This window comes from Bradyrhizobium niftali (genome assembly GCF_004571025.1).
GTDB classification, from domain to species: domain Bacteria; phylum Pseudomonadota; class Alphaproteobacteria; order Rhizobiales; family Xanthobacteraceae; genus Bradyrhizobium; species Bradyrhizobium niftali.
Genome location: NZ_SPQT01000009.1, coordinates 56350 through 111521, shown reverse-complemented (window position 1 = coordinate 111521; position 55172 = coordinate 56350). Strand labels below are relative to the sequence as shown.

General features: G+C 64.9%; 59 protein-coding genes (2 of these 59 only partly in view). 20 read left to right on the top strand and 39 right to left on the bottom strand.

What is annotated here, in order from left to right:
- Positions 1 to 673: the 5' portion of an AAA family ATPase gene (locus E4K65_RS17910; RefSeq protein ID WP_135175291.1), read on the bottom strand. It extends 95 nt beyond the left edge of the window; only the first 673 of its 768 coding nucleotides appear in the window; it begins with the start codon at positions 671 to 673; its stop codon lies off the left edge, out of view.
- A gap of 258 nt (positions 674 to 931) precedes the next feature.
- On the opposite strand from E4K65_RS17910, the gene E4K65_RS17905 reads away from it, so the two are divergent.
- Entirely contained in the window at positions 932 to 2995 is a 2064-nt protein-coding gene (locus tag E4K65_RS17905) for a DUF1217 domain-containing protein (RefSeq protein WP_135175290.1), read from the top strand.
- Between the two features lie 16 nt (positions 2996 to 3011).
- Here the strand turns inward: E4K65_RS17905 and E4K65_RS17900 are convergent, their stop codons facing one another.
- The 3 genes from E4K65_RS17900 to E4K65_RS17890 form a co-directional block, all read right to left on the bottom strand.
- Positions 3012 to 3872, bottom strand: coding sequence for a PCC domain-containing protein (locus E4K65_RS17900; protein WP_135175289.1), 861 nt, complete (start codon positions 3870 to 3872; stop codon positions 3012 to 3014).
- Between the two features lie 9 nt (positions 3873 to 3881).
- Complete coding sequence (locus E4K65_RS17895; RefSeq protein ID WP_167770906.1) at positions 3882 to 5489, bottom strand: acyl-CoA synthetase; 1608 nt, start codon at positions 5487 to 5489, stop codon at positions 3882 to 3884.
- Between the two features lie 105 nt (positions 5490 to 5594).
- Positions 5595 to 6092: a hypothetical protein gene (locus tag E4K65_RS17890; protein WP_167770905.1), complete on the bottom strand. Its 498-nt coding sequence runs from the start codon at positions 6090 to 6092 to the stop codon at positions 5595 to 5597.
- A 94-nt stretch (positions 6093 to 6186) separates the two neighbouring features.
- On the opposite strand from E4K65_RS17890, the gene E4K65_RS47310 reads away from it, so the two are divergent.
- The 3 genes from E4K65_RS47310 to E4K65_RS17875 all read left to right on the top strand — a co-directional run bounded on the left by E4K65_RS47310 (position 6187) and on the right by E4K65_RS17875 (position 7449).
- On the top strand, positions 6187 to 6555 hold the full coding sequence (locus E4K65_RS47310) for a hypothetical protein (RefSeq protein ID WP_167770904.1): 369 nt from the start codon (positions 6187 to 6189) through the stop codon (positions 6553 to 6555).
- Positions 6556 to 6646: 91 nt separating this feature from the next.
- Complete coding sequence (locus E4K65_RS17880) at positions 6647 to 7162, top strand: DUF3828 domain-containing protein (protein WP_135175286.1); 516 nt, start codon at positions 6647 to 6649, stop codon at positions 7160 to 7162.
- An 11-nt stretch (positions 7163 to 7173) separates the two neighbouring features.
- Complete coding sequence (locus tag E4K65_RS17875) at positions 7174 to 7449, top strand: GNAT family N-acetyltransferase (protein ID WP_135175285.1); 276 nt, start codon at positions 7174 to 7176, stop codon at positions 7447 to 7449.
- Between the two features lie 49 nt (positions 7450 to 7498).
- Here the strand turns inward: E4K65_RS17875 and E4K65_RS17870 are convergent, their stop codons facing one another.
- Positions 7499 to 7894, bottom strand: coding sequence for an SPW repeat protein (locus E4K65_RS17870; protein ID WP_135175284.1), 396 nt, complete (start codon positions 7892 to 7894; stop codon positions 7499 to 7501).
- A 251-nt stretch (positions 7895 to 8145) separates the two neighbouring features.
- Between E4K65_RS17870 and E4K65_RS17865 the strand changes: the two genes are divergently transcribed.
- A complete protein-coding gene (locus E4K65_RS17865) occupies positions 8146 to 8421 on the top strand; it encodes a GNAT family N-acetyltransferase (RefSeq protein ID WP_135175283.1) in 276 nt (91 codons plus the stop codon).
- Between the two features lie 52 nt (positions 8422 to 8473).
- Here the strand turns inward: E4K65_RS17865 and E4K65_RS17860 are convergent, their stop codons facing one another.
- Positions 8474 to 8872, bottom strand: coding sequence for a DUF3597 domain-containing protein (locus E4K65_RS17860; RefSeq protein WP_027546617.1), 399 nt, complete (start codon positions 8870 to 8872; stop codon positions 8474 to 8476).
- 335 nt (positions 8873 to 9207) lie between these two features.
- Here E4K65_RS17860 and E4K65_RS17855 point away from each other — a divergent pair, with 335 nt between their 5' ends.
- Positions 9208 to 10116 carry a DUF2189 domain-containing protein gene (locus tag E4K65_RS17855; protein ID WP_167770903.1) on the top strand — a complete coding sequence of 303 codons (909 nt, stop codon included), beginning with the start codon at positions 9208 to 9210 and terminating at the stop codon, positions 10114 to 10116.
- A gap of 130 nt (positions 10117 to 10246) precedes the next feature.
- Complete coding sequence (locus E4K65_RS17850; protein ID WP_135175280.1) at positions 10247 to 11071, top strand: lytic murein transglycosylase; 825 nt, start codon at positions 10247 to 10249, stop codon at positions 11069 to 11071.
- 59 nt (positions 11072 to 11130) lie between these two features.
- On the opposite strand, the gene E4K65_RS17845 is transcribed toward E4K65_RS17850, so the two are convergent.
- Positions 11131 to 11457 carry a hypothetical protein gene (locus E4K65_RS17845; protein ID WP_167770926.1) on the bottom strand — a complete coding sequence of 109 codons (327 nt, stop codon included), beginning with the start codon at positions 11455 to 11457 and terminating at the stop codon, positions 11131 to 11133.
- A 663-nt stretch (positions 11458 to 12120) separates the two neighbouring features.
- Here E4K65_RS17845 and E4K65_RS17840 point away from each other — a divergent pair.
- The 6 genes from E4K65_RS17840 (at position 12121) to E4K65_RS17815 (ending at position 17288) form a co-directional block, all read left to right on the top strand.
- Positions 12121 to 12273: a DUF1127 domain-containing protein gene (locus tag E4K65_RS17840; RefSeq protein WP_007590701.1), complete on the top strand. Its 153-nt coding sequence runs from the start codon at positions 12121 to 12123 to the stop codon at positions 12271 to 12273.
- 126 nt (positions 12274 to 12399) lie between these two features.
- The gene (gene trmFO / locus E4K65_RS17835) at positions 12400 to 13827 is read left to right on the top strand and encodes a methylenetetrahydrofolate--tRNA-(uracil(54)-C(5))-methyltransferase (FADH(2)-oxidizing) TrmFO (protein WP_135175278.1); all 1428 of its coding nucleotides are present in this window, start codon (positions 12400 to 12402) and stop codon (positions 13825 to 13827) included.
- Positions 13828 to 13834: 7 nt separating this feature from the next.
- The gene (locus E4K65_RS17830; RefSeq protein WP_167770902.1) at positions 13835 to 14929 is read left to right on the top strand and encodes a serine/threonine protein kinase; all 1095 of its coding nucleotides are present in this window, start codon (positions 13835 to 13837) and stop codon (positions 14927 to 14929) included.
- Positions 14930 to 15020: 91 nt separating this feature from the next.
- Positions 15021 to 15578, top strand: coding sequence for a CAP domain-containing protein (locus E4K65_RS17825; RefSeq protein WP_167770901.1), 558 nt, complete (start codon positions 15021 to 15023; stop codon positions 15576 to 15578).
- A 92-nt stretch (positions 15579 to 15670) separates the two neighbouring features.
- Positions 15671 to 16084 (top strand): GFA family protein, encoded by a 414-nt coding sequence (locus E4K65_RS17820; protein ID WP_135175275.1) that lies wholly within the window; start codon positions 15671 to 15673, stop codon positions 16082 to 16084.
- 25 nt (positions 16085 to 16109) lie between these two features.
- A complete protein-coding gene (locus E4K65_RS17815; RefSeq protein ID WP_135175274.1) occupies positions 16110 to 17288 on the top strand; it encodes an aminotransferase class V-fold PLP-dependent enzyme in 1179 nt (392 codons plus the stop codon).
- A 16-nt stretch (positions 17289 to 17304) separates the two neighbouring features.
- On the opposite strand, the gene E4K65_RS17810 is transcribed toward E4K65_RS17815, so the two are convergent.
- Genes E4K65_RS17810 through yajC form a run of 6 tightly spaced genes read right to left on the bottom strand, consistent with a single transcriptional unit; the run spans position 17305 to position 22949 of the window.
- Positions 17305 to 18549 carry a threonine ammonia-lyase gene (locus tag E4K65_RS17810; protein ID WP_135175273.1) on the bottom strand — a complete coding sequence of 415 codons (1245 nt, stop codon included), beginning with the start codon at positions 18547 to 18549 and terminating at the stop codon, positions 17305 to 17307.
- 45 nt (positions 18550 to 18594) lie between these two features.
- A complete protein-coding gene (locus E4K65_RS17805) occupies positions 18595 to 19458 on the bottom strand; it encodes a phytoene/squalene synthase family protein (RefSeq protein WP_135175272.1) in 864 nt (287 codons plus the stop codon).
- Complete coding sequence (locus E4K65_RS17800; RefSeq protein WP_027546606.1) at positions 19455 to 19838, bottom strand: Mth938-like domain-containing protein; 384 nt, start codon at positions 19836 to 19838, stop codon at positions 19455 to 19457. Before E4K65_RS17800 ends, E4K65_RS17805 begins: the two co-directional genes overlap by 4 nt.
- A 60-nt stretch (positions 19839 to 19898) precedes the next feature.
- Entirely contained in the window at positions 19899 to 20918 is a 1020-nt protein-coding gene (gene secF / locus E4K65_RS17795; RefSeq protein WP_027546605.1) for a protein translocase subunit SecF, read from the bottom strand.
- Positions 20919 to 20928: 10 nt separating this feature from the next.
- Positions 20929 to 22533, bottom strand: coding sequence for a protein translocase subunit SecD (gene secD, locus E4K65_RS17790; RefSeq protein ID WP_135175271.1), 1605 nt, complete (start codon positions 22531 to 22533; stop codon positions 20929 to 20931).
- A gap of 47 nt (positions 22534 to 22580) precedes the next feature.
- A complete protein-coding gene (gene yajC / locus E4K65_RS17785; RefSeq protein ID WP_135175270.1) occupies positions 22581 to 22949 on the bottom strand; it encodes a preprotein translocase subunit YajC in 369 nt (122 codons plus the stop codon).
- 181 nt (positions 22950 to 23130) lie between these two features.
- Between yajC and E4K65_RS17780 the strand changes: the two genes are divergently transcribed.
- Complete coding sequence (locus E4K65_RS17780) at positions 23131 to 24123, top strand: ATP-binding protein (RefSeq protein ID WP_135175269.1); 993 nt, start codon at positions 23131 to 23133, stop codon at positions 24121 to 24123.
- Between the two features lie 194 nt (positions 24124 to 24317).
- On the opposite strand, the gene E4K65_RS17775 is transcribed toward E4K65_RS17780, so the two are convergent.
- Positions 24318 to 25478 carry a serine hydrolase domain-containing protein gene (locus tag E4K65_RS17775; protein WP_135175268.1) on the bottom strand — a complete coding sequence of 387 codons (1161 nt, stop codon included), beginning with the start codon at positions 25476 to 25478 and terminating at the stop codon, positions 24318 to 24320.
- A gap of 102 nt (positions 25479 to 25580) precedes the next feature.
- On the opposite strand from E4K65_RS17775, the gene E4K65_RS17770 reads away from it, so the two are divergent.
- The gene (locus E4K65_RS17770; protein ID WP_135175267.1) at positions 25581 to 26555 is read left to right on the top strand and encodes an AraC family transcriptional regulator; all 975 of its coding nucleotides are present in this window, start codon (positions 25581 to 25583) and stop codon (positions 26553 to 26555) included.
- On the opposite strand, the gene E4K65_RS17765 is transcribed toward E4K65_RS17770, so the two are convergent.
- From E4K65_RS17765 to E4K65_RS47305, 3 genes are all read right to left on the bottom strand, one after another.
- Positions 26515 to 27912, bottom strand: coding sequence for a LysM peptidoglycan-binding domain-containing M23 family metallopeptidase (locus E4K65_RS17765; protein ID WP_135175266.1), 1398 nt, complete (start codon positions 27910 to 27912; stop codon positions 26515 to 26517). The two genes, E4K65_RS17770 and E4K65_RS17765, sit on opposite strands and share 41 nt — an antisense overlap.
- A gap of 109 nt (positions 27913 to 28021) precedes the next feature.
- A complete protein-coding gene (locus E4K65_RS17760; protein ID WP_027546600.1) occupies positions 28022 to 28672 on the bottom strand; it encodes a protein-L-isoaspartate(D-aspartate) O-methyltransferase in 651 nt (216 codons plus the stop codon).
- Positions 28669 to 28824, bottom strand: a complete 156-nt coding sequence (locus tag E4K65_RS47305) for a hypothetical protein (protein WP_167770900.1) — start codon at positions 28822 to 28824, stop codon at positions 28669 to 28671. The genes E4K65_RS17760 and E4K65_RS47305 overlap by 4 nt, the downstream gene beginning before the upstream one ends.
- Before the next feature lie 87 nt (positions 28825 to 28911).
- Between E4K65_RS47305 and E4K65_RS17755 the strand changes: the two genes are divergently transcribed.
- Complete coding sequence (locus tag E4K65_RS17755; RefSeq protein WP_027546599.1) at positions 28912 to 29283, top strand: response regulator; 372 nt, start codon at positions 28912 to 28914, stop codon at positions 29281 to 29283.
- Between the two features lie 3 nt (positions 29284 to 29286).
- Here the strand turns inward: E4K65_RS17755 and surE are convergent, their stop codons facing one another.
- The 12 genes from surE to E4K65_RS17690 form a co-directional block, all read right to left on the bottom strand.
- Entirely contained in the window at positions 29287 to 30054 is a 768-nt protein-coding gene (gene surE, locus E4K65_RS17750) for a 5'/3'-nucleotidase SurE (RefSeq protein ID WP_027546598.1), read from the bottom strand.
- Between the two features lie 187 nt (positions 30055 to 30241).
- Positions 30242 to 30604: a hypothetical protein gene (locus E4K65_RS17745; protein ID WP_135175265.1), complete on the bottom strand. Its 363-nt coding sequence runs from the start codon at positions 30602 to 30604 to the stop codon at positions 30242 to 30244.
- Between the two features lie 94 nt (positions 30605 to 30698).
- Entirely contained in the window at positions 30699 to 32030 is a 1332-nt protein-coding gene (serS, locus tag E4K65_RS17740) for a serine--tRNA ligase (RefSeq protein WP_135175264.1), read from the bottom strand.
- A 207-nt stretch (positions 32031 to 32237) separates the two neighbouring features.
- The gene (gene tatC, locus E4K65_RS17735) at positions 32238 to 33050 is read right to left on the bottom strand and encodes a twin-arginine translocase subunit TatC (RefSeq protein ID WP_027546595.1); all 813 of its coding nucleotides are present in this window, start codon (positions 33048 to 33050) and stop codon (positions 32238 to 32240) included.
- On the bottom strand, positions 33047 to 33628 hold the full coding sequence (gene tatB / locus E4K65_RS17730; protein ID WP_135175263.1) for a Sec-independent protein translocase protein TatB: 582 nt from the start codon (positions 33626 to 33628) through the stop codon (positions 33047 to 33049). The genes tatC and tatB overlap by 4 nt, the downstream gene beginning before the upstream one ends.
- 89 nt (positions 33629 to 33717) lie before the next feature.
- The gene (locus E4K65_RS17725) at positions 33718 to 33951 is read right to left on the bottom strand and encodes a twin-arginine translocase TatA/TatE family subunit (RefSeq protein ID WP_011087519.1); all 234 of its coding nucleotides are present in this window, start codon (positions 33949 to 33951) and stop codon (positions 33718 to 33720) included.
- Positions 33952 to 34117: 166 nt separating this feature from the next.
- Positions 34118 to 34870: an SMC-Scp complex subunit ScpB gene (scpB, locus tag E4K65_RS17720; RefSeq protein ID WP_027546593.1), complete on the bottom strand. Its 753-nt coding sequence runs from the start codon at positions 34868 to 34870 to the stop codon at positions 34118 to 34120.
- 21 nt (positions 34871 to 34891) lie between these two features.
- Complete coding sequence (locus E4K65_RS17715; protein ID WP_135175262.1) at positions 34892 to 35731, bottom strand: segregation and condensation protein A; 840 nt, start codon at positions 35729 to 35731, stop codon at positions 34892 to 34894.
- Positions 35728 to 36756 carry a beta-N-acetylhexosaminidase gene (gene nagZ, locus E4K65_RS17710; RefSeq protein WP_135175261.1) on the bottom strand — a complete coding sequence of 343 codons (1029 nt, stop codon included), beginning with the start codon at positions 36754 to 36756 and terminating at the stop codon, positions 35728 to 35730. The genes E4K65_RS17715 and nagZ overlap by 4 nt, the downstream gene beginning before the upstream one ends.
- A gap of 46 nt (positions 36757 to 36802) precedes the next feature.
- On the bottom strand, positions 36803 to 38374 hold the full coding sequence (locus E4K65_RS17705; protein ID WP_135175394.1) for an SPOR domain-containing protein: 1572 nt from the start codon (positions 38372 to 38374) through the stop codon (positions 36803 to 36805).
- A 140-nt stretch (positions 38375 to 38514) separates the two neighbouring features.
- On the bottom strand, positions 38515 to 40305 hold the full coding sequence (gene argS, locus E4K65_RS17695) for an arginine--tRNA ligase (RefSeq protein ID WP_167770899.1): 1791 nt from the start codon (positions 40303 to 40305) through the stop codon (positions 38515 to 38517).
- Positions 40306 to 40314: 9 nt separating this feature from the next.
- Positions 40315 to 41523, bottom strand: a complete 1209-nt coding sequence (locus tag E4K65_RS17690) for a deoxyguanosinetriphosphate triphosphohydrolase (protein WP_135175259.1) — start codon at positions 41521 to 41523, stop codon at positions 40315 to 40317.
- Positions 41524 to 41634: 111 nt separating this feature from the next.
- Between E4K65_RS17690 and erpA the strand changes: the two genes are divergently transcribed.
- The gene (erpA, locus tag E4K65_RS17685) at positions 41635 to 41964 is read left to right on the top strand and encodes an iron-sulfur cluster insertion protein ErpA (protein WP_135175258.1); all 330 of its coding nucleotides are present in this window, start codon (positions 41635 to 41637) and stop codon (positions 41962 to 41964) included.
- 4 nt (positions 41965 to 41968) lie between these two features.
- On the opposite strand, the gene E4K65_RS17680 is transcribed toward erpA, so the two are convergent.
- Entirely contained in the window at positions 41969 to 44296 is a 2328-nt protein-coding gene (locus E4K65_RS17680) for a hybrid sensor histidine kinase/response regulator (protein WP_135175257.1), read from the bottom strand.
- 133 nt (positions 44297 to 44429) lie between these two features.
- On the opposite strand from E4K65_RS17680, the gene xth reads away from it, so the two are divergent.
- Positions 44430 to 45227 carry an exodeoxyribonuclease III gene (gene xth, locus E4K65_RS17675; RefSeq protein ID WP_167770897.1) on the top strand — a complete coding sequence of 266 codons (798 nt, stop codon included), beginning with the start codon at positions 44430 to 44432 and terminating at the stop codon, positions 45225 to 45227.
- Between the two features lie 16 nt (positions 45228 to 45243).
- Here xth and E4K65_RS17670 read toward each other — a convergent pair whose 3' ends face one another.
- The 3 genes from E4K65_RS17670 to E4K65_RS49500 form a co-directional block, all read right to left on the bottom strand.
- Positions 45244 to 46065 carry a tetratricopeptide repeat protein gene (locus E4K65_RS17670; protein ID WP_027546585.1) on the bottom strand — a complete coding sequence of 274 codons (822 nt, stop codon included), beginning with the start codon at positions 46063 to 46065 and terminating at the stop codon, positions 45244 to 45246.
- Positions 46052 to 47776, bottom strand: coding sequence for a dihydroxy-acid dehydratase (ilvD, locus tag E4K65_RS17665; RefSeq protein WP_135175255.1), 1725 nt, complete (start codon positions 47774 to 47776; stop codon positions 46052 to 46054). Before ilvD ends, E4K65_RS17670 begins: the two co-directional genes overlap by 14 nt.
- Positions 47777 to 49385: 1609 nt before the next feature.
- A complete protein-coding gene (locus tag E4K65_RS49500) occupies positions 49386 to 49520 on the bottom strand; it encodes a hypothetical protein (protein WP_283813839.1) in 135 nt (44 codons plus the stop codon).
- Between the two features lie 287 nt (positions 49521 to 49807).
- On the opposite strand from E4K65_RS49500, the gene E4K65_RS17640 reads away from it, so the two are divergent.
- The gene (locus E4K65_RS17640; RefSeq protein WP_167770896.1) at positions 49808 to 50332 is read left to right on the top strand and encodes a hypothetical protein; all 525 of its coding nucleotides are present in this window, start codon (positions 49808 to 49810) and stop codon (positions 50330 to 50332) included.
- Between the two features lie 379 nt (positions 50333 to 50711).
- Here the strand turns inward: E4K65_RS17640 and E4K65_RS17635 are convergent, their stop codons facing one another.
- From E4K65_RS17635 to E4K65_RS17620, 6 genes are all read right to left on the bottom strand, one after another.
- Entirely contained in the window at positions 50712 to 51293 is a 582-nt protein-coding gene (locus tag E4K65_RS17635) for a hypothetical protein (RefSeq protein ID WP_135175251.1), read from the bottom strand.
- A 149-nt stretch (positions 51294 to 51442) separates the two neighbouring features.
- Positions 51443 to 51664, bottom strand: coding sequence for a hypothetical protein (locus tag E4K65_RS17630; RefSeq protein ID WP_135175250.1), 222 nt, complete (start codon positions 51662 to 51664; stop codon positions 51443 to 51445).
- A gap of 87 nt (positions 51665 to 51751) precedes the next feature.
- Positions 51752 to 52009 (bottom strand): hypothetical protein, encoded by a 258-nt coding sequence (locus E4K65_RS47300; protein ID WP_167770895.1) that lies wholly within the window; start codon positions 52007 to 52009, stop codon positions 51752 to 51754.
- Between the two features lie 114 nt (positions 52010 to 52123).
- Positions 52124 to 52336: a hypothetical protein gene (locus E4K65_RS47295; RefSeq protein WP_027548279.1), complete on the bottom strand. Its 213-nt coding sequence runs from the start codon at positions 52334 to 52336 to the stop codon at positions 52124 to 52126.
- A 153-nt stretch (positions 52337 to 52489) separates the two neighbouring features.
- A complete protein-coding gene (locus E4K65_RS47290) occupies positions 52490 to 52666 on the bottom strand; it encodes a hypothetical protein (RefSeq protein ID WP_167770894.1) in 177 nt (58 codons plus the stop codon).
- 104 nt (positions 52667 to 52770) lie between these two features.
- Positions 52771 to 54507 carry an adenylate/guanylate cyclase domain-containing protein gene (locus E4K65_RS17620; RefSeq protein ID WP_167770893.1) on the bottom strand — a complete coding sequence of 579 codons (1737 nt, stop codon included), beginning with the start codon at positions 54505 to 54507 and terminating at the stop codon, positions 52771 to 52773.
- Positions 54508 to 54828: 321 nt separating this feature from the next.
- Between E4K65_RS17620 and E4K65_RS17615 the strand changes: the two genes are divergently transcribed.
- Positions 54829 to 55172: the start of a lytic transglycosylase domain-containing protein gene (locus tag E4K65_RS17615; RefSeq protein ID WP_167770892.1), read on the top strand. It continues 1843 nt past the right edge of the window; only the first 344 of its 2187 coding nucleotides appear in the window; its start codon is at positions 54829 to 54831; its stop codon lies off the right edge, out of view.

Genomic DNA, 55172 nt, shown 5'->3' with positions numbered 1-55172 from the left:
CCAGCCCGTATTTCCCGAGCCGCAGCAGCCGCGCGTTGGGATAGGCCATCAGCATCGGCGAATGGGTTGCCATGATGACCTGGCAGATGCCGGAGTCGTCCATGCGTCGCAACAGCCTCAGGAATTCGATCTGACGCGCCGGCGACAGCGCCGATTCCGGCTCGTCGAAGATGAAGATGCCCTGGCGCTGGCAGCGCTCTTCGAAGAAACGCAGAAAACCTTCGCCATGGGAATGCGACAGGAAATCGGGACCGACCTGGCCGGCATCGCTTGCGGCCTTGTCGAGATATCGCGCCACCGAGAAGAAACTCTCGGCGCGGAAAAACCAGCCATTGGTGATCTTCGGCAGCCAGCTTGCGCGCAAAGCCCTGGAAAGCTGGCCGCCCATCCTCTCCCGCGCGTCGGAATGGTCGACCGGCATGTAGCCCTTGCCGCCACCGGCATCGTCGTAGCCGGCAAGCGCCGCGATCCCCTCGAGGATCGTCGACTTCCCGGTGCCATTCTCACCGACGATGACAGTGATGGCGGCGTCGAAGTTGAGTTCGAAATCATCCGGAAAGATTGGCAGGCAAAACGGATAGGCCTCGCGATCGTGAACTTGCGATGGATCGAGCCAGACCCGCTTCAGATACGGTGCCGGCAGGTTGATCGTGCGACCGCTTCTTCGGCTCATGCCCGGCTTCCAACCTATTTCAACCCAGCCTTTGATCGGAACATATCAGGAACACAATCCTCACGAAAGCTGCATTTGAGAAACATGCAGAAACAAATAGACACAAACTCGATCTGCGTCACGTGGAGATGATTCTTAAGCAGGAACGCCCAAAAGACGCAGCTCTGAGACGATGTGCTGGCATGAGGCCGGCCCCCACCTCGCGACCCGGCAATGATTGACGGACGTCCGGGACCGTAACGCCGCGAGGAATGCGCGATGGTCACAACGTATTTCAGTTACAACTACATTGCGCACAATCTCAAGCAGTCGCTGACGCGGGTCGAACAGCAACCGGACGTGGCGCGGGAGGCCGCCTATTACAAGGCCAACATCGGCAAGGTGAAGACCGTCGACGATCTGATGAAGGATTATCGCCTTTATCACTATGCGACGAAGGCCTATGGCCTCGAAGACATGGCCTACGCCAAGGCCTTCATGAAAAAGGTGCTGGAGAGCAACCTCTCCGACCCCACCAGCTTCGTCAACAAGCTGGTCGACAAACGGTACCGGGAGTTTGCGGCGGCCTTTTCCTTCACCGGCGGTGCGAAGCCCGTTGCGCAATCGGAGAACCAGACCGATGAGATGATCGGTCTGTACACGGCAACCAAGAACAGCCAGGTCGATGCCCTGGCCAGCGACTCGACATACTACAGCACCGAAATCGGAAACATCAGCAGTGCGGACCAACTCCTGAACAACGACCGTCTTCGCAACTATGTCTATTCGGCGTTCGGGCTCGATGAAAGCAAGTGGCCGCGTGACACGATCAGCCAGGTCCTGCGCAGCGATCCATCCGATCCGAACAGCTACGTCAACACCACCTTCGCGTCTCAGTTGAGCGGCCTCAACGCCCAGCTTGCGCAAGCACAATCGGATGTCAGCGCCGCCAATCAGAAAATCGCCGACTACACGGCCCAACTGTCGCAACCGGGCGCCGACGTGCCGCAGTTGAACGTCCAGATCCTGGTCGAAAAGTATCATCTGGACTCGTATTCGAAGAACGTCTCCAGCCTCAACGACCAGATCGGGACGATTGGCCGGTTCGTCGACCTGGCCGGCGCGTTCGAGTTTTCGTCCGACGGGTCGCTTCCGTCAGGTGTGTCCGCACAAACTGCTGCAAACATTACGATCACGAAACAGAAGTTCGACGCCAGCAAGGCCGCCGTCTACGACGCGGCAACCCCGTTGAACGAAGCATTGGCTATCACACACTTCAGAGCGGCCGTCCTCAAGGTCAACTCAGTCCAGGCGTTCGTGTCGACACCGGACGTGTACAATTTTGCGCTGGGCGCAGTCGGCCTCGACCCGGCGACAGCCTCGCAAGCCACGATCAAGGCTGTTCTCGAAAGCGACCTCAACGATCCCAAGAGCTTCGTCTATACCCTCAAGGACGATCGGTACGTCAAGCTCGCACGCGACTTCAACTTCGACGCAAAAGGCAATCTGACGACTCCCTTGGTGGCCCAGGACTCGTCCGACGTCCTCGATATTGCGAAGAGCTACGTCATTGCAGCGCTGAGGGACGCAAGCCCCCAGCAGCAGAAGGCAGTTCGGGAGCAAGCCCAGAAGGACGCGACGTCTTATCAGGAAGCCGTCGCAGACATCGGAAGCGTTTCCGACCTGCTCGCAAACCGGAAGGTGATCGATTTCATTCTCGTCGCCAAGGGTCTGGATCCCAAGAAGGTCAGCACCGAATTCCTCAAGAAGATCTTCAGCTCCGACCTGAGCAATCCCAAGAGCTTCGCGAACACGCAGAGCGATCCTCGCTTTGCCGAAATCGCGGGGACGTTCAACTTCAACAGCAAGGGCGACGTCGCGCGCCTTCCGATGTTGGGTCCTCAGAAGGGCGATCATTTTCGGGAAACGCAGGCGAACTATCTCCAGCAAAGCCTGGAGCAACAGCAGGGAGATACGAATCCCGGCGTGCGCCTGGCGCTCTATTTCCAGCGCAAGGCGGGCGAAATCACGTCGGCATACGACATCCTGGCCGACCGGGCTCTTTCGGAGGTGTTCAGGACCACCTTCGATCTGCCTGACTCGATGGCTGCGATGCCGATCGATCAGCAGGCCAAGTTCGTGGACAGATTCATGAAGATCAAGGATCTGTCCGATCCCGCGAAGGTTGAGAAGCTGCTGAACCGGTTCTCCGCCATGTACGACATCAGAAACAGTGAGAGTACCGGTCAGGCTCAGTCTCCCTTGCTCAGCCTCTTTCAAGGATCGGGCTCAGGGATAAGTGACTCCACCTTCCTCGCCATCGCCAAGTTACAGTCTCGCTGATGACCGCTCGCCGATGCTAGCCTAACGCCTCGAGCACCAGCTCCATGGTCATCAACACAGGGTTGTCGCCACGGATCAGACGGCCCTCTGCAATGCCGCCGGTGTAGTCGATCAGGGCGATTTCGAGCGCTGCTTCCAACGCGCCGGAATCACCTGGCGCTATGCTTCCCGCCGTTATCGCGAGCTCCGTCGCAAACGGCTCGGTCACGCCGCCATGGGTGAAGCGCGCGCCGATGGTCGAGCCGACACCGCCATGGATTTTCGCGCGCGAAATGCCTTGCTCGCGGCAGAATGCTTCGAGACAGAAAGCAAAATCCTGATTGGGCCGCAGCCGCAGCGCGAACGCGCGGCTCGAGGTGCGCGCAGCGCCGCTTGCAGTCACCACCGGCCCGAACAGCTTGAAGTTCGTCTCCGGATCAGGCTCGGCGGTGAACATCGCGCCATCAATGCCGAAGGCTTCGAGCTCGAACGGCTCGGCGACGACAGTCTCGTCCGGCAGCATATGGCCGCCGCTTGGCCTGCCGTCCGCCTCGGTCCACAGCCCGTGGCAATGAAAGAACGGCGCGCCGTCGCGCATGCCGAGCGTCATGCTGCCGAGCTTCGTGCGGGTCACGCCCTTGGGCCGGAACGTCTCGCTGTAGAACGCGGCGTTCTCGCCGGTCTTCGACAGCGCCGGCATCACATAGGCGAACGGTCCGAGCGTGCCACGGCCAAAATTCAGCACGCCGCTCGCAAAACCTTCCGCCGCAAAGCCGCGGCGCGCGGCCTCCAGCAGCGGCACGCCTGCCTCAAGCGTGAACGTGAAGGCGCGTCCCCTCGCCTCCACCCATTGGATGCGTTCTGCGCTCGCTGCGCCCGGCTGCCTGATGCTGCGCATGACCTTCGCTCAGCCTGTTTTCGTCTTGTCGAGGTCGAGCAATCCGCGCGCCTCGAGTTCGTCCCGGACCATGCGCTTCGGCACCTTGCCATAGCCGGACTTCGGCAGCGCCTCCCAGAAGAAGAACCGCTTCGGCATCTTGTAGCGCGGTACCTTCGGACCGAGGAACGCCGCCATCTCCGCTTCGCTCACCGGCTTCGCTCCCTCACGCGCAACACACACGGCCACGCCGACCTCGCCCCAGGTCGCATCGGGCACGCCGAGCACGGCGACCTCGCCGACCGCAGGATGCGTCAGGATCTTCTCCTCGATCTCGCGCGGATAGATGTTGGAGCCGCCGGAGATGTACATGTCGGAGGCACGGCCGGTGATGTAGACGAACCCCTCCTCGTCCATGTGGCCGAGATCGCCGGTGCGGAACCAGCCGTTGCGGAACGCCTTCGCATTGGCCTCGGGGTTGTCGTAATAGCCGGCGAGCACCGCAGGACCGATCACGCAGATCTCGCCACTCTGGTTCGCCCCGAGCTCGCGGCCCTCGTCGTCCTGGATCGAGACCTGCATACCGGTGCGCTCGAAGCCGCAAGTGCCGATCTTCCCATGCGGGCCGTCCTCGGGGTCGTGCAGCGCCGCCGGCAGCACGGTGATGTTGCCGGTGACCTCGCCCAATCCAAAATACTGCACGATGACCTTGCCGAGCTTCTTCAGCGCGGCCTTCTGGTCCTCGCGATACATCGGCGCGCCGGCATAGATCACGTGACGCAGCGAGGAGTGATCGTATTTGTCGGCGGCGGGATGCTCGACCATCATCTTCAGGATCGTCGGCACGGTGAAGAGATTGCTGACCCGATGCTCCTCGATCAGGCGGAACGCCTCGTCGATGTCGAACTTCTCGGTCGGCAGCAGCACGGTGCGTACGCCGCGCGCGGTCTGCACCAATTGATGCACGCCGGCGCCATGCGAGAGCGGCGCTACCACCAGCGAGGCATCCTCCTCGGTGACGCCCGGTGTCAGGTCTGCGAGATGGTTGGTGACGACAAAGCCCATCTGGCCGTGGGTCAGCACCGCGGCCTTGGAGCGGCCCGTGGTGCCGGAGGTGAAGAAGAACCAGCAGGGATCATCGTGCTCGACAGCGACGTTCTCGACCACGCGCCCCGCCTGCGACGCGATGGCATCTGCAACCGACGTCTCGCCGAACGCGCCCTTGCCGTCAATGCTCCAGGTGAACGCGAGCGCGCCGCCCTTCACGGCCGCCGCGTGCTCGGGAAAATCGACATGGCACAGAAACGCCTTCGCGCCGGAGGCCTGCGCGAGATAGGAGACCTCGTCCGGCATCAGGCGGAAATTGGTCGGCACCCAGACCGCACCGAGCCGGAACGCCGCGAACATCGAGAAGAACATCTCGTCGCCATTCTTGGAATGGACCAGGATGCGGTCGCCCTTGGCGATGCCGCGCGCGGCGAGCGCCGCCGCCAGCGCCGAGACCTGCGCGTCGATCTCGCGCCAGGTCCAGGACTTGTCACCCCAGACGAAGCCGGGACGCGATCCATGCCGCCGCGCATTCTGGGTCAGCATGTGAGCGAGATTCATGATGCGGCGGGACATGCGCAGGGGCTGCATGGGGCTTCCTCTTCGACGGCGGACGGCGCGCAAGCCGCCCGCTCCTTGCAGCCCATTTATCGCCAACGCCCGCACCGCCGCAAGGCCGCCGGCCGCGCACCTGCTCTACGGCTGCTTGAACGCGAACGGCGCCGCCGTGATCGCCTTCTCCTTGACGCAGGCCTGCGCGCCAAAACCGCCGCAATAGCTGCCATGCAGATCGAACCGGACGGTGCGCGCGGCGCCGCGCTTGGTCGGCGGCGCCACGATCTTGTAGCTGCGGACATAGCCGTCGAACACGGGGCGCACGCTGCCGTCCGGCAGCGTCACCAGGATGTTCATGACGCAGCCGCCGGTCCCGCAATAGGTGGTCTCGCGGTCGCCGCATTTGGTGTCGCGGAAATCGACGATGTAGTCGTCGCGGCCGTCGCCTGTCAGGTCGATCCTGCGCACCGTGTCCGGCGCAAAGGTTACCGCACCACCGTTCTGGCTGTCGCATTCCTCATTGGCGTAGTGCAGCGCCTTCTGCACACCGGCTGGATAGTCGGCCGGGTTGAACGGTCTTGCGTCGTCGGCGCGCGCAGCGGTGACGAGCAGAGCGAGCAGGAGGATGAAACAGCGCATGCGCATTTGTCGCCGACGCAGCCGCAACCGTTCAGGGAATTTTAAACATGATCGGCGCAACCTCAGCCAGTTCTCGCGTACAGAGTGCCGCATCATGGTCAAAGCGCCCGCCTTCCTCCTGCTATCGCTGGCGCTTGCCGGATGTGCCGTGGCGCCGCAGGCGCATCTCGCTTCCGATCCCGCCTTCAAGCCTGCGCGCTATGCCTGGGATGGTGCGGGCGAGGATCCCAACCAGCCGCGGTCCGTCCCGGGACCATCGCGCGCAACGCGATCCGCCACAGCATCCGAACACAACAGATCGCAAGCAGGCCTTCAGCCCTATTCGAAGGAATGGTGGCAGGCGCAGGACGGCATCGAGGCCGAGCAGGACGCCAGGGTCAACCGCTCCCTCGTCATCTGCCAGGGCTGCCTCCGCCAGCAGCCGCAGCCCGAGGATGCGCGGCTGGCCAAAGCGACCGATTGAACCGAACGGCCGCTCCATCAGTCTACAGCGATACGCGCTGACGCCGGCCGCTCAGGCCTATCGTCGCGCGCCATCACCTCAGGGACATTTCATGCTCACCCGCCGGACCTTCGTCGTCGCCTCTCTGCTTGCCGGTACCTCCCCGGCATTTGCCGTCGTGCCCGCTCCCAGCGATCCCGTCGCCGTCCTGACCGCGATCTACACGCGCGCGGCCAAGGGCAAGGGCGATGGCGGCGGTGCCTTCGTCATCGAGAACAAGGCTGCCAAGGCGAAATATCTCTCGAAGGCGCTGGTTGCGCTGTGGGCCAAGGCGGATGCGCATACGCCCAAGGGCGACGTCGGACCGGTCGATTTCGATCCCGTCACCAATTCGCAGGAACCGGACGTGAAGTCGTTCAAGGTTGACGCCGAGAAGATGGAGGCCGACAAGGCGACACTTGCGGTGACCATCGCCGGCCACCGCAATGACCGCAAACCCGCCGACCTGATCGTGCGTTACGACTTCGTGCGCGAGGCCGGTAGGTGGCGGATCGACGACATCAAGGGTTCCTCCGACGGCGAAGCCTGGTCGATCCGCAAGATGCTGACGGACTCGCTGAAGAGCTGACCGGAGACGACATGAGCGACGTCATCAACAACAAGGCCGATCACCGCTATGAACTGGAGGTGGAGGGCCATCTTGCGACCGAACATTACAAGCTCGACGGCAACGTCATCACGTTCGAGCACACGGATGTTCCGAAAGAGCTCGGCGGCAAGGGCGTCGGCTCGAAGCTGGTGCAAGGTGCGCTCGACCAGGTCCGAGCAGCCGGCTTGAAGCTGATCCCGCAATGCCCGTTCGTCAAAGCGTGGATCGAGAAGCACCCGGACTATCAGGACCTCGTGAAAGGATGAGCGAGCGCCGGCCCGCCGATCGCGCGGCGGGCCTGCCGAAATCCGCAGCCTATTGCCCGTGCTTCAGCATATCCTGGTCACTCAGATCCCAGTCCTGCCACAGCTGCAGCACGCCGAGGAGCACCGCTGCCGCTCCGAGACCGGTATGGTAGACCCGGAGAAAACCTTCGCCGGAATAGCCGAGCACTAAGGGCGAGACGATGAGCCACAGCCCGACCAGGATCGTCGCCACCTCCTGCCAGCGCTGCAAGGCGACATATTCGAGCTGACTGAGGCCGAATACGACGAGGCCGACTGCGACCGTGTTCAGGACCATCGTCTCGTGTCCGGTGGTGATGCGATCCTGGATGGGGAACCACGGCGACGCAGCAATCAACGCGCCGAGCAGCATCCCGCACCAGTCTTCCCATGTTCGATGAGTATTCAAGAAACCAAAGTCCGACATCGTAACCTCCTACAAGAGAGGCATACGTCTGCGGCTGGCTATCACGACACTCCGAATGTCTGGCGACCGTGCCGGCCGCATTCGGGCGTATGTCCTTCTCAAGGACGTGGGAACCGCCGCGGAACTTGCAAGAGCAGGGTCAGGAAATATTAGGGTCCGGCAACTCCCTTGAACCTCCCTTGGCCGCGCTTGCCAAGTGCCGGGTCGGGCTCCTAGATCGGCAAGCAATACGCACTTCGGAAGGAGCTTGCATGGCGGCATCGGTACGCGACAACAAGGACAGGAGCCGCTTCGAGCTCGATATCGGCAGCGAGGTCGCCTTCGCCAGCTACCGGCTGACCCCGTCGGCGGTGATCATCACCCATACCGAGACGCCACGCGCGCTGCGCGGCCGCGGCATCGCTTCCGAACTGGTCAAGGGCGCCCTGGACCTGATCCGCCGCGACGGCAGGAAGGTGATCGCCGGCTGCGGCTTCGTCGTCGACTATCTCGACAAGCATCCGGAGGATGCGGACCTCGTTGCCTGAACGCAAAAGGGCCCGCGATCCCGCGGGCCCTTGGTTGCGTCCGAACGATCGATCAGTGCTTGATCTCCGGCGGCAGCTTGCCGCCATTGGCGGCGAGCTTGGACATCACCTGCTTGTGCAGCCAGACGTTCATGCTCGCGGAGTCGTTCATGTCACCGGTGTAGCCGAGCTCCTTGGCGAGATCTTTGCGCGCGGCAAGGCTCGAATCGATGTCGAGCGCCTTCATGAGGTCGACGATCGAAGTGCGCCACTCGAGCTTCTCCTTCTGGGCTGCCACTAGCTTGTCGACGATGGCTGCGACGTCCACCGTTGCCATCGGCGCTGCGGCCGGTGCCGATCCGGCCGGCGCGGCGCTTGCGGGCGCGCTGCCCGACGGTGCGCTGCCTGCGGGTGCGGCGGAAGCCGGATGGCTACCGAAGATCGCGCCCATAATTTTCCCGAAAATGCTCATGTCTGCTCCCCGAAAAGGATCCCGTTGGAAGGCCTTGAGTGGCACTTATAGACGAAGTCTCTGCGTTGCGCCCGCGGAGTTCTGCGAACCGACAACCAGCATCAGCTTATCTGCGGCGAAATGACGACCGAATGACACCGTCGAAGTTGCGGTGCGGTATCGAATCTCACCCAGGCGTGAGGGACAGGACTCGGAATTGGGAGTACGCTTCCCGTTCAGTTCGCGATGCCGTCCGGAATTCGCGTCTGGTCGGGATCGCGATCATCCAAGAATAGCGGCCGCTTGCGCCGTTTGCCGGCGCCGGATTCGGCTGCATGGCAAGGGAGCTAGCGACCATGGCCACACTCTACCAGGGCAATGTCCCTACAATGGCCCCGCCCGCTAATGCGGCGGGACCAACCATCCGGACCATCCAACTGTCCGACCTGCATGACGCGCTGAGGCGCGGCTGGGAGGATTTCAAGGCAGTTCCGAGCCACGCCATCGTCCTGTGCGTGATCTACCCGGTGCTGGGCCTCGTGCTCGCCCGCGTGGTGATGGGCTATTCAGTCCTGCCGCTGCTGTTTCCACTCGCCGCTGGCTTCGCCTTGATCGGGCCCTTCGCGGCCTTGGGTCTCTATGAGCTCTCGAGCCGGCGCGAACGCTATGAAGAGGCCAGCGCCTGGGATGCCATGGAGGTGCTGCGCTCGCCTTCGTTCGGTGCCATGCTCGGTCTCGGCACATTGCTGCTCGCCCTGTTCGTGAGCTGGGTTGCAACCGCACAGGCGATCTATGTCGCAGCCTTCGGCTATGAGGGCGTGACCGGGATCTCGGATTTCATCACGCGCGTGCTAACCACCCGGCAGGGCTGGTGGCTGATCGTGGTCGGCTGCGGCACCGGATTCCTATTCGCGCTCGCCGCGCTCTGCATCAGCGCCGTGTCCTTCCCCCTGATGCTCGACCGCCATGCCGGTGCGTTCGAGGCGATGGTCACCTCGCTGCGCGTTGTCGCCAGGAACCCGGTGCCGATGGCGGCCTGGGGCCTGATCGTGGCGGTGCTGCTAGCGCTCGGCACGATCCCGGCGTTCGTCGGCCTCGCCGTGGTGATCCCCCTGCTCGGGCATTCCACCTGGCATCTGTACCGCAAGGTGATCGCATCCGATCCCGGTGCGCGGCCTGTGCCGCCTCCGCCGCATCGTCCGCGCAAGCCCGCCGCCGACTTCCCCGCCAACCTCTTCCCGTGGCGGAATCGGACGGACGCTTAACGATCGCGTGACATCCGGTCCTGCCCGGCTCCGGGCAGGACCGGGCTCGTCATGCGCCTTGCTTTGGCCGCGGTTCCGACCGAGATTGCGCCCCGCCGGTCAGATCACTTCACGGAATCCATTTCATCTGATGACCCCGACGATTTCTCGTCTTGCTCTCGCAGCCTTAGCCCTCTCCGCGTCAATCCTATCCGCCGAACCCGCGCTCGCCGCCGTTGCCTGCGGTTCGGGCAATTTCGACGCATGGCTTGCGGACTTCAAAACCGACGCCGCGGCGAAAGGCATCTCGCAGCAGGCCATTGCCGCCGGTCTCGCCGGCGTGACGCTCGATCAGAGCGTGCTCAACCGCGACCGCTCGCAGAAGGTCTTCACCCAGACCTTCGAGGAGTTTTCCGGCCGCATGGTGCCACCGCGCATGACGCGCGGCTCCAACATGATGAAGCAATACGGCTCGGTGCTGTCCCGCATCGAACAGACCTATGGCGTCCCAGGCGAGGTGCTGGTCGCGATCTGGGGTCTCGAGACCGATTTCGGCGTCAACACCGGCAAGTTCGCAACCATCCGTTCATTGGCGACGCTGGCCTATGACTGTCGGCGCGCCGAGCAGTTTCGCGGCGAACTGTTGGACGCGCTGCGCATCGTCCAGCGCGGCGATCTCGCACCCGCCGACATGAAGGGCGCCTGGGCGGGCGAGCTCGGCCAGACCCAGTTCATGCCCTCGTCCTGGATGAAATACGCCGTCGATTTCGACGGCAATGGCAAGCGCGATCTCCTGCACAACGCGCCCGACGTGCTCGCCTCCACCGCCAATTATCTCGCCGGCTATGGCTGGCAGCGCGGCAAGGATTGGCAGCCGGGCAGCCCGAATTTCGCGGTGCTGCAGCAGTGGAACAAGAGCGAGGTCTATTCCAAGACCGTCGCCTATTTCGCCACCCAGCTCGCGCGCGCCCCTTAAGATCCCGCGCACAAAAGCGTAGGGCCGATCGCCCGGCGACCGGCCCTCTCTTGAAGCGTTTACTTACCCATGGTGGCGTGCATCGCCTTGTTCAGATGCGCGCCGCACGCACCCATTTTGCCGTTGAGCAGCGAGTCCTGCGCAGCCGCGATCTCCTTCTGCGCCACGAACTTGCCGTCGCCGTCGGGCATGTTCTCGATCGCGGTCTCCGTCTTCTCCAGGTTGGCCGAGCTGCAGCCGCCCATGGCGTGCTTGGCGGCCTGGGCCGGTGCGACGGCGAACGCGACGGCGGCAATGGCGATAACCCCGAGTAACTTCGTCATGATGTTACTTTCCTTCTCTTGTTCTTGGGACAGCTCCAGCGAGATTGCCGGAATCTGCGCCACGACTTTGCTGCCGACGCGGCAACTTGCCGCAATAAATTCCCCGCGAGAATTGCGTGATGTTGCGCGCCGCGCAGAGCCGCATGCGAAAATTCTGATTTTCATTACAACCTTGTAATCAAGTACTTACACCCTGGGCGTGTGTGCACCGCACCAACGACGACCGCGCCCGACTCCCGGCGATCGGCCCGCGATATCTGGCTTCGCGCAAGCAGCTTCAGTGGCCCTTCCTAAGCGAGCCGAGCGAATCGCCTCTCCCTCCTCACGCCGACGAGCTCCCTCAGGCCGGCGGAACCCGTTCCATATTATGAATTTATATTCATTTCCAAATTTCCTGATTCATGCGATTCGCGCATGCGAGACTTGGGCTTACAAGCTGCCGCGTCGTCTTGCAGGTCGCGAGAATGCACCTTATTTCCATCACCATCGGAACCGCAGATTCTTTCATAAATCCGTGATTTCACGGGCTTTTATTGTGATCTGCAACATCTAACGCCCAGCTGTTGGGCGGGACTGCCAAGAGGTTAATCGCCCCTTACCGATGCTATGCGTTCTTCGCTTAGCTGCATCGCAACATCGGAACTTTCGCACTGCACCACTCTCACCTATATTCATTTCAACGATGAGGCCCGGGCAAGGGCTGAATCGAACTACAGGAGACTACCAATGCTGCTCTCGCTCATCCGCATGATCCAGGCTTTCCGGGACTATCAGCGCAATGTTGCCGAGCTGTCCCAGCTCAGCGATCGCGAACTGGCCGACATCGGCCTCGATCGCTCGGACATCCCGCGCGTTGCCGCCGGTCAGTATCAGGGCTGATATCGTTCAGCCCTTCACCGGACGAACCGATAGCGCCCGCCTCGTGCGGGCGTTGTCGTTCCTGAAGGCAGAAAACTCGATCTCGGCGATTCCACTGACCGCCGAAAAGCGCTACCTGTCCGCCCCATGACAGGACCCCATTCCAACATTGTGCACGTGATCGGCGCGGGCCTTGCCGGCTCGGAAGCCGCCTGGCAGCTGGCCAAATCCGGCGTGCCCGTGGTGCTGCACGAGATGCGGCCCGACCGCATGACCGAGGCGCACCGCACCGACGGGCTCGCCGAACTCGTCTGCTCCAATTCGTTCCGCTCGGACGACGCCGCCAACAACGCCGTCGGCCTGCTGCATGCGGAGATGCGCCGCCTCGGCTCGCTGATCATGCGCGCGGCCGATGCCAACCAGGTGCCCGCCGGCGGCGCGCTGGCGGTCGATCGTGACGGTTTTTCGGCGGCCGTCACCAAGGCGCTGAACGAGCATCCCCTGATCGAGATCGCCCGCGGCGAGATCGCAGGCCTGCCGCCGGCCGACTGGAGCAACGTCATCGTTGCGACCGGCCCCCTCACCTCCGCGCCCCTTGCCGACGCCATCCGCGAATTGACCGACGAGAACGCACTCGCCTTCTTCGACGCGATCGCGCCGATCGTGCATCGCGAATCCATCGACATGTCGGTCGCGTGGTTCCAGTCGCGCTACGACAAGGTCGGCCCTGGCGGCAACGGCGCCGACTACATCAACTGCCCGATGACCAAGGAGCAGTATGACGGCTTCGTCGCCGCGCTGATCGCCGGCGAGAAGACCGAGTTCAAGGAGTGGGAGACCAACACGCCCTATTTCGACGGCTGCCTGCCGATCGAGGTGATGGCGGAGCGCGGCCCCGAGACGCTGCGCCATGGTCCGATGAAGCCGGTCGGCCTCACCAATCCACACGATCCCACGACGAAAGCCTACGCGATCGTGCAGCTGCGCCAGGACAACAAGCTCGGCACGCTCTACAACATCGTCGGCTTCCAGACGAAGCTGAAATACGGCGAGCAGCAGCGCATCTTCCGCACCATTCCCGGGCTGGAGAAGGCCGAATTCGCCCGCCTCGGCGGCCTGCATCGCAATACCTTCCTCAACTCGCCCAAACTGCTCGACGGCCAGCTGCGGCTGCGTGCGCAGCCGCGGCTGCGCTTTGCCGGCCAGATGACGGGCTGCGAGGGCTATGTGGAGTCCGCCAGCGTCGGCCTGATCGCCGGTCTCTACGCGGCGGCCGATGCCCGTGGCGAGACACTGGCGAGCCCGCCTGCTACGACCGCGCTGGGATCGCTGCTCGGCCACATCACCGGCGGCCATATCGAGACCATCGAGCCCGGCACGCGCTCGTTCCAGCCGATGAACATCAATTTCGGCCTGTTCCCGCCGCTTGCGAGCGCTCCGACGAAGAAGCCCGACGGCACGCGCCTGCGCGGCAACGAGAAGACGGTGGCCAAGAAGCAGGCGATGAGTGCACTGGCGCTCGCCGATCTCGATCGCTGGATCGCCGATCACCTGCGCATCGCCGCAGCCGCGTGAGTTGTCGATGAGCCTCCCCAAAGACGACGCCGCGACGCTCTCGGCGCGATGGACCGAGGGCGTCCTGCTCAAGCGCGACGTGTTCTCGACCGTCGAGCGCGGCCGCTTTCGTGCCGGCAACGGCGAGGTCGATGCGGTGCTGCGCCGGCTGGATGAGGTGCCGTGGTGGTCGTTTCTGCTGGCCCGCCACCTGTTCGCGCGCGAGAAGCATGCGCTCGCCCTCGCCAAGGGCCTGAATGTCGGTCCCGAGCTGCTGTGGGCCGGACGCCGGGCTCTGGTGCGCGGCTTCGTCGACGGCGTCGCGCTGCACCTGGCCAAACCGCATGGCGACCTCGCCTATTTCCGCTCGGCCAAGGCGGCGCTGCGCCGGCTCCGCCGCGCCGGCATCTGCCACAACGACCTTGCCAAGGAGCAGAACTGGCTGGTCGGCCGCGACGGCCACGCCTATGTGACCGACTTCCAGCTCGCCGCCTGCTTTGCACGCCGCGGCCGGCTCTATCGCATCCTCGCCTATGAGGACCTGCGGCACCTGCTCAAGCACAAGCGTTCCTACGCGCCCGAGGCGCTGACGCCGCGCGAGCGCAAGATCCTGGCGAAGAAATCATTTGCCGCGAGCCTGTGGCTCGCCACCGGCAAGAAGGTCTACCGGGCGATCACGCGCGGTCTGTTCAACTTCACCGACCGCGAGGGCGGCGGCCGCAGGCTCGTCAACGACGCGCCTGTGCTGGCGGAGCTGATCCGCAAGAATCCCGCCGTGCGCGACACCGCCATCGTCGCCTTTGCCGACCGCCGCTCCGGCGTCGGGCTCTATGCCTTCGTCGAGGCCGATCTGGCCACGCTTGAAGGCGAGCTTCGGAGCGAGCTTTCGGCCGCCAAGGGTCCAAAGCCGCCGGAACACATCCAGGTGGTGCATGCATTGCCGCGCGACACCAGCGGCAAGCCGCGCACCGAGATCCTGCAACTGGTCGCCATGAACCAGCTCGACCTGATCGAGCCGATGATGAAGAACGACCAGGACCGCGCTTTCCTCAAGGACATCCTGGAGCAGCGCAAGAACCTGCGCGACCGCTTCAATTTCGAGGCGGACCTGCCGGCGGGCTGACGGACGACGCGCGCCTTGAAGCGTCCACATTGGCGATAGAGAAGCGATCGGATCATTCGGGCGGCAGGTCATGGGCATTCGGGGGATGATGATGCATCGTGTGGTTGGCGGCGTGATCGCTGGCCTTCTCCTGTTCGCAGCCGCGCCCGCGATGGCCGAATCCCCGGCCGAGCTGATCTCCAGCTTTCGCCTCAAGAACGGTGAAGTCCGCGTCGTCCGCGATTCAACCCTCGACCGCATCGCCATGGACCAGGCGCGCGCGATGGCGGCGAAGGACGACCTCAGCCACGACGCTCTCGGACCGTTCAACCGCCGCGTCGCACCGGCCGGCGCGGGGCGCGCAGCCGAGAACATCGCCTATGGCTACGACAATTTCGAGAAGACGCTCGGCCAGTGGATCGACTCGTCCGGGCATCGCAAGAACCTCTTGCTGCACAACGCCTCCCGCGTCGGCATTGCAAGCGCCAAAACTTCCAGCGGCAAGCGCACCTATTGGGCCATGGTGATCGCGGGCGACTACGAGCCGAAGGGCAAGAGCAAAGGCAAGAAGGACAAGGAACCGCTGGTTGCCGTGAAGCGCGAGGCCGCGCCCGCGAAGAAGCCAAAATCCAGCGAGTGCCACATCAAGCTGCTCAGCCTCTGCATCTGAGACGAGACGCTGCGCGGCAAGCACCGTTGCGCGCGCTTCTGCGGCCAGCCAATATGGCCCCGCCGCTGTCTTGGACCAATTCGAGGCGATCAATGGCCAAAAAATACACCGCTCAATGCGCCTGTGGCGCCATCAAGTTCGAATTCGACACCGATCCGTCCTTCATCGCCAATTGTCATTGCAACGACTGCAAGCGCGCCTCAGGCGGCGAGATGGCAACTTTCTTTGCCGTGCCGGAGGATGACTTCACGCTTCTCAACGGCAAGCCGAAGGCCTTTCACTACGTCGCGAACTCCGGCAAAGGCCTCGACCGAAACTTCTGCCCCGAATGCGGCTCGCGGGTGTTCAGCTCGAACCTCGACAGTTTCCCCAAAACGGTCTTCGTTCAGTTGGGAAGCCTCGACCGGCCCGACCTGGTCGCGCCGAAGCTCGAGATGTTCACCAAGCGTCGCATGTCCTGGAATACGCCGCTCCACCTGCCGCAGTTCGAAGAGATGCCGCATTGACGCGGCCAAAGCACGAGAGCCCCATTTGATCGACATCGACCGAATACGCGCCGACACACCGGCTGCTGAGCGGCTGGCGTATCTCCACAACGCGGGCGCGGCTCTCATGCCGGCCGCCGTCGTCGCGGCAATGAAGGGGCATATCGACCTCGAGAGCGAGATCGGAGGCTATGCCGCCGCCGACCGCGAGGCGCGCCGGCTTGATTCAGTCTACGGCTCGGTAGGCCGCCTGCTGAATGCCGCGCCCGATGAGATCGCGCTTCTGGAGAACGCGACAATTGCCTGGCAGATGGCGTTCTATGCGCTTTCATTCCGCAAAGGCGATCGCATCCTGACCGCCGAGGCGGAGTACGCAGCCAACTATGTCGCGTTTCTTCAGGTCGCCAGGCGCACAGGCGCGGTCATCGAGGTCGTGCCGAGCGATCCCCGCGGGGAGCTCGACATCCACGCGCTCGAACGCATGATCGACGAGCGCGTGAAGCTGATCGCCATCACCTGGGTTCCGACCAATGGCGGGCTGGTCAACCCCGCCGCGGCCGTCGGCAAGATCGCGCGGGCGCACGGCATTCCCTATCTGCTCGACGCCTGCCAGGCGGTCGGCCAGATGGCGGTCGACGTCGAAGCCATCGGCTGCGACATGCTGTCGGCGACGGGGCGCAAATTCCTGCGCGGCCCGCGCGGCACCGGCTTTCTCTATGTCCGCCGCGAGCTGCTGCAACGGCTCGAGCCGCCGATGATCGATCACTTCGCGGCGCCCTGGGTCTCGCGTGACCAATATCGCCTCCGCGACGATGCGCGCCGTTTCGAGACCTGGGAGAACAACTACGCAGCGCGGCTCGGGCTCGGCGCTGCCGTCGACTACGCGCTCGATATCGGCATGGGGGCTATCGAGCAGCGCTGCCGCCTGCTGGCGGACCGCCTTCGGGGCGGACTCGCCTCCGTTCGCGGCATCACAATTCGCGACCTCGGACGCACACCAGGCGCCATCGTCAGCTTCACGATGGACGGATATGAGGCGGACGCGATTGTCGGCAGTGCCGCTGCCGCCGGCATCACCATCGGTGCTTCACATCCGTCGAGCACCCGCATTGACGCAGAGATCCGGGCGCTGCCGCCGCTCGTGCGCGCCTCCCCGCACTACTACAACACCGAAGCCGAGATCGACCGGCTGATCGGCCACCTCGCGGGCCTGACGCCGCGATAACGGGACGGCCGCGCGCTCAGGTGCAGCGCGCGCTCAATCCGGATGCACTGAGCCTCGCCATGACCTCGTCGAGATGGGCGCTGTCGCGGGTCTCGATCACGAGCTGCAGCAGCGTCGCCTTGGCCGGCAGGTCGGAGAAGGTCCGCTGATGCGAGACCTCGATGATGTTGGCGCCAGCCTCGGCCAGCAGCGCAGCCACTGCGGCCAATTGGCCGGGCCGGTCGGGGATATCGAGCGACAGCTGGGTCAGCCGCCCCTCGCGCGCCAGTTCGCGGGTCAGGACGGAGGCGATCAGCCGCGTGTCGATATTGCCGCCGCTCAGCACCAGGCCGACCTTCTGGCCGGCAAAGCGGGACGGATCGGACATCAGCGCGGCGAGGCCGGCGGCGCCGGCGCCCTCGACGACCGTCTTCTCGATCGAGATCAGGGTCGCGAGCGCGCGCTCGAGCTCGGCCTCGTTGACGAGCGCGATGTCGTCGACGAGGCGCCGGACGATTTCAGTCGTGATCTTGCCCGGCGATTTCACCGCGATGCCCTCGGCGAGCGTATCGCCGCGCGCGGGCAGATTGCCGTCATGGATGGCATTGTACATCGAGGGATAGAGCCAGGCCTCGACGCCCAGAATCCGCAGCGATGGCTTGATCGATTTCGCGGCAATGCCGATGCCGCTGATCAGGCCGCCGCCGCCGATCGGGACGACCAGCGTGTCGAGCTCCGGCACCGCCTTCAACATCTCCAGCCCGACGGTGCCCTGCCCCGCGATGACAAGCGGATCGTCGTAAGGGTGGACGAAGATCATGCCGTGAGCTTCGCCGTGGCTACGCGCGAACGCGGCCGCCTCCTCCAGCGTTGCGCCCGTCACCACCACCTCCGCGCCGTGGTGCTTCGTGTTCTCGACCTTCACCATGGGCGTGCCGACCGGCATCACGATGGTGGCGGGAATGCCGAGCCGCCTGGCGTGATAGGCGACGCCCTGCGCGTGGTTGCCCGCCGACATGGCGATGACGCCGCGTGCACGCTCCTCCGGGGTCAGTGCCGTGAGGCGGTTGAGCGCGCCGCGCTCCTTGAACGAGGAGGTGAACTGGAGGTTCTCGAATTTGAGCCAGATGTCGCAGCCGCAGATATTGCTCAGCGTGCGGCTGTAGCTACAGGGCGTCTCGACGACGGCACCCCGGATGGTCTCGGCGGCCGCGTGAATGTCGCTAGGCGCGACCGGAAGGCCGCTGAGATCGGAGGAATTGGTTTGGGACAAGTCAGCCATGGGACAGCATAGAGCATTTGCCCGGCGCGGGCGACAAGCCAACCGCTATTTGGTAAATTCCCGGGAACGTGAAGCCCGCCACAGCGTCCACAGCGTGCGCAGCCGCGACGAAGGCTGCGGCGTGAACGGATTGCGTCCCGGACGCGACAGGCGCTTCAGATCGGCCTGCGCCTGGCTCAGCGGCAGGAACGCCGGCCGCATTGACGACGGCAGCTGCGCGAGCAGCGACGAGGCCGTCGTCACATGCTGCCGGGCTTCACCCGCAAGCTGTTCGAGCACCGCATGGAGACTGGGCGTCTCCTTGCTGGCGAACACATCCTCGATGTTGCAATTGTGGCTCGCCAGCACCTGCTGCGGCAGGAACAGCTGCCGGTGCGCGGCATCGCGCGGCAGATTGGCGATGACCTGCACGATGCCCTGCGCCAGCCCGGCATGACGGGCAAGATGCTCGACCGCATCCGACGGCGGCCCCATGATCCGCGCAGCGAGGGCGAACAACGCCGAACAGGTCGCAGCCAGATAGCCTTCCAGCGCCGCCATGGTCGGCATCGGATCGTTGTAGAGATCGAACTGGTGCTCGTCGGCGAGCAGCGACAGCGGCTCGACCGGCAGGTCGAAATCGCGGATCGCGCGCAGCAGCTCGGCCGCCACCGGATTGCCCTCGGCGCTGCCATGGACATGGCCGGAGAGCATGTCGGTCCACCATTGCAGGCGGATTTCGCCGGGCAAGGGCTGGCTCACCTGGTCGCGGACCCGGACGATCTCGACATTGAAGGCATAGAGCGCGAGCAGCGCACGGCGCTCGGCGGCGGGTGCGAACAGGGTCGCGACATAGCGCGGAAAGTCGTGGCTGCGCACGAGATCGGCGCAGAAGGCGACGGAATCGGGCGGAGGTGCAGCGCTGCTCATGGCACGGCGATCAGCGCGGCCGCAACGCGGCGTCGTTCGCCGATCATGATGTTGTAGGTACGCACGGCCGGGCCGGTCTGCATGGTGTCCAGCACCACCCTCACCGCCTTCAGGGCCTGCCGCAGCGCCGGCGGCGGCAGCCAGACCCCGGTTCCGGTGCCGATCAGGAGCGTGTCGATGCTGTTGGCGGCCGCGAAGACCCGATCCAGCGAATAGCGATCGATCTTCGCGGGGTCCGTCACATCCCAGGCCCAGATCGCATCGGGCAGACAGAGCAGCGATCCCCGGTGCGACATGCCGGCAAAGGCGAAGCCGCCCTTGCCATAGGCCTCGATCGGCGCCGAGCGCGGAAAATGCGGTGCGTTGGGATCGCCGGTCATGAGCTTGGTCCGAATGGGCTTACTGCCCTCGCAAACGCGTGCGAGGGCGTGCGGTTCGGATCATGCCTTGTTTTTCTTCGCCGGCGTAGCCGTATCGGGCGCATCTTCGCGATGCTCGCCGACGCCGAGATAGATCAGGATCGGCGCCGCGATGAAGATCGAGGTGTAGGTGCCGACCAGCACCACGCCGAACATCATCACCGCGGTGAAGCTGTGGATGGCGTGACCGCCAAACAGGAGGAGCGCCAGCAACGCCAGCGTCACCGTGACGTGGGTGATGATCGAGCGCGACAGCGTCGAGTTGATGGACTCGTTGAGCAGCTGCGGCATCGGCATCTTCTTGTAACGCCGCAGCATTTCTCGGATACGGTCGTAGATGACGACGGTGTCGTTGAGCGAATAGCCGAGAATGGTGAGCAGCGCGGCGATGCTGGTCAGGTCGAAATCGACCTGGCTGATCGACATGAAGCCGATCGTGAGCACGATGTCGTGCACGTTGGCGATCATGGCGCCGAGCGCGAACTGCCATTCGAAGCGGAACCAGAGATAGATCAGGATCGCGACGATCGCGAGCATCAGGCCGAGCATGCCGTAGGCCAAGAGCTCACCGGCGACGCGCGGACCGAGCACCTCGACGCGGCGGTACTCGATGGAATCGCCGAGCGCGGTACGGACCTTCTGCACGGCCGCCTGCTGGGCGGTATCGCCGCCCGGCTGCTCCGCGACGCGGATCAGGACGTTCTCGGGCCCGCCGAATTGCTGGAGCTGGACCTCGCCCAGACGCAAGCCATCCAGCGTCGTGCGCATCGCCGCGATGTCGGCGGCGCCGGACTTGGCCCGCACCTCCAGCAACGTGCCGCCCTTGAAGTCGATACCGAGGTTCAGGCCGTGGGTGAAGAACAGCGTGATGGCGACGATCGACAGCGCCGCCGAGATCGGGAAGCTGATACGGCGGAATCGCGTGAAGTCGAAATGCGTGTTGTCCGGGACGATGCGCAACGACGGCAGCAAGCCGAGGGCCGCGACCACGGTGAGAATGGCGATGAGGACGCCGAGCCCGATGAGAACGGTGTGATTCACAATCAGGCTCCTAGATCGGCACGCTCTGCGGCCGCTTCCACCGCACCCACCCGGCGACGATCAGCCGGGTCAGGGTGAAGGCGGTGAACACCGTGGTGATGATGCCGATACCGAGCGTCACGGCGAAGCCGCGCACCGGGCCGGTGCCGATGTAGAACAACACCGCGGCGGCAATGAAGGTGGTGATGTTGGAATCGAGGATGGTCGCGAGCGCCCGCTTGAAGCCGGCATCGATCGCCGAGATCGCGTTGCGGCCGCCGCGCAGCTCCTCGCGGATGCGCTCGTAGATCAGCACGTTGGAGTCCACAGCGATGCCGACGGTGAGCACGATACCGGCGATGCCGGGCAGCGTCAGCGTGGCGTTGAGCAGCGACAACAGGCCGAAGATCATGGCGACGTTGATGGCCACCGCGATGTTGGCGAACACCCCGAACAGGCGATAGGTCACCAGCATGAAGATGATGACCAGGATCGAGCCGACGTAAGCCGCAAGCTCGCCCTTCTCGATCGAGTCCTGGCCGAGGCCCGGACCGACGGTGCGCTCCTCGACAACCGTCAGCGGCGCCGGCAGCGCGCCGGCGCGCAGGAGGATCGCGAGATCGTTGGCCGATTGCACGGTGAAATTGCCGGAAATCTGGCCCTGGCCGCCGGTGATCGGCTCGCGGATGACGGGCGCCGAGATCACCTTGTTGTCGAGCACGATGGCGAAGGGCAGCCCCACGTTCTCTTGCGTCGCCTGCGAGAACTTGCGTGCGCCAGATGTGTTGAACTTGAAGCTGACGACCGGCTCACCGGTGCGCTGGTCGAAGCTCGCCTGGGCGTCGGTCAGATCGCCGCCGGCGACCAGCACCTGCTTCTTGACCACGTAAGGCGTGGGCGGTGGCGAGGCGCTCATCAGGAGATCGGATTCCGGCGGCAACCTGCCCTGCTGCGCCTGATCCGGCGGCACGGAGGTGTCGACCATGCGGAATTCCATCTTCGCGGTCTTGCCCAGCAGTTCCTTCAGGCGGGTCGGGTCCTGAAGACCGGGGACCTGCACCAGGATGCGGTCGTTGCCCTGGCGCTGGATGACGGGCTCGACGGTGCCGAGCTCGTTGACGCGGCGCTCGACGATCTGGATCGATTGCTCGATCGTCTTGCGCATGCGGTCGAGCATCGCGGCCTGCGGGATGCTCAGGCGGATAACGCCGCCACCGGCGTCGGTCACTTCAAGGTCGCGCTGACCGCTGGAGCCCATCAGACCGCCGAGCGGCTGGGACAATTCGCGCAGCTTGGCGAGCGCCGGCTGGACGTCGGTTTCCTTGGTGATGCGAACCTCGGCCGCGTCGTTGCGCACGGTGACGCCGCCGGTGAACCCGATCTTGGCGTCGCGCAGCGTCCGGCGAACGTCATCGCGGACCTGGTCCAGCCTCTCCTTCTTCACATAGTTGGAATCGACCTCGAGCAGCAGATAGGAGCCGCCCTGGAGGTCGAGGCCGAGCACGAGCCGGCGCTGCGCCCAGGCGGGCCAGGTCTTGACCTGCGCCTCGGGGAAGAAGTTCGGGACCGCGCAGAGGCACACGATCAGCGCCGTCAGGATAATCCCGAGCGCTCTCCACCGCGTGAAATACAACATCGACTGGACCTGTCAGATCAGGAGACTTGAGATGCTCGCGGAAGCGATCACTTCGACGCGGCGTCGTCCTTGGCGGCTTCCTTCGCGCTATCCTTGGCCGGCTCACCCTTGGCGCGCACGCCGGAGATCATCTGGCGCATCTGCCGTACGCGGACGCCATCGGAAATCTCGAACTCGATCTGGTCGTCGTCGACGACCTTGGTGACCTTGCCGACGAGGCCGCCCGAGGTCACGACGGTGTCGCCGCGACGGATGTTCTTCACGAGGTCGGCGTGGTCACGGACCTTCTTCTGCTGCGGACGCAGAATCAGGAAGTACATGATCACGAAGATCAGGGCGAACGGCAGCAGCGACATCAACATGCTGTTGGTGTCGCCGGCGCCCGCGGCCTGGGCATACGCAGGGGTAATCAGCATTCGGACGATCCTCGTGACAACGGGGGAAGGCCGGTCAGGCCCTCAAAGGCGACCGGCTCGGTCAAATTCGCGCGGACTATAGCGGCCACCGCCCCAATTGCAACGCTGCCAGACCGCCCTTTTGGCCACCTTGCGGCGCGCCGTCAGGCCCGATAAGGCTGCATTCTCAGGAACTTCGGACATGCCCAAAAAACCAAGCAAAAGCCCGGCCGGCAAAGGCCCCCGTACCCCTGCCAGGAAGCCTGCCCGCGTCGCGGCAAAACGCCCCACGGCAGCCGCCAAGGCAATCAGCAAGGCAGCCCCAGACCTCACCCAGGAGCGGATCGTCCGCGCCCTCGAGACCATTGCGGCGCACCTTTCCGCCCAGGGCAATCCGGCCGCCGAACCCGAATCGTTCGAGCGGGCGGACGCCTATGTCTGGCACCCCGACGAACGCCTCTCGGCGGTACCGCGGGTCAGCCGCGTCGAGCTGTTCCTCCTCAAGGGCGTCGACCGGATGCGCGACATCCTGATGGAAAACACCGAGCGCTTCGCAGGCGGCCTGCCCGCCAACAACGCCCTGCTCTGGGGCGCGCGCGGCATGGGCAAGTCGTCGCTGGTGAAGGCCGCGCATGCCAGCATCAATGCGGACCGCAAGCCGGCCGACAAATTGAAGCTGATCGAGATCCACCGCGAGGACATCGAGACTTTGCCCGCGCTGATGGAACAGCTGCGCGCCTCGTCCTTCCGCTTCATCGTGTTCTGCGACGACCTCTCCTTCGACGGCAATGACGCCTCGTACAAATCGCTCAAGGCCGTGCTCGAAGGCGGCATCGAGGGCCGGCCCGAGAACGTCATCCTCTACGCCACCTCCAACCGCCGCCACCTGCTGGCGCGCGAGATGATCGAGAACGAGCGCTCGACCGCGATCAATCCCGGCGAAGCGGTCGAGGAGAAGGTGTCGCTGTCGGATCGCTTCGGCCTCTGGCTCGGCTTCCACCGCTGCAGCCAGGACGAATATCTCGCCATGGTGCGCGGCTATTGCGGCCATTTCGGCATCAAGATGGACGATGAGGCGCTGGAGCGCGAGGCGCTGGAATGGTCGACGACGCGCGGCTCGCGCTCGGGCCGCGTCGCCTGGCAGTTCGTGCAGGAGCTTGCGGGACGGCTGGGTGTGAAGCTGGCGGGGAAGTAAGGCGCGAAAACTCGCGCCCCAAACCCAACTGTCATTCCCCGCGCAGGCGGGGAATCCAGTACGCCGCGGCTTCTCAGTATCGCGTCACTGCCTCTGGGATACTCGTCATTGCGAGCGTAGCGAAGCAATCCAGAATCTTTCCGCGGAGGGACTCTGGATTGCTTCGCTGCGCTCGCAATGACAGCGGGACGGCCTCACCCCTCGCTCAAACACCTCCGCATCTCCCCGACCGCACGATGCGTCAGGCCAACGACCCTGGGGTCGATCGGCAGATGCTGCGACGACAGCTTCGCGATCACGATCTGGTTCGCGCGATCGACGAACAGATTCTGTCCATGGATTCCCATCGCAAACAGCATCCCCGGCTGGTCGTGGACGACGTACCAGCCGCTGCGATAGCTCATGGTACGGCCGCCAAAACCTGCCGCGAATTCGCCCTGCGCCCAGGCCGCGCGGTCGCCATCTTCAGCGATGTCGTCGAGCCATGCGCGCGGAATGATCTGGCGGCCGTCGAGATGCCCGCCGGCGAGCATTAGTTGTCCCACACGCGCGAAGTCGCGCAGCGTCGCGCAGATCCCGCCGGTGCAGCGTGGCAGTCCATCGCGATCGACGGCAAGGAAGGCGCGATCCTCGGCGCCCATCGGCTGCCACAGACGCTCGCTTATGAGCGAGGCAAAGGACTGCCCGGTGGCGCGCTCGATCGCCCATCCCAGCAGATCGGTGTTGGCGGAGACGTAGCGGAACGGCCCGCTGTGCGGTCGCGGCGCGACGTCGAGACCGCGAAAGAAATCCGATAAGCCGATCGGCGTCTCGGTTGCCGCAAGCGGCTCCCAGTTGGTCGCGATCGCATAGGCCCTCGCCTGCCGCTCGTCGAGCACGACGCCTGCGCGCATGTCGAGGAGATGCCGCAGCGTCGCATGCGCGTAGGCGGTCGCGGCGATCTCGGGCACGTATGCCGACACCGGCGCGTCGATGTCGAGCGTGCCTTCGCCGGCGAGAATCCCCGCGATCAGCCCGACGATCGACTTGCTCGCGGACATGATGATGTGCGGCGTGTGCGGTGTCAGGCCGTGGCGATAGCTCTCGTGAACGATGCATCCACGATGCAGGACGACGAGCCCGTCCGTATCCGTCGCCTTGAGGACATCGTCGAACCCAAGCGGGCCGCCGCTGCCATCGGCGAGGCCAAAGCGCTCGAACGCGAACGGCTTTTGCGGAAGAGGCATCGGCTGCGACGACGCGGCGATATCGGCGACCGGCAGCAGGCGCGGCACGTTGCGAAAGGCCCAGCGGCTGTGGGGCGAGCTTCGCCAGTTCGAGAGGTCGGCGGCTTCAGGCTCGGATGTGTCTGACATCCCCTGCGGGTCTCCCAGTTGATCTTGCTGACGAGCAGACTATCTCTCCCAATCCGGACGATCTATCATCGATCGACCTGATTTGATGCGAGATCGTCCGGAATGGACCCCTTGAGCCAGACCATCGCCCTGCTCCGGCCCCGCGGGCTGCTTTGGAAGCAGCTGGAGGCGCGCGGCCCCTGGGCGGCGCGCTTTCCGAGCCATACGGGTGCAGCGTTTTGCCTGATCGAAAGCGGCCGCTGCACTTTTGGCTATCCCGGCCGGGACCAGCGCGAGCTCAGCGATGGCGATTTCGTCTTTCTTGCCGCCCCGCCTGTCTGGAGCTTGCAGACCGGTGCTGATGTCGCGCCGGTGGACTTTACGAGGCCGAACACGCCGACCGACTTCCACGCTCACCAGGTCGGCACGAACGATGCTGGCCCACTGCTCCGGTTGCTCGGCGGTCACTTCCGCTTCGACGACACCAACATCGCGCTCGGCCGCCGCGTGCTGCCCGACATCGTTGCCATCAACGCCGCGGATCCCGCTGCCGCGCGATTGCAAGGCGTGCTCGATGCCATTGCCTATGAAGCCCGGTCGCAGCGGCCGGGACGTGCACTCGCACTCGACCGGTTGCTCGAACTGCTGCTGGTCGAGGTGATCCGGAACGATGGGTCCTGGACCTCAGAGATGCGGCCCGGTCTACTCGCCGGCCTCGCCGATCCCCGGCTCGCGCTGGCGCTGAACGCGGTTCATGCCGAGGTGAAGCGGAGCTGGACCGTTGCGCAACTGGCTGACATCGCCGGCATGTCGCGCTCGGTGTTTGCCGATCGCTTTGCCCGCATCGTTGGGCTTGCGCCCATCGACTATCTCACGGAATGGCGGATGGCGATCGCAAAGGACATGCTGCGCGCAGGCGAAGCGCGCTTGGCGGAAGTGGCGTTCGAATGCGGCTATCAGTCCACAAGCGCGTTCAGCACGGCATTCGCGCGATCGGTGGGTTGCCCACCGTCGCGCTTTGCCGACCTTCAACGATCCGGCGTTGCGGCTTCCCCGCTCACGCCCCGTTCAGGAATTGAAGCGGGTCAACCGGATTAGATCCTTTACGGATCTCGAAGTGGAGCTGCGGCGACGCCACCTCCCCGGATTGACCCGACTTGGCAATGACCTGACCGCGCTTGATGGTATCGCCGCGCTTCACCAACAGCTCACTCGCATGGGCATATGCGGTGACGTAGCCGTTGGAGTGCCGAACCAGGACCAGATTGCCGTACCCTTTCAGCTCGTTGCCGGAATAAGCGACGACGCCGTCTTCAGCCGCCTTGACCGGCGTACCCTCGGGCACCGCGAGATTGATGCCGTCATTGGACTTGCCGTTGGTCTTGGCGCCGTAGCTCGTGACCACCTTGCCGCGCACCGGCCAACGGAAGGTCGGCAGCGCGCCGGTGGCCTCCGCAGCCTTCGCCGGCGTCTCGGCGGGCTTCTCTTCGACATTGGCCGTGGCCTGGGCCAGGCGCGCGCTCTGCACCGGCGCGGCGGCGGCCATCTTCATCGCGGGCGCCGGAGCGGCCGCGACGGGCTGCAACGTACCTGCAACCGGAGCAGCCGCGACCGGCGCAGCAGCAACTGGCGCTGCGACAGCGGCGGTCTTTGCACCCGGCACGGTCAGCCTGGTTCCGAGCTTGAGCTTGGCGGACGGATCGAGGCCGTTGGCGCGGGCCAGCTCAGCCGCCGAGATATGGTTCTTGCGGGCGATGCTGGCGAGCGTGTCGCCGTGGTTGACGAAGTGCGTGCTCGGCGGCGCGGCAACGGCCGCAACCGGCTTGGCTGCCGGCGCCATCGCGGGAGCCGCTGCGACGGGAGCCAGCGCCGGCGCAGGTGCAGCCGCGGTCGCGCCCGGATGCGGGATGATCAGCTGCTGGCCGGGCGAGAGCGTGCGCGGACCCTTGTAGCCGTTGGCGGCGAGGATCGCCTGCGGCGTGACGTGATAGCGCTTGGCGAGCACGTCGAGCGTGTCGCTGGTGCCGACGATGATCTTGGTCCCACCGGCCGGCTGGGCGGCCGCGACCGAGCGCGACGGCACGGTGGCCGTGGTCTCCAGACGCGGCTGCGCCGGGGGCGCGTAGGAGCCGACGCCACGCCCGCCACCGGACACCCCGCCACCCGCCGCAACGGGATAGGATTGCGGCGCGGACACCGCGGGCGGCGGCAAGGGCTGCGACTGATAATAACCGGGCTGCGTCTGCGGCCGAGAATATTGCGGCAGCTCACGCTGCGGTGGCTGCGCCTGCTGCACCGAACCGGTCGATTCAGTCGAGAAGGGATTGGAGAAGTTCGACTGGGACAGCCGCGACGACATGTCGGCGCTGCACCCTGCGAAGCTAACGGAGATCAGCGCCAGCACCGCGACCTGCGGTACGCGGCGCGAGTAAAGCAACTCGGCGACGACAGACATGGTTACTCACTCGTACGCAACAGAACTGGTCTTTTAAGTAAACACGCGCCGAGTAAATAACGGCTTAACCCTCCCAATAAGATGTTGGCAGCACAGCCAATCCGGAAATCTACAGCTCCCGCGCCACGCCGGGCAGCGCCGGCACGAAACGGACCTCCACGAGTTCCTTGCGGTCGATCCCGTTCGGGCTGCGGGTCAGACGGATCAGCGTCTGCACCCCCTGATGCGGCCCGACGGGCGCGATCAGGATGCCGCCGACCTCGAGCCGCTCGACCAGGTTCTCCGGAATCTGCTCCATCGCGGCGGTGACGATGATGCGGTCGAACGGGCCGATGTTGGCAGGCAGGTTGAGACCGTCGCCCAGCATCACCTCGACATTGTGATAGTCGAGCTTCTCAAGCCTGGCGCGTGCGGCGTCCGCAAGCTTGCGATAGCGCTCGACCGTCAGCACCTGGCCTGCGAGCCGCGACAGCACGGCGGCCTGATAGCCGGAGCCCGCGCCGATCTCGAGCACGCGGTGCCGCTTCTGGAGCTGGAGTTGCTCGGTCATGTAGGCGACGACAAAGGGCTGGCTGATGGTCTGCCCGCACGCGATCGGCAGCGCGCTGTCACGATAGGCCCCCTCGCGATCGGCCTCGTCGACGAACAGCTCGCGCGGCACCTCCTCCATGGTTCGCAGCACCGCCTGATCGCTGATGCCCCGACGCCTCAGCGTGAGCTGAAACATCATCTTTTCGTGCGGGTGCTGGTGGGACGTCATTGCTGCCAGTGTTGTCTCGTCAGGTCCGGATCGTCGCTTGCGGAGCTCAAGGCTGCGGCGGGAATCTTGTTCCTGCTCAGGAACTCATGATAGCCTTTCGCTGAGGTATTTGACCACAAATTGGCTTGCAGCGGATTGGCCGCGAAAGCCATTTTCAGGTGTCCGTTCGCCGAAACGCGCATTGCGTCGATTCACGTTATCTGCGAACGTTTTCGGGAATGGGCAAGGACTCACCGACAATGACCGCGACAGGGCTTTCCGGCCGCTCTGTATTCCTCGTCGAAGACGAGGTGATGATCAGGATGATGGTCGCGGACATGCTGGAAGAGCTCGGCTACAAGATCGCAGCCGAAGCCGGCGATATCCCCGAAGCGATGCGGCTCGCCGAAGCAACCCAGTTCGACATCGCCATCCTCGACGTCAACGTCAACGGCAAGGTGATCTCCCCGGTCGCCGACCTGATCAAGGCCAAGGGCTGCCCGTTCATCTTCGCCACCGGCTACGGCTCCTCCGGCCTGCCCGAGCAGTATCGCGACCGGCCGGCGCTCCAGAAGCCGTTCCAGCTCGACGCGCTCGGCAAGACCATCGAGGCCGCCCTTCGCGGCGGCTAGCCGCTACTTCAGGGCCGCACCCAGCGCTTCGGAAAACGCTTCGTTGGTCCGGTCGAGCCTGAGCGGCGTGACCGAGACGTAGCGCTCGCGTAGCGCCGCCAGATCAGTGCCCTCAGCGGGCGTATCCATCATCGCGGCGCGCTCGAAGCCGATCCAGAAATAGGGATTGTTGCGGCCGTCCCTGCGCTCGTCGATCCTGAGGAAGCCGAGATTGCGCTTGCCCTGGCGCGTGACGCGAATGCCGAGCACGTCCTCCGGCGCGCAGGACGGGAAGTTGACGTTGATGACAGTGTCCTTCGGGATGCCGGCGGCCATCACCTTGCGCAGGATGTCGGGGCCGAACTTGAGCGCGGTGTCCCACGGCGGCCGCTCGCGGGTCTCGACGCTGAACTCCTGCGACAGCGCGAACGACGGCAACCCCAGGATGGTGCCCTCCAGCGCGCCGGCGATGGTGCCGGAATAGACCACGTCCTCGGCGACGTTGCGGCCCTTGTTGACGCCCGACAGCACGAGATCTGGCGGCTTGGTGCCGAGGATATGGCGCGCGCCCATGATGACGCAGTCGGTCGGGGTGCCGCGCACGGCGAAGTGCCGCGGCCCGACCTCGCGCAGGCGCAAGGGATCGTTCAGCGACAGCGAATGTGACACGCCGGACTGGTCGAGCTCGGGCGCCACCACCCAGACGTCGTCGGACAACGCCCTTGCGATCTCCTCCACGACCTTGAGGCCGGGAGCGTGAATGCCGTCGTCATTGGTGCAGAGAATGCGCATGCGAAAGGTCGATTCCTGAAGGGGTCTGAGCCGTCTTATCCGGCTGCGACCGATCAGGCAAACCGGTCGCCGCGCAGGTCTCGTCTGTGATCCCGCTCGTTGCCGCGGCGCAGCAACCGGCCGAAATCGGTTCCCGGGGCTTGCTTCCGGATGACGCCGACCTATTCGAGCCCGACGCCGTATTCGACTAGCAACGGATGCGCCATTGCGGCAGGAAGCGTGCGAGCCTGCCTTCGGCACGCAGCTTCATCGCCGGTACGACCGGACTGACGACAGGAGTCTCGACCACGCCGAGCGCCTCCAGCTGTGCAACGATCGGATCTGACGCTGGCGTCTGCGGAAAACGCTCGCGTGCCACCGTCAGCGCCTTGTCGAAATCCGCAGCATTTACGCCGGGCTTGGCTCGCCGGCTCTGCACGAGATCCTCGTCCCAGAGCCGCGCGATGTCGATGTCGAGCACGCCGCGCAGGCGCTGGTCGACGGCCTGGATGCCGGTACCTGTCACCGCCCATTGTCTGCCGATCCAGAAGATATCGCGGTGCAAGGCCATGAACGGTGGTTTCGTATTGACGGGTGGCCGTCAGGATAACCGGCCGCCTGATCTTCGCAACCAAACGTTTCTGCGTTTCAGCGAGCAATACGCCTCAGTCGCGCGAGATCACCTTCAGGCCGCCCATGTAAGGCTGGAGCACGCTGGGGACGGCGATCGAGCCGTCCTCCTGCTGATAGGTCTCCATCACGGCGATCAGCGCGCGGCCAAGCGCGGTGCCGGAGCCGTTCAGCGTGTGCACGAATCGTGGCTTGCCGTCCGGACCGCGCGAGCGGGCGTCCATGCGGCGGGCCTGGAAGTCACCGCAAACCGAGCAGCTCGAGATCTCGCGGAACGCGCCGCCCTCGCCCTGCCCGGGCATCCAGACCTCGATGTCATAGGTTTTTTGCGACGAGAAGCCCATGTCTCCCGTGCACAGCGTCATTACGCGGTAATGCAGATCGAGCCGGCGCAGCACTTCCTCGGCGCATGCCAGCATCCGCTCGTGCTCGTCCTTGCTGGTCTCCGGCGTCGTGATCGACACCAGCTCGACCTTGGTGAACTGGTGCTGGCGGATCATGCCTCGGGTATCACGCCCTGCGGCGCCCGCCTCCGCGCGAAAACACGGCGTCAGCGCAGTCAACCGCATCGGCAGCTGCTTCTCATCGAGGATGGATTCTCGGACGAGGTTGGTGAGCGCCACCTCCGCTGTCGGAATGATGCCGAGACGCTCCGTCCGCAGCCGCTCCAGATCGGGTGCGGCGAGCAATTCGCCCTTGATCGCCCAGAACTGGTCGTCCTCGAATTTCGGCAATTGTCCCGTGCCGAACATGATCTCGTTGCGGACCAGCAGCGGCGGATTGATCTCGGTATAGCCGTGCTCGTCGATGTGCAGATTCAGCATGAACTGGCCGAGCGCGCGTTCGAGCCGCGCCAGCCCCTTCTTCAGCACGACGAAGCGCGCGCCGGAGAGCTTTGCCGCCGTCTCGAAATCCATGTCACCGAGCGCGCCGCCGAGATCATCATGGGGTTTGGGCGCAAACGCGTAGTTGCGCCGGTTGCCGAAGACATGGCGTTGCACATTGCCGTGCTCGTCGACTCCGTCGGGCACTTCGCCGAGCGGCAGATTGGGGATCGCCGACAGCGCCGTGGCAAGCTCCTCGTCTGCGGCTTTCGCATCGGCTTCGAGCTCCGGCATCGTGGTCTTGAGCTCGGCGACCTCGGCCATCAGCTTGGCCGCGCGCGCCTCGTCCTTGGCCTTCTTGGCGTCGCCGATTTCCTTGGAAGCCGCATTGCGCCGCGCCTGCGCCTGCTCGGAGGCCAGGATCGCCGCGCGCCGCTTCTCGTCGATCGCCAGCAGCGACGCCGACAACGGCTTCAGGCCACGCCGGGCGAGACCGGCGTCGAAGGCTTGCGGATTGTCGCGGATCGATTTGATGTCGTGCATGGCCGTGGTCCTGGATCAGCGTGTAAACCTACAACAGCGAACGTTGTAGGTTTGCAATAGCGCGTCTCCTAGCACGGCTGTCATCATCCGCGAAGGCGGATGATCCAGTATTCCAGCGACGCCAGTGATTCTCCGAGAGGCCCGGGCGTACTGGATTCCCCGCTCCAGTGCGCTATTGCGCACAAGGCGGGGAATGACACCGAGTCCCTATTCGGCCGGGTTCGCCGGCGTCGATACGTCGGTGCCGGTCGCGGCCTGCGCGGCCGCCGCCTTCTTCTCCACCATCGCCACCGCGATGATCGAGCCCTCGTAGAGCGCCAGCAAGGGGATCGCGAGCGAGCACTGGCTGAGCACGTCCGGCGGGGTCAGCACGGCCGCGATCACGAAGGCGATCACGATGAAATAGCGGCGCTTCTCGCGCAGCATCTTCGAGGTGACGATGCCGATGCGACCGAGCAGCGTCAGGATCACCGGAAGCTGGAAGGCGATGCCGAAGGCGAAGATCAGCGACATCATCAGCGACAGATATTCGCCGACCTTGGGCAGGAGCTGGATCTGCGCGGTCTCGTCGCTGCCGGCCTGCTGCATGCCGAGCGAGAAGCGGACCAGCATCGGCAGCACGACGAAATAGACCAGCGCCGCGCCCAGCACGAAGAAGAACGGGGTCGCGACCAGATACGGCAGGAAGGCCTGCTTCTCGTGCTTGTAGAGGCCGGGCGCGACGAACTTGTAGATCTGCGTCGCGACGATCGGGAACGAGATGAAGCCGGCGCCGAACAGCGCGAGCTTGAGCTGCGTGATGAAATACTCCAGCAGCGCCGTATAGATGAATTTCGAGTTCTCGGGACCTGCGACCCACACGAACGGCCAGACCAGCACGTTGTAGATCTGCTTGGCGAAGAAGAAGCAGAAGATGAAGGCCACGCCGAAGCCGAGCAGCGCCTTGATCAGCCGCGAGCGCAGCTCGATCAAATGGTCCATCAGCGGGGCTTTGCTGGCCTCGATATCGGCGTCGCTCATGACGCTTTGGCGTCCTTGATCGCTTCGGATGGCGCGGTGTCCTGCGCAACGACCGGCGCCTGCTCGACCTCACGGGTGATGGCGAGCGGCTCGTTCACCGCTGCATGGGCTTCGGCTTCCACGAAGGTTTCCGGTGTCGGGGGTTCCGGGGTTATTGGAGTCGTCGGCGCCTCACTTGAGATCGCCAGCGCTTCGCTTGAAGTCGTCGGCGCTTCACTTGAAGTCGCCAGCGCTTCACTTGAAGTCGCCAGCGCTTCGACGGCGGTCGTTGAGGACGCCTCGGCCGGCTTGTCGAGCGCATCGACGCGGAGCGCGTCGCTGACGTCCTTCTGGAGCGAGCTCAGCGGATTGAAGCCTGTGGCGGCTTCCTTGACCTCGTCGAAACTCTTCTTGAGGTCGGCCATCTCGGCCTCGCGCATCGCTTCCTGGAACTGGCCCTGGAATTCGGCGGCCATCTTGCGGGCCTTGCCCATCCACTGTCCGACCATGCGCAGCACGCCCGGCAGCTCTTTCGGGCCGATGGCGATCAGGGCTACGACCCCGATCAGGACCAGTTCACTCCACCCGATGTCGAACATGAGGTCTTCCGTTCACGCCAGCCGCAACCGGCCCAATCCCTCGCGCGCAGGATCGGGGGCCGCTACCCGCGTCTCGCGTGCTCTCTGGTTTAGACGGCCTTGCTGCCGACGTCGGAGCGTGCCGCGGTCGGGGCGGCATTGTGCTCGATGGACTTGGCCGGCTCAGGCTTGTCAGCAGGCTTGTCGTCGTCCTGCATGCCCTTCTTGAACGCCTTGATGCCCTGCGCCACGTCGCCCATCAGATCCGAAATCTTGCCGCGGCCGAACAGCAGCAGGACCACTGCGATCACCAAGATCCAGTGCCAAATGCTGAGTGAACCCATCCTGCAACCCTCCAAACGCGCATGGCCGGGGACCCGGCCGATCTTCACCGGAACGTAGGCTTCGCAGGCCTCAAAAACAAGGACCAAGGCAGCGCCAATTCGCTGTTGGCGCTACGTAATCTTGCTAGTGGTAACCGGTCGCAGGGGCCGGTAGCAGGACGGGACGTCAGTCCTCGCTGCCGCCCTCGCCGCCACCCTCATTGCCGCCTTCCGGCGCCTCGGGCTCGACCGCAGGTGCCAGCGCGAGATCGAGGTCCTCGCCCGGTTCCAGCGGATCCTCGTCCTCGCGCAATTGCGGGTCATCGGACGGCGTCGGCACGCTGAATCCGGTCGGCAGGCGCGAATCCAGCAGGCCCGTGCCTTTCAGCTCTTCCAGGCCCGGCAGATCACCCAGCTGTTCCAGGGTGAATTGCGACAGGAAGTCCTCGGTGGTTCCGAAGGTCAGGGGACGGCCGGGCGTCTTGCGCCGGCCGCGCGGCTTGATCCAGCCGGTCTCCAGCAGCACGTCGAGCGTGCCCTTCGAGGTGACGACGCCGCGGATCTCCTCGATCTCGGCGCGCGTCACCGGCTGGTGATAGGCGATGATCGCCAGCACCTCGATCGCCGCGCGCGACAGGCGGCGGGTCTCGGTGCTCTCCCGCGTCATCAGCCAGGCGAGATCGCCGGCGGTGCGGAAGGTCCATTTGTTGGCGACGCGCACGAGGTTCACGCCGCGCAAGGCATAATCGGCCTGCAACTGCTCGAGCGCGGCCTTGACGTCCACGCCATCAGGCATCCGCTTGGCCAGCGTCGCGGTATCCAGCGGCTCACTCGAGGCAAACAGCAGCGCTTCCAGCAGCCGCAATTCTTCAGGACGTGCCTGGGATTCGTTCTCCATCGGCTCGGCCTCGTCTACCCGCACTTCAGCCAGGCTTGCCATGGCAGATTCTCCTTCTTGCACTTAAGCGACCGGCGCATCGGGCGCAGGAGCTCCGTCAGGGACCGGTTTGGGGCGCCCCTTCCGGAAATAGATGGGCGCGAACGCCTCTTTCTGGTTCAGCTCGAGCTGACCTTCCCGCACCAATTCCAGCGCGGCGGCGAAGCTCGAGGCGAACACCGTCGCCCGCTGCGTCGGATCGGCGACGTGCCGGATCAGGAAGTCGTCGAGCACGCCCCAGTCATCTTGCTCGCTGATGCTGCCGACCAGCCGCTCCAGCGTGGCGCGCGCCTCGGCGAGCGACCACACCGTACGCTTGGCCAGATGCACGCTCGCCAGCACACGCGACTGGCGCTGTGCGGCATAGGCGGTGAGCAGGTCGTACAGCGTCGCGGTGTATTTCGGATGCCTGATCTCGGCGATCTGTTCAGGCTCGCCGCGCGGGAAGATATCGCGCTGCAATTGCGGCCGGTTCATCAGCCGGTTGGCGGCTTCGCGAATGGCTTCCAGCCGGCGCAGACGGTTGGCAAGCGCGGTCGCCATCTCTTCGGCGCTCGGGCCTTCCGCGCTCGGCGGCTCCGGCAGCAGCAGGCGCGACTTCAGGAAGGCGAGCCACGCCGCCATCACGAGATAATCGGCGGCAAGCTCCAGCCGGATCTTTCGCGCGGCTTCGATGAAGTGGAGATACTGGTCGGCCAGCGCCAGGATCGAGATCTTGGCGAGATCGACCTTCTGCTGCCGCGCCAACGCGAGCAGGAGGTCGAGCGGGCCTTCATAGCCCTCGACGTCCACCACCAACGCCGGCTCACCCTCGGCGAGCTCTGCAGGCCGCCCGGTTTCAAACGATAGGATTTCTGCGGTCATGCCGATGCCGTGTTTGCCCGTGCGATCAATGCGTCCAGCTCAGTGCGTGCGGCCGCCCGGTCGAATGGCTGCGGCGCCTTGCGCGCTGCGAGCGCGGCTGTCGCCCGCTGCAGCGCCTTGCCGGACAGTTCAGGCGTCTGGCCGGCGACCTCGCGCATCTCCTCGATGTTGCCGTTGCAATGCAGAGCCATGTCGCAGCCGGCCGCGAAGAGGGCGCGCGTCCGATCGGCGATGCTTCCCGCCAGCGCGTTCATCGACACGTCATCACTCATTAACAAACCCTGGAACCCGATTGCGCCGCGAATCACCTGAGCAATCATTGTCGCAGATGTCGTCGCCGGATGGGCGGGGTCGACCGCGCTAAACACAACATGTGCAGTCATGGCCATCGGCAGGTTCGCCAGCGGCTTGAACGCCGCGAAATCGGTCCGCTCCAGTTCATCTCTGGGCGTGTCGACGGTCGGCAGCTTGAAATGGGTATCGGCGGTGGCGCGGCCATGGCCGGGAATGTGCTTGAGGACCGGCAGCACGCCGCCCTGCTCCAGGCCCTCGGTCACCGCGCGCGCGATCGCTGCGACCTTGCCGGGTTCGGTGCCATAGGCCCGGTTCCCGATGACGGCATCGGCGCCCGGCACCGGCACGTCAGCCAGCGGCAAGCAATCCACGTTAATGCCGAGGTCGGCGAGATCGGCCGCGATCAGCCGCGCACTGAGGCGCGCCGCGGTGAGCCCGAGCGCCGAATCACTGTCGTACAGATTCGCGAATACGGCGCCCGGCGGGTAGACCGGCCAGTGCGGCGGGCCCAGTCGCTGCACCCGTCCGCCCTCCTGATCGATCAGGACGGGAGCGTCGGGCGCGTTCGCAACCGCTCGCAATTCTGCAACCAATGCAGCAACTTGAGCCGGCGTCGCGATGTTGCGCTTGAAGAGGATGAAGCCCCATGGGCGCTCAGCACGGATAAACTCCCGCTCGGCGGCGGTCAGTTCCGTTCCGGATACGCCGGTAATGAAGGCCCGCGTGCTCATAAGGGCCGATTAACCCTGCCCCGCGAGGGGGTCAAGGAATCGGCCGTTAATTCCTCTGGACGAAGCAGGCCGACAGGCCAGCGGACTTGAGGCTGTTGCAAGCCTGCGTCGCTTCCTCGGCCGAGCCATAGGGCCCGGCGAAGGCGCGATAGACGATTCCCTTGCCCTTGTCGGTGAGATCGACCCGCTTGATCACCGGCGAGCGCGATCCGAGCACGCTGCCATATTTGCTCTGAAGCACCCGGTACGACGCGGCGGCGCTGTCCTCGGTCTGCTGCGAGGAGACCTGCACAACGTAGCCGCCACCACCACTGCTGGCGGGCGCGATCTGCGTCGGGTTGGTCGCCGCCATCCGCTGCGGCGGCGGCTCTGCCGCTGGCGCCGATTGCGGCGTCAGCGAGAGCGGCTGGTTGGCGCTGGCATTGGCCGAGGTCGGCGGCGTGCGCGGCGCGGCCGGTGCAGCCGGAGCGGCGACCGGCTTCGGCGGAGTTGCAGTTGCCGGCCTGGCGGCAGCGGCCGATTGCGGCGCGGCGCTATCGGTCTGATCGCCCCTTACGGCCACAGTCCGGATCGTGCGCGGCGAATTGTTCGGCAGCGTGCCGTTGCTCGGAATCGGACCCGCGCTCGACGGCGGGATCGTGGACGGCGAGACGCTCGCCACCGGCGGCGGATTCGCATTCGGGTTCAGCGGCGGGAACACCACGCGGGGCCCCCCCGCCTTGGCGTTGACGTCGACAGGCGCTTCCTCGCGCGGCACGATCTTCTCGGTGCCATCGCCGACGACCATGCGATCCGGCACCTTGGCCGCGGAATCCGTTGGCGCGGGCACGATCTTGGTCGGCGTGTTGTCGGCCTTGATGATCGGCGGCTCGCCGCTGCGGGGCGAACCGACATAGGTCTTGTAGGCGAAGGCCGCGCCGGTCCCGACCACGGCAAGCGCCAGGATCGCCGCAACCGTCATCATGCCGCCGCGCTGCTTCTTCGGCTCGTCGAGATCGGCCTCGGGATAGTCGCTCTGGAATGCGTAGGGATCGTCCGGATAGGCCGGATCGCGCTGATAGTCCTGCTCGCCCGCCTCCAGCTTGCCGTAGAGCGCATCGTCGTAGCGCGACGGATCGGGCTGGGTGTATGGCTCCTGATAGGCCTGATCCTGCTGATAAGCCTGAGCCTGATAAGGCTGATCCTGATAGGCGTGATCCTGATAGGCCTGCGGCTGATGGAAATCAGGCTCGGGCGCGGTCGGCTGAGCTGAATAGCGATGCAACGGATGAACCGCGTTTACGGAGACGGGATAGTCGGGCTCCGGCGCGGGTGCCGGCTGCGGCTGCACGTTGGCGCGCCGCATCCATGAGGGCGGCCCGGGCGGAGCCGACGGGGCCTGCTCGGCATACTCGTCCTGGCGATAATCGTCTTCCTGATAGCCTTGCTGATGGCTTTGGGCGGGCGCCGGCGCTGCCGGCGGGCGCACAGTGGGCCGCCCCTGCGCTGCAAACGGATCGGTCTGCCCGATCAGACGGGCGAGCTCGGCCAAGGGATCATTTTCCGCCTTGCCATGCTGATCGCCGCCGCGACCATAGTCATCGGAAGGAAACGGTCTGTCCTGATATCGTTCGGCCATCGTGATGATGCGTCCCTTCGGGAAAGCCGCGCGCCCCTCGACCAAGGCACGGCTTTCGACCCACAAGGCTGTCAACCAAGTCTCAGCGGTCCGGCTTCTGCCGGTTACCCCCACAATCCCCTTAAGTAGTTCGCCCCAAACTACCGCATCTCGTCCGGGGCATGGACGCCGAGGATGGCGAGGCCCGATGCCAGGACCGAGACGACGCCCTGGACCATGGCCAGTCGCGCCTTTGTTAGATCTGCATCATTATTGATAATGAAGCGTAAATAGGGCAAATCGCGCCCCTTCGTCCAAAGTGCGTGAAATTCGCTCGCTAAGTCATAGAGATAAAAGGCAATCCGGTGCGGCTCATGGGCCGCGGCGGCGGCTTCCAGCATGCGCGGATAAATTGCGAGGCGCTTGAGAAGGTCGAGCTCCACGGGGTCCGACAGCCGCTCCACCGCCGACTCGCCGAGCCAGGCGATGCGCTTGGCGGTATCATCCGGCAGGTCCGGGAACACCTCGGCCCGCGCGTTGCGGAAGATCGAGTGGCCGCGGGCGTGGCCGTACTGGACGTAGAACACCGGGTTGTCACGCGACTGTTCCATGACCTTGGCGAGGTCGAAGTCGAGCACCGCGTCGTTCTTGCGATAGAGCATCATGAAGCGAACGGCGTCCTGGCCGACTTCATCCACCACCTCACGCAAAGTGACGAAGTCCCCGCTCCGCTTCGACATTTTCACCGGCTCGCCGTTGCGCAGCAGCTTCACGAGCTGGACGATCTTGACGTCGAGCGCGCCCTTGCCGGAGGTCGTCGCCTTCACCGCCGCCTGCATGCGCTTGACGTAGCCGCCATGGTCGGCCCCCCAGACGTCGATCATCTCGGCGAAGCCGCGGTCGAACTTGTTCTTGTGGTAGGCGATGTCGGAGGCGAAGTAGGTGTAGGAATTGTCCGACTTGATCAGCGGGCGATCGACGTCGTCGCCATAGGCGGTCGCCTTGAACAGCAGTTGCTCACGGTCTTCCCAGTCCTCGACCGGCGCCCCCTTCGGCGGCGGCAGGCGGCCTTCGTAGATGTCGCCCTTGGCGCGCAGGAAGTCGATGGTCTCGGCGACCTTGTTGTTGCCGTTCTCGATCAGCGAGCGCTCCGAGAAGAACACGTCGTGGCGGATATTGAGGGCGGCGAGATCGTCCTTGATCTCGTCCATCATCATCGCGATCGCCTTGGCACGCACGGTCGGAAGCCATTCAGCTTCCGTCATCGTGCGCAACTTGTCGCCATGCTCCTTCGCCAGCGCCTGTCCGACCGGCTTCAGATAGTCGCCCGGATAGAGGCCTTCCGGAATGGCGCCGATATCCTCGCCCAGCGCCTCGCGGTACCTCAGGAAGGCGGAACGCGCGAGCACGTCGACCTGGGCGCCGGCATCGTTGATGTAGTATTCGCGGGTGACGTCGTGGCCGCCGAACTGGAGCAGACTCGCCAGCGCGTCGCCGAACACGGCACCGCGGCAATGGCCGACATGCATCGGCCCGGTCGGATTAGCCGAGACATATTCGACATTGACCTTGGAGCCACCGCGGACGCGACCGTAACCGGCGCCCTCGCGCAGCACCGTGCGCAGCGCCTCGGCCCAGGCGGCGGGCTTCAGCGTCAGGTTGATGAAGCCGGGGCCGGCGACGTCGACCTTGGCGATCAGCGCGTCGGCCCGCAGCCGCTCGGCGATCTGCTCGGCGAGATCGCGGGGCTTTGCCTTTGCCTCTTTCGCAAGCACCATGGCGGCGTTGGTCGCCATGTCGCCATGGGAGGCATCGCGCGGCGGCTCGACCACCACGCGCGAGAAATCGATGCCCTCGGGCCAGCTGGCATCCGCCGCGAGCGCGCGGCAGGCGGCGTGCACGCGTGCGAGCACGTCAGCGAACAGGTGCAGGGATGAGGATGTGTCGGGCATGGCCGCCGCCTAACGCAAATCCGGGGTCGAGTCAAAGAGCCGCTGATGCTCGGTCAGGGCGAAACGGTCGGTCATTCCGGCAATGAAATTGCCGATCCGCCGGGCCCGGTCGGCCTCATCATCCGCCTCCGCCCCCAGCAGCCATTCCGGCGGCAGCTCGGCCGGCGATTTCAAATATTTCGCGAACAGGTCGAACAGGATCTGTTCGGCCTCCCCCATCACCCGCATCACCCGCTTGTGGCGGTACATGTGCTGGTAGAGGAAGCGCTTGATGGCGGCCTCCTCCTCGGCGACGTCAGCGGGAAACGCGATCAGCGCCCGGCTCTGCTGGCGCACGTCCTGGGCCGATTGCGGCCTGATGGCGGCGAGGTTCTTTTGCGCCTCCGCGAACACCGCGCCGATCAGGTGCGAGATCAGCTCGCGCACCAGCTCGGCGCCGCGCCTGACGTCTTCGAGATCGGGATAATGCGCCGAGGTTTCGGCAATGATCTCGGCCGTGAGCGGCATCACCTTGAGATCGTCAAGATCGAACAGGCCGGCACGCAGGCCGTCGTCGATGTCATGGGCGTCATAGGCGATGTCGTCTGCGATCGCCGCGACTTGTGCTTCGAGCGAGGCGAAGCTCCACAATTCGAGATCGTAGACCTTGATGTAGTCGGCGATGCCGACGGGAATGCCATGCTCGCGATAGTGCCCGACCGGTGCGCCGCTGCGATCGGTCAGCGGGCCGTTGTGCTTGACGATGCCCTCCAGCGACTCCCAGGTCAGGTTCAGGCCGTCGAATTCGGGATAGCGGTGCTCCAGCGCCGCGACCACGCGCAAGGCCTGGGCATTGTGGTCGAAGCCGCCAAACTCCTTCAGGCAGGCATCCAGCGCCCGCTCGCCGGCATGCCCGAACGGCGGATGGCCGAGATCGTGCGCCAGCGCCAGGGTTTCCGTGAGGTCCTCGTCGAGCCCGAGCTGCCGGGCCAGCGCGCGGGCGATCTGCGCCACCTCGAGCGAATGGGTCAGCCGGGTCCGATAATGGTCGCCCTCGTGGAACACGAACACCTGGGTCTTGTACTTGAGGCGGCGGAACGCGGTGGAGTGGATCACCCGGTCGCAATCCCGGCGGAACGGGCTGCGGGTCCGGCTCGGGGGCTCGGCGACCAGCCGGCCGCGGCTGCGATCGGGGTCGCAGGCATAGGGCGCGTGGGGGGCAGCCATTCCGACGGACACGGCGAATTTAGTCCCTATCCATTTGATTCTGCGTATGGTGGCACTTAACTATGCCGGATGCGGGATACCAAATGAATTGGGTATGACGCCGCCGACGATCGGAGACCGGAAATGACGACTGCCGTGACCATCAGTGACCGGGCCGCACGCCGGATTGGGGAGATCCTCAAGGGCGAAGGGTTGGGCGCGATGCTGCGCATCTCGGTCGAGGGCGGCGGCTGTTCCGGCTTCCAGTACAAGTTCGACATCGACCGCGACCGCACCGACGACGATCTCGTGATCGAGCAGGACAATGCGGTGGTGCTGGTCGATTCCGCCTCCCAGCCGTTTCTGGCGGGGTCGCAGGTCGATTTCGTCGATGACCTGATCGGCGCCTCGTTCCGCGTTAACAATCCCAACGCGACGGCGTCCTGCGGCTGCGGGACCAGCTTCTCGATCTGAGCGCCTACGCGCCGGTGATCTGCCGTTCTTCCTCGCTCCACTCGACTTCGACCGGCATCAGCTCCGGCTGAAGCGGCGCGTCGTCCGACGCCACGTGGTTTAGCGCCCGCAGCAATGCCGCGACCAGCGCGGGCTTGCGCAGCGGCTTTGCCAAGAAGTCCGACATGCCCGCCTCGCGGCAGATCCTGACGTCTTCGGGGAAGGCGTTGGCGGTGAGCGCGATGATCGGCAGGGCTTCGAAGCGGCTGCCCTGCGCGCGGATCGCCCGGGTTGCCGCAAGACCGTCCATGTCGGGCATGCGCACGTCCATCAGCACGATATCGTAATCGCCCTCCGAGGCCGCAGCGACGGCCTCGACGCCGTCGGTGACGACGCGCAGCTCGACATCGAAGGCACCGAGCATCTTGCTCACGACCATGCGGTTGACGGCATCGTCCTCGGCGACCAGCACCTTCAACGGCCGGTCGAGTTCGGCGATACGCACCTTGAGCTCGTCGGCCTCGTCGCGGCCGGCCGCCTGGTCTGATACCGGCGCCTGGCTCCAGGGCAGCACCAGCGTGAAGTGGAAAGTCGAGCCCTCGCCCGGCGTCGAGGTGACGCCGATCGTGCCGCCCATCTGCTCGATAATGCGCCGGGAGATCGCGAGCCCAAGCCCGGTGCCGCCGAAGCGCCGGCTGATCGAGGCGTCGGCCTGGGCGAAATCGCTGAACAGCTGGCCGAGTTTTTCGGGGGCGATGCCGATGCCGCTGTCCGTGACGGTCCATTCGACGGTCGCCAGCAGGTCGCGCCGCGCCTGGCAGGTGGCCGAGATCGTCACCTCGCCTTCGTCGGTGAACTTCACCGCGTTGGACGCGAGGTTGAGCAGCACCTGCCGGATGCGCGCGACGTCGCCGCGCAGAGTCGGCGGCAGGTTGGGATCGAGCTCGACCTTGACCGTGAGCCCCTTGCTCTTGGCGCTCGCGCGCACGACGGTCGCGACCGTCTCGACCAGCGCCTGCGGTGCGAAGTCGATCGCCTCGAATGCGAAGCGGCCGGCCTCGAGCTTGGACAGATCGAGGATGTCGTTGAGGATGCGCTGCAGATTGTCGCCGGACTCGCGGATCGTGGTGACGGCCTCGCGCTGCTCCGGATCGAGCTTGGTTTCGAGCAGCATGCTGGCAAGCCCGAGCACGCCGTTCATGGGCGTCCGGATCTCGTGGCTCATCACGGCGAGGAAGTCCGACTTGGCGCAGCTCTCGGCCTCGGCCTTTTCCGCGCGCCAGCGCTCGGTCACGTCGCGGCCGAAGCCGCGATAGCCGAGGAACTGGCCGTCGCGGTCGTAGGCCGGCTTCGCGGTGAGCGACCACAGCCGCGCCTCGCCGCCGGCAACGACCTTGAGGTTCATCTCGTGCAGTGGCTCGGCATGTTCCATCAGGCCGACGATGTTGTAGGCCGCACCCTTGTCCTCGGGGCAGAGCATGTCGAGCACGTCGGCGAAAAGCGAGCCCTTCAGCAGCGGAAGCGGCAGCTGCGCGACATCGGCGAAGCGCTCGGGTACGTCGATCAGGTGTCCCTCGGCGTCGGTCTGCCACAGCCAGTCGCTGGCGTTCTCCTGGAAATCCTTCAGCAGCAGCGAGATGATCTCGGTCTGCCGCTCGAGCTCGAGCTGAGACTTGAGATTGCCGAGGAACAAATTGCCTTGCGAGACGATGTTGCGCGCCATGAAGAACGCGAACAGCAGCAGGAACCCCGAGGTCACCAGATACGGCCCGGCGCCGCACAATAGCAGCGCGCCGGCGCAGCCGACCGTCATCGTGGCGAGATAGACGAGGCCGGCGCGCGGGAAGGTCGAGAGCGTGAAGACGCCGCCGGACATCACGCCGACCATCAGGCAGGCCAGGATCAGCTGGCTGGTCGGCTCGATGTGGCTGAACAGCGCGAGTGGCAGCGTGGCCCAGATCGCGGCGAGGAAGAACGCCTGCCGCAGCATGTGCCGTGCGGCGCGGGGCGAAGCCTCCTGCGGCGGGTTCCGATGCGACCGCCGCCACGAACGGACCGCGAGCGAGGCGGTGGCCGCGAGCGTCAGGCCCCAGATCGCGAGGAAGTCGTTCCAGCCCCTGCCCCAGAACAGGATCAGCACGATGGCGACGTTGAGCAGTGTGACGGCCATCGTCACCGGGATCAGCCGCGTTACCGCGTCGATCTGCTTGGCGCGGATCCGTCCCAGCTCGCGCTCGCTGAGATCGGCGGTCAGGCCGTCCTCGATCTCGAAGCCGCCGAGCCAATACAGGAACGCGCCGACCAGCCCGTCGCGCGGCTCAGCTCGTTGTGAAGTTTCGACCCGCCAACCCATCCATGGAACCTTTTCCGTATCAATGGCCTGCGGCCCGCTTAAGCCGGGTTAATTTTGTGGGAGATTTTGCGGCGTCCTTGACGGGGGCGTTTGCATTTTGTTCTAACGGGTGCCCCTGCCCGGAGCCGTCGAAATGCCCATCAGAGTAGCCACCTGGAACGTCAACTCGGTCCGGCAGCGGATCGATCTGCTCCTGACCTGGCTGAAGGAGTGCCAGCCGGACATCGTCTGCCTCCAGGAGATCAAATGCGTCGATGAGGCGTTCCCGCGCCTGGAGATCGAGGCGCTCGGCTACAACGTGGTCACGCACGGGCAGAAGACGTTCAACGGCGTCGCCCTGCTTTCGAAGCTCCGCTTCGATGAGACCAAGTCGGGGCTGGCCGGCGACGACGAGGATGTGCATGCCCGCTTCCTCGAGGGCGTGGTGACGCTCAAATCCGGCGTGCTGCGCATCGCCTGCCTCTACCTGCCCAACGGCAATCCGGTCGGGATCGAGAAATATCCCTACAAGCTCAAATGGATGTCGCGACTTCTTGAATATTCGAAGGAGCGCCTCAAGACCGAGGAGCCGCTGATCCTCGCCGGCGACTTCAACGTCATTCCGCATGCACGCGACGTCTCCAATCCTGCCGCCTGGACTGAGGACGCCCTGTTCAAGGCCGAGACGCGGGAGAGCTTTCAGTCCCTGCTCGGCCTCGGCCTGACCGATGCCTTGCGGGCCGTGACCGACGAGCCGGGGCTCTACACTTTCTGGGACTACCAGGCCGGCGCCTGGCAGAAGAACCAGGGGCTGCGCATCGACCATCTGCTGCTGTCGCCGCAGGCCAGCGATAAGCTCGCCAATGTCGGCATCGACAGCTATGTGCGCGGCTGGGAGAAGCCGTCGGACCACGTTCCGGTATGGGCGGATCTGGATCTCGAGGCGGCGTAACGCCGCCTCCTGGGGATCACTCGCGGCGGCCCTGCACCCATTGTTCCAGCATTTGCAGGCACATGGCGCGGTCGTCGTCGGAGGCCTTGGCGAAGGCGCGGTTGTAGCTTTCCTTGATCCAGGTCTCCTCGGCACCGGCACTGTCGCGCGCCAGCGTCAGCCACATCAGGCCGCGCGCGGCCTGCCGCGGCAGGCGGTCGCCGTTGAACAGCATCTGGCCGAGCAGCGCCTGCGCCTCGTGCTGGCCCTTCTGCGCGGCGAGCCCGAGCCAGCGCGCGCCATAGCGGAAATCCTCGCGCGAGGCGTCCGGCGTCTTCAGGTACAGCCGGGCCAGATCGTACTGGGCATCCGCGTTGCCGAAATAGGAGGCCGCATAGGAGAACATCTCCCGCGCCCGGTCCTGGTCCGGCTTGATCTTCGAGTTCGGGATGCCGCTGAGATAGTAGCGGCCGAGCGCGACGAAGGCATTGGCCACGATCTGCGCCTGCGGCGCCGAGGGGCTGTCCTCGGCATGCGCGTTGGCGATCCGGCTGAAATATTCGAAGGCGCGCACGTCGTCCTGGGCCACGCCGTCGCCATTGGCGTACATGCGGCCGAGCTTCCACTGCGCGATCGGATGGCCGCCCTCGGCGGCATATTGCAGGGCGCTGAGCGAGGTTTCCTGGGTCGCCGGCGGCACCTTGCTGCGCACCGCACCAGCGGCCCCCGGCAAGGTGGTCACGACAGGGATGGTCGCGTCCTTCTGGTTGACCGGCGCGCCGTCGAAGGCGAGCGCCGGCGCGGCCAGAGCACCGGCCCCCAACACAAACGCAACAATGGCACGCCTAGATGTCCGCATAACACTGTTTCTCGTGCGCACCGCCGGGATGGGTGACTGCCCCCCCGACCGCTGGTCCAACCTGCTGAGCATATTTCCAGAGCGCGCCCGTCGTGTGGTTAGTCGCGCGAGCGCTCCATTTGGTCTTGCGCTGGGCAAGCTCCTGGTCGCTCAATTTTACGTTAAGGGTACCGACGTCCGCATCGATCTCGATGATGTCGCCATCCTCGAGCAGCCCGATCGGGCCGCCGATGGCGGCTTCCGGCCCGACATGGCCGATGCAGAAGCCGCGGGTGGCGCCGGAGAAGCGGCCGTCGGTGATGAGCGCGATCTTGCCGCCCATGCCCTGTCCGGTCAGCGCCGCGGTGGTCTGGAGCATTTCCCGCATGCCCGGGCCGCCCTTGGGGCCCTCGTAGCGGATCACGATGACTTCGCCTTCGCGGTAGGTGCGCTTCTGGACCGCCTCGAAAGCATCCTCCTCCCGGTCGAAGCACCTGGCCGGACCGGTAAACTTGAGGTTGGACATTCCCGCGACTTTCACGATCGCACCTTCTGGCGCCAAATTGCCCTTCAGACCCACCACACCGCCGGTGACGGTGATCGGCTTGTCTGCCGGGTGCACCACGTCCTGGTGCGGATTCCACTTCACGCTCTTGAGGTTTTCGGCGATCGTTCGACCGGTGACGGTAATGCAGTCGCCGTGGAGAAATCCGTTGTCGAGCAGCGTCTTCATCAGAAGCGGGATGCCACCTACTTCAAACATGTCTTTGGCGACATAACGGCCGCCCGGCTTCAAATCCGCGACATAAGGTGTCTTTTTGAAGATTTCGGCGACGTCGAACAGGTCGAACTTGATGCCGCACTCGTGCGCGATCGCCGGCAGGTGCAGCGCAGCATTGGTCGAGCCGCCGGAGGCCGCGACAACGGCGGCGGCGTTCTCCAAAGCCTTGCGGGTGACGATGTCGCGCGGCCGGATGTTTTGGGCGATCAGCTCCATCACCTGCTCGCCCGCGGTCATGCAGAAGGCGTCGCGGATTTCATACGGTGCCGGAGCGCCGGCCGAGTAAGGCAGCGCCAGGCCGATGGCCTCCGAGACGGTCGCCATGGTGTTGGCGGTGAACTGCGCGCCGCAGGCACCCGCCGAGGGACACGCCACGCGTTCGATCTCGTCGAGATCCTCGTCCGACATGGCGCCGACCGAGTGCTTGCCGACGGCCTCGAACATGTCCTGCACGGTGACCTGCTGCCCGCGGAAATTACCGGGCAGGATCGAGCCGCCATAGATGAAGATCGAGGGCACGTTGAGGCGCACCATCGCCATCATCATGCCCGGCAGCGACTTGTCGCAGCCGGCAAGGCCGACAAGGGCATCATAGGCATGGCCGCGGACGGTCAGCTCGACGGAGTCGGCGATGCATTCGCGCGACGGCAGCGAGGAGCGCATGCCGTCATGGCCCATGGCGATGCCGTCGGTGACGGTGATGGTGCAGAATTCGCGGGGGGTGCCGCCGGCATGCGCGACGCCCTTCTTCACTGCCTGCGCCTGGCGCATCAGGGAGATGTTGCAGGGGGCGGCTTCATTCCAGCAGGAGGCGACGCCGACGAAGGGCTGATGGATCTGCTCGGTGGTCAGGCCCATGGCGTAGAAGTAGGACCGATGGGGCGCGCGCGAAGGGCCTTCCGTCACGTGACGGCTCGGCAGCCTCTGCTTGATGTTGGTCTTCGCGTCCATCGCAAACCAGTTTCCTCGGTCAACCCTTTCAGACCCGAAAAATCAGAGCCAAGATTTGAATCGACCTTGGGATTTCCCGTTCGCCTCGAGGACCGCCGCAGTCCCTGAAACATTAGAGTGATTTTATTCATGTTCGGGTGTGGCTAAAAAGCGGCGGTGATGCGAATGGCTAGCGATGAGGGCTTAATCCGGAAGGAGTGTTGCGTGAACAGCACAATCGTTACCGGGAAGACACGGGTCGGCTTACTGAGATACCCTCACGAAGATGACAATCCACAACTTCAGATTTTGCGGCGGGTGCGGCGCGCCCCGGCGCAGCCTCACGGAGGGAGCGCGCCTCAACTGAGTCGCGCCCTCAGATTGCCAGCCCCGTCATCCTGAGGTGCGGGCGATGGAGTGGCGCACACTCTTCCCCCACCGTCATTGCGAGCGCAGCGAGTGGCAGTCTGGATTGCTTCGCTCCGCTCGCAATGACGGAGCGTGAGGTATGGGCTGGCTCTCCAGATGACACTGTCATTCCCCGCGAAGGCGGGGAATCCAGTACGCCGCAGCTCCTCGGCTCAATCACTGCCGTCTCGGAGTACTGGATCGCCCGGTCAAGCCGGGCGATGACGCCGAGTGTGGGGCGAACTGTCTCCACACCGTCATTTCGAGCACAGCGAAGCAATCCAGACTGTCACCGCGGAGGGATTCTGGATTGCTTCGCTGCGCTCGCAATGACGGAGTATGAGGTATGGGCTGGCTCTCCAGATGACACTGTCATTCCCCGCGAAGGCGGGGAATCCAGTACGCCGCGGCCTCTCGGCTCCATCACAACCGCCTCTGGAATACTGGATCGCCCGCCCCAATGCGCAAGTGCGCACAAGGCGGGCGATGACAGCGAGGGTGTGGTCGCAGACACGCCTTCCCGTTCTCGCGGCGCAATTCGCCCGAGCTTTGCTTCGTCGCTCTGCCCTCTAAGCCAAGAGGGCACAGGGAAGGCCGGGTGCCAGCTGGCACCCGCGGTCTGCTGCGCAAAATGCACACGCAGAAACCGCACAGCAGCATACAGGTGTAGCCAATCACTCGGCCTTCCCTGCGCAGTGGTCGGACGGCTTATGCCGTGCTCTCCCGGGAGCCGAGTTCGTTCTGGCCTCCCTCGCCTTCACGGAATTCACCGGCGTCGCGCCGGTTGACGCGACTGCCGCCTCCGCAAGAGCTTGACCGTAGCAACGACGACCAGGACCACACGGTTTTGCCGTACGCACGGCCCGCCATTTCGCCGCGGTTTTCCCGGCCCTGTCGACGGAGCCGGAAACCTGCTGGCGAGACGAACCTGACAGCGCCGCTCGTCTGGCACGAAGTCTTGGGCTCACGGAGAGCAATCCGCCCTGCCCGCAACTCTCGCGCCCGACGCTGCCGCGTCCACCGCAAGCCCGGCTCGCGAAAATGACGACCACATGATCGCCCCTCAAGGATGAGCCGGGATGGGCGAACACATACGATAAATCCGAATTTCGGTAAAGCGGAATCTTTTTGCGCAGGCGGATTGACAGCGTCCGCGATGTTTTGCCCGTCGGGCAAGCGCCCCCCGACGCGACGGGAAGACAACACCCGAAAAGGCTACGACCTATTTCCTGCGCATCTGTCCGGACAGCGCCTCAAATCTCGCGACTGGACGATCGAGTTGCCAGAGTTCCACATCGTGGCTGTCGACGAGTTTCGCGGCGCGAGAGATCGCGGCTTCATCGTCGATGCAGTCCATCTGAACCACCCCGATCGGTACGCTGTGTCGTCCCACGACAAAAGCGCGATATGCAGGCATTCTGGCCTCCAACAAGAGTTGCAGCTACACGTCGGAACATGACGCCGGACAAATCCAAATTCGATGGGGATCGGACCGCCCTTTTCTAGGAACGGCATAGTGGTCGCGCCAGTCCTATGCCGAACATATATAATCAACACCACGCTCATCTCGAAATCATATCGCAAGCGGCAACATATCGAGCCGGTCACGCCTATCTGCGTGACGCATCGCAGGGAACGCGGACCGTGCGACAGAGTGGCCATGCCGCCACGATCTGTCCCGCAAGGATCAGCCTGCCCTGCCAAGGCAACAACAACCGAACCGGTGAACTCATGTCTATCTCAGGGGTCAGCGACAGAATCATCGAACCGATGATCGCGCTCGCAGGCTGCTCGCCAGGGCAGCGTATTGTCGTGGTCGGCGCGAAGAGCATGGAATTGATGATGGATCTGCAAAAGCGCGGATATTTTCTGGCCGCGTCGGCCGGCAATTGTGGCCTCCCGGCCGCGCAGTACGACGCAGCCCTCGTGGACTGGCGACGACGACCGCTCAGCGCGCTCGATGCGGCGATGGATTGGCTCGACGGTTTCCTCGGGCCCCGTGCCGTGCTGGTGATCTGGCTCGACGCGCAGAAATCGGAGGCGAAGGACGATCTTCGCGCCGCGGTGGCGAAGCGTGGCTTCGTCGTGCTGCAAGGGGCCGAACATCCGTGCGGCAGCGCCCTGCTCGCGCGACGCTCGCAAGCGTACCCGATGCAAAAGGCGGCATAGGCACGCTGCCGATCACGAAGAGGCAGGAACAGCCGCATGGCTTGATCCTGCCCCTTCTTGATCCCGCCCCCGGGAGCCCCTCATATGTTGAAGTCGAAGATACGACGCGCAGTCATTCGCGAATGGATGCACGTGCGCCCGAGCAGCGGCGATCCAGCCAGCAGGTCCTTGCCTTCGCAAGAGATGCGAGCGAGAGGCACAGGCTGCCGCGCAGCCGTCAAACGCCGTGCGCTGTGATCACTCGATGGTTGAAACCACGCACGGGGCGCGGCTGAGGCGGTCGCGTAGCCCGGATGGACCGAAGCGCAATCCGGGGTCTTTTCACAAGCTGCGGCGGTCCCGGATTTCGCTTCGCTCCATCCGGGCTAAGAGTCGCCGCTCAGACCGACATCGCTCCCTTGCGCCTGAACGGATCGACCAGGCGGACGATCTCGCAGGCGGCGACGAGGCCGGCGAGCCAGACCGCGCTGGTCAGTCCGATCCGCGCCACGATGGCCGCGGTGAAGGCGCCCTCTCCGCCGAGGATCGGCGTCGCGGCGAGCAGCACGAGCTCATAGGCCGCATAGGCGGCGACGAATGTGATCGCCAGCATCAACGGCGTGCGGCCTTGCGGGAGCATACGAAGGACGGCCGATGAAGCCGCGGTCGCGACAAGGGCAGCAGCGCCGATCACAGAACCCCAGGCGATCGTGCTGCCATCGATCGGATAGTGTAGCGCGCCGAAGCCGATGCACTGGTTCACGAGCCACGCGCCGGTGACGACGAGCAGCGCCGGCCGCAGCGGCAGCATCGCGGCCGCGACGACCGAGAAGGCCGCAAAGGGCGTTGCGCAGGCGAGCGCAAAACTCGCGAGCGCGCATGACACCGTCAGCAGCGCAAAGCCGAACATCGGCGCAAGGCGCGGCGCGACCGGGTGAAGGCGAAAACGGTCGGCATGGGGCGAAAGCATGTCAGTGGCCATCATTGGTCTCCTGGCGCTGATCCTAGCACATTTGTCGGGAGTTGAACCGCCACGATCCACCTCGCGACGCGACCGGCGGACTCAGCGAACCCCAAAGCCACGATGAAATCGATGAATCGTTGCCGCTTCGCACTTTTCCGGATCATGCTCTAGGCAGGCTTCCGCGCCGCGCGCGTCGTGACCACCGCCCGCTCGCCGGCATCGACGAGCTGACCGATACCGGTCCGGCCTGTCAGCGCGCAGCGGATGATGTGCTCGGCGACCGACCTGCGGAACGCATGATCCTCGCCCACGGGGCGATTGCGGCAAATCCGATCCAGCGCCAGCTTCATGTTGATCCTTGTGCGGGTGTCGAAATGCTCGCTGATCATTCGCCCGGCCTCGATCGGTGATGTTGGGGCGGAAACGTCCGACGATCGGCCGGGTTCCCGAACGGGATCGAGCAATGCCCCGGCCGCCTATGTGCGGCCTCTCGGGCGCTGCGCCTGGGCCCAGGCCACAGTGACGTCACGCGGCGGGATGTCGATGCGCCTGATCGGCGTCAATTCGCCCGAGGCGGAGACGATCGCGGTCTCCTCGCGGCGACAGCGCGGGCACACGAAGCGGACCTCGCTCGGCGACGCCGACCAGCTCGAGCGTTTGACGTTGGCCGCCATCGGCCATGCGTCGCACTGCGAGCACGACACCAGAAACCGGCCGGGATCGAGCATACCCATTCCATTGGACTCCGCGTCCTGCCTGCTCCTACCAATGATTATGTCATGTGAATCGTTCCGGTGTCCCGACACCGTCAGCCCTCGACGCCCGAGGAACCGGCAAACCCTGGCAGCTCAGTGCGCGCCCTTGAGCGTGCAGGACGTGGTGCAGGTCACCGTATTGCCATGGTCGCACGCCTTGCAGGCGGCCACGCACTGGTTCATGTCGCGGGGATTGTAAGAGCTGTAGTTCCGCACCGGGCAGGCTGCGGTCGAGCCGGTGATGTCCTGCTCCTGGTTGCAGGCCGCCGTCATGAGCGCGAGGATGAGCACCGCAAGAAGACGCATGGGATTGCCCCGTAAGACACCGGCAAAGCAACATCAGCGGAACGCGCTGCATTGCAGCGAGCCCCGGCATTCCCACTGCGAGCCATCGCGAATCGCGACGCTCACGCCCTCAAAGGATGCGTGCCAAATGTTAAGAACGGATTGCAGCCGCCTTCAGGCCGCAGCCCTGGACGCGACCGCAGCCCGCGTCTCGCGCGCCAGCTGGTAATAGTGCTCGGCGAGCTTGAGATAGAATTCGCGCTTGGTGCTGTCGGTGGCGAGCTTGGCGATCAGCTCGCATTCGGCCGTGAGCGTCTCGAACCGTTCCAGCCTGTCCTCAAGTTCCGTCATCGGCGTGTCCCCATCAAACGCCTCAAGGACGGCAAACCTAAGCCCGGGGAATAGGTCACGAAGAACATCGTTATCGAGTAGAATCAATTTTTCCCGCGCGGGGCCTACTTCTGCTCCAGCCGCCAGGCGCCGTCCCACCCCTCGCCCGGCGGATCGGCCTCGAACTGCGCGATTCGGGCGAGCAGCGTACGCGAGGGACCGTCGCCGGGGACGGCTTCGAGCGCCGCGTTGAAGGCGGCCCGGGCCTCGTCGAAGCGGCGGGCGCGATAGGCGGCGAGAGCTTCGGCATAGTGCGCGCGCAAGCCGTCCTGCGCGGCGGTGAGCGCGCCGGCCCTCGCCATCACCTCGAAGATCGCCTGCGGCGCGCTCTGGCCGGCGACCGCCAGACGATCGATCTCGCGCAATTCGAGACGCCCACCGATCGCATCCGCGGTCGCCTGCGCGATCAGGATGCGGGTGCCGTAGACCTTGTTGACGGCCTCGAGCCGCGAGGCGAGGTTCACGGCATCGCCCATCACGGTGAAGCTCATCATCAGCTCGGAGCCGATGCTGCCGGTGAGGACCTCGCCGGTGGCGATGCCGATGCGCAGGTCGCACGGCACAGGCATGGCGCGGATGCCGAGCAGATCGGGCAATTGCCTCTGGAGCGCGGGCACCTGGTCGGCCATGTCGATGGCGGCACAGCCGGCCAGGAGCGCCGGCTCGTCCTCCTCGATGAAGGGCGGGCCCCAATAGGCCATGATGGCATCGCCGATATATTTGTCGATGACGCCGCGATTGCTCCTGATCGGGACCGACATCACCGTGAAATAGTGGTTCATCACCTTGACGAGGCCGCGCGGGGTCATGCCCTCGCTCATCGAGGTGAAGCCGCTCATGTCGCAGAACATGATGGTCATCACCCGGCGCTGGCCGTCGATGGCGACCTCCGGCCGCTCGATCAGGCCCTGCACCACCTTGGGATCGATGTAGCGGCCAAACGTCTCGCGGATGCGCTCGTTGTGGCGCAACTGCTCGATCATGCGGTTGAAGGCGGCCGCGAGCTCGCCGATCTCGTCCTGGGTCGAGACGGCGATGGTCTTGTCGAACCGCCCGGCCTCGACCTCGCGGGTGCCGGCGAGCAAAAGGCGCACCGGCCGCGTGATGCCGCTGGACACCAGCAGCGCGAAGGCAAATCCGACAATCGCCGCGAGCAAGGTCACGATGCCCGAAACGACGATCGCCTGCCGCTGGTGACCGATCACCTGCGACGTCGCGGCGAACACCTGTGTCAACATGTCGGCGCGGATCGCATCGAACTTCTGGTTGAACTGGTCGCGGATGGCATCGATATGTTCCAGCGTGCCACGGGCTTCCGCCATCTGCTTGGCGTCGACCTGCTTGAGGAGCTTTGCGTGGTCCTCGTTCAGGTCGCGGCGCAGCTCGGTGACGGCAGTCTCGATGCGGATCTCGATCCGCGCCAACGCGGCATTGTCGGACGGCGTCCTCGGGTCGTCGATGATCGCGTTGATGAGCTTGCGTGCGCCCTCGGCCTCCTCCTCGATCTTGCGATCCGCTTCCTCGAACTCGCGCAGGCGCGCCGCATAGGCCTCCTCGTCCGAGGACGCCTGCATCTTCATCATGACCATGCGCCGCAGCGCCACCGACCGCTCCAGCGAGCGAATATTGGCGCGCGCCAGATCGCCATAGGCCGGGATATAGCGGTTGGTCAGCTCGTCAAGAAGTACGCCGACCTGGCTCGACATCACCATCGACAGGATCGAGGTGACCAGCATCAGGACGATCAATCCGAGGGCGATGCCGACGATCTTGCGCCGGATCGACTGGTTGAAAATCGGCATAGGTTCGGGGCAAAGGCTGAAGGGACAGGTCGGGGAACTCAATACACCGGATTTCAGCTCGGGAACACGCGCAATCTGGCCCTCGCGGCGCCCTGGACCGCGCGCAACCGTCGCGCGAGCCTCATTCGTTAACAAAGGTTAAAGGCCCGGCTCTATCCCGCGTTGCAAGAGTTCCCGCGCTCCATCCGTATTTTGCCGCAATGTTGCGACAGCGTGACAAATGCGAAACGATGCCGTGGCATCGTTTTCGATGCTTTGATTCTCGAGCCGCATGTCGTCGCGGACTTTGGTTTGTACTGGTTTCGCAGGGGGGACCACGGAATGAACCAGTGCCTACGCTCGCTCGCGTGTGTCGTTGCCGTGGCCGCCTTGGCTCTCCTTCCGACGGAGCTGGCGGCGAAGAGCCATCACAAATCGTCCGCGTCGAAGAAGACGCATGAGGCGAAAGCCGGCAAGCAGCGCCATGCCGCGGCGAAATCGCGCCATGGCAAGCACGCCGAGGCGAAGCGCAAGTCGAAGAAGCAGGACGACGAGCCGTCAGACAAGCCGGCGCCCCCGCCGCTGACCGGCGACCTCGCCGCACTCAAGGACGCGATCGATCTCGCGCGCAAGGGCAAGACCGATGACGCGGGCGCGGCGCGCGACCGCATCGCTGACCCCGCCGG

Coding starts and splice junctions, on each gene's coding strand:
- E4K65_RS17905 (WP_135175290.1), top strand. CDS start 932: ATGGTCACAACGTATTTCAGTTACAACTACATTGCGCACAATCTCAAG.
- E4K65_RS17900 (WP_135175289.1), bottom strand. CDS start 3,872: ATGCGCAGCATCAGGCAGCCGGGCGCAGCGAGCGCAGAACGCATCCAA.
- E4K65_RS17895 (WP_167770906.1), bottom strand. CDS start 5,489: ATGCAGCCCCTGCGCATGTCCCGCCGCATCATGAATCTCGCTCACATG.
- E4K65_RS17890 (WP_167770905.1), bottom strand. CDS start 6,092: ATGCGCTGTTTCATCCTCCTGCTCGCTCTGCTCGTCACCGCTGCGCGC.
- E4K65_RS47310 (WP_167770904.1), top strand. CDS start 6,187: ATGGTCAAAGCGCCCGCCTTCCTCCTGCTATCGCTGGCGCTTGCCGGA.
- E4K65_RS17880 (WP_135175286.1), top strand. CDS start 6,647: ATGCTCACCCGCCGGACCTTCGTCGTCGCCTCTCTGCTTGCCGGTACC.
- E4K65_RS17875 (WP_135175285.1), top strand. CDS start 7,174: ATGAGCGACGTCATCAACAACAAGGCCGATCACCGCTATGAACTGGAG.
- E4K65_RS17870 (WP_135175284.1), bottom strand. CDS start 7,894: ATGTCGGACTTTGGTTTCTTGAATACTCATCGAACATGGGAAGACTGG.
- E4K65_RS17865 (WP_135175283.1), top strand. CDS start 8,146: ATGGCGGCATCGGTACGCGACAACAAGGACAGGAGCCGCTTCGAGCTC.
- E4K65_RS17860 (WP_027546617.1), bottom strand. CDS start 8,872: ATGAGCATTTTCGGGAAAATTATGGGCGCGATCTTCGGTAGCCATCCG.
- E4K65_RS17855 (WP_167770903.1), top strand. CDS start 9,208: ATGGCCACACTCTACCAGGGCAATGTCCCTACAATGGCCCCGCCCGCT.
- E4K65_RS17850 (WP_135175280.1), top strand. CDS start 10,247: ATGACCCCGACGATTTCTCGTCTTGCTCTCGCAGCCTTAGCCCTCTCC.
- E4K65_RS17840 (WP_007590701.1), top strand. CDS start 12,121: ATGCTGCTCTCGCTCATCCGCATGATCCAGGCTTTCCGGGACTATCAG.
- trmFO (WP_135175278.1), top strand. CDS start 12,400: ATGACAGGACCCCATTCCAACATTGTGCACGTGATCGGCGCGGGCCTT.
- E4K65_RS17830 (WP_167770902.1), top strand. CDS start 13,835: ATGAGCCTCCCCAAAGACGACGCCGCGACGCTCTCGGCGCGATGGACC.
- E4K65_RS17825 (WP_167770901.1), top strand. CDS start 15,021: ATGCATCGTGTGGTTGGCGGCGTGATCGCTGGCCTTCTCCTGTTCGCA.
- E4K65_RS17820 (WP_135175275.1), top strand. CDS start 15,671: ATGGCCAAAAAATACACCGCTCAATGCGCCTGTGGCGCCATCAAGTTC.
- E4K65_RS17810 (WP_135175273.1), bottom strand. CDS start 18,549: ATGGCTGACTTGTCCCAAACCAATTCCTCCGATCTCAGCGGCCTTCCG.
- E4K65_RS17805 (WP_135175272.1), bottom strand. CDS start 19,458: ATGAGCAGCGCTGCACCTCCGCCCGATTCCGTCGCCTTCTGCGCCGAT.
- E4K65_RS17800 (WP_027546606.1), bottom strand. CDS start 19,838: ATGACCGGCGATCCCAACGCACCGCATTTTCCGCGCTCGGCGCCGATC.
- secD (WP_135175271.1), bottom strand. CDS start 22,533: ATGTTGTATTTCACGCGGTGGAGAGCGCTCGGGATTATCCTGACGGCG.
- yajC (WP_135175270.1), bottom strand. CDS start 22,949: ATGCTGATTACCCCTGCGTATGCCCAGGCCGCGGGCGCCGGCGACACC.
- E4K65_RS17780 (WP_135175269.1), top strand. CDS start 23,131: ATGCCCAAAAAACCAAGCAAAAGCCCGGCCGGCAAAGGCCCCCGTACC.
- E4K65_RS17775 (WP_135175268.1), bottom strand. CDS start 25,478: ATGTCAGACACATCCGAGCCTGAAGCCGCCGACCTCTCGAACTGGCGA.
- E4K65_RS17770 (WP_135175267.1), top strand. CDS start 25,581: ATGGACCCCTTGAGCCAGACCATCGCCCTGCTCCGGCCCCGCGGGCTG.
- E4K65_RS17765 (WP_135175266.1), bottom strand. CDS start 27,912: ATGTCTGTCGTCGCCGAGTTGCTTTACTCGCGCCGCGTACCGCAGGTC.
- E4K65_RS17760 (WP_027546600.1), bottom strand. CDS start 28,672: ATGACGTCCCACCAGCACCCGCACGAAAAGATGATGTTTCAGCTCACG.
- E4K65_RS47305 (WP_167770900.1), bottom strand. CDS start 28,824: ATGGCTTTCGCGGCCAATCCGCTGCAAGCCAATTTGTGGTCAAATACC.
- E4K65_RS17755 (WP_027546599.1), top strand. CDS start 28,912: ATGACCGCGACAGGGCTTTCCGGCCGCTCTGTATTCCTCGTCGAAGAC.
- surE (WP_027546598.1), bottom strand. CDS start 30,054: ATGCGCATTCTCTGCACCAATGACGACGGCATTCACGCTCCCGGCCTC.
- E4K65_RS17745 (WP_135175265.1), bottom strand. CDS start 30,604: ATGGCCTTGCACCGCGATATCTTCTGGATCGGCAGACAATGGGCGGTG.
- serS (WP_135175264.1), bottom strand. CDS start 32,030: ATGCACGACATCAAATCGATCCGCGACAATCCGCAAGCCTTCGACGCC.
- tatC (WP_027546595.1), bottom strand. CDS start 33,050: ATGAGCGACGCCGATATCGAGGCCAGCAAAGCCCCGCTGATGGACCAT.
- tatB (WP_135175263.1), bottom strand. CDS start 33,628: ATGTTCGACATCGGGTGGAGTGAACTGGTCCTGATCGGGGTCGTAGCC.
- E4K65_RS17725 (WP_011087519.1), bottom strand. CDS start 33,951: ATGGGTTCACTCAGCATTTGGCACTGGATCTTGGTGATCGCAGTGGTC.
- scpB (WP_027546593.1), bottom strand. CDS start 34,870: ATGGCAAGCCTGGCTGAAGTGCGGGTAGACGAGGCCGAGCCGATGGAG.
- E4K65_RS17715 (WP_135175262.1), bottom strand. CDS start 35,731: ATGACCGCAGAAATCCTATCGTTTGAAACCGGGCGGCCTGCAGAGCTC.
- nagZ (WP_135175261.1), bottom strand. CDS start 36,756: ATGAGCACGCGGGCCTTCATTACCGGCGTATCCGGAACGGAACTGACC.
- E4K65_RS17705 (WP_135175394.1), bottom strand. CDS start 38,374: ATGGCCGAACGATATCAGGACAGACCGTTTCCTTCCGATGACTATGGT.
- argS (WP_167770899.1), bottom strand. CDS start 40,305: ATGCCCGACACATCCTCATCCCTGCACCTGTTCGCTGACGTGCTCGCA.
- erpA (WP_135175258.1), top strand. CDS start 41,635: ATGACGACTGCCGTGACCATCAGTGACCGGGCCGCACGCCGGATTGGG.
- E4K65_RS17680 (WP_135175257.1), bottom strand. CDS start 44,296: ATGGGTTGGCGGGTCGAAACTTCACAACGAGCTGAGCCGCGCGACGGG.
- xth (WP_167770897.1), top strand. CDS start 44,430: ATGCCCATCAGAGTAGCCACCTGGAACGTCAACTCGGTCCGGCAGCGG.
- E4K65_RS17670 (WP_027546585.1), bottom strand. CDS start 46,065: ATGCGGACATCTAGGCGTGCCATTGTTGCGTTTGTGTTGGGGGCCGGT.
- ilvD (WP_135175255.1), bottom strand. CDS start 47,776: ATGGACGCGAAGACCAACATCAAGCAGAGGCTGCCGAGCCGTCACGTG.
- E4K65_RS49500 (WP_283813839.1), bottom strand. CDS start 49,520: ATGGACTGCATCGACGATGAAGCCGCGATCTCTCGCGCCGCGAAACTC.
- E4K65_RS17635 (WP_135175251.1), bottom strand. CDS start 51,293: ATGGCCACTGACATGCTTTCGCCCCATGCCGACCGTTTTCGCCTTCAC.
- E4K65_RS17630 (WP_135175250.1), bottom strand. CDS start 51,664: ATGATCAGCGAGCATTTCGACACCCGCACAAGGATCAACATGAAGCTG.
- E4K65_RS47300 (WP_167770895.1), bottom strand. CDS start 52,009: ATGGGTATGCTCGATCCCGGCCGGTTTCTGGTGTCGTGCTCGCAGTGC.
- E4K65_RS47295 (WP_027548279.1), bottom strand. CDS start 52,336: ATGCGTCTTCTTGCGGTGCTCATCCTCGCGCTCATGACGGCGGCCTGC.
- E4K65_RS47290 (WP_167770894.1), bottom strand. CDS start 52,666: ATGACGGAACTTGAGGACAGGCTGGAACGGTTCGAGACGCTCACGGCC.
- E4K65_RS17620 (WP_167770893.1), bottom strand. CDS start 54,507: ATGCCGATTTTCAACCAGTCGATCCGGCGCAAGATCGTCGGCATCGCC.